General features: G+C 65.7%; 55 protein-coding genes and 1 tRNA gene (1 of these 56 running past the window's edge). 15 read left to right on the plus strand and 41 right to left on the minus strand.

The features are described from left to right. Positions 1-279 precede the first annotated feature (279 nt). The 28 genes from AC1Q7H_RS18925 to AC1Q7H_RS19060 form a co-directional block, all read right to left on the minus strand. Positions 280-756 carry a MaoC family dehydratase gene (locus AC1Q7H_RS18925; RefSeq protein ID WP_013956031.1) on the minus strand — a complete coding sequence of 159 codons (477 nt, stop codon included), beginning with the start codon at positions 754-756 and terminating at the stop codon, positions 280-282. Positions 757-790: 34 nt separating this feature from the next. After that, positions 791-1,234, minus strand: coding sequence for a MaoC family dehydratase (locus tag AC1Q7H_RS18930; protein ID WP_013956030.1), 444 nt, complete (start codon positions 1,232-1,234; stop codon positions 791-793). A 162-nt stretch (positions 1,235-1,396) separates the two neighbouring features. Further along, entirely contained in the window at positions 1,397-2,515 is a 1,119-nt protein-coding gene (locus AC1Q7H_RS18935; RefSeq protein WP_013956029.1) for an acyl-CoA dehydrogenase family protein, read from the minus strand. Between the two features lie 13 nt (positions 2,516-2,528). Next, positions 2,529-3,731: an acyl-CoA dehydrogenase family protein gene (locus tag AC1Q7H_RS18940; RefSeq protein ID WP_013956028.1), complete on the minus strand. Its 1,203-nt coding sequence runs from the start codon at positions 3,729-3,731 to the stop codon at positions 2,529-2,531. A 93-nt stretch (positions 3,732-3,824) separates the two neighbouring features. Further along, the gene (locus AC1Q7H_RS18945; RefSeq protein WP_013956027.1) at positions 3,825-4,271 is read right to left on the minus strand and encodes a DUF1178 family protein; all 447 of its coding nucleotides are present in this window, start codon (positions 4,269-4,271) and stop codon (positions 3,825-3,827) included. A 128-nt stretch (positions 4,272-4,399) separates the two neighbouring features. Beyond that, complete coding sequence (locus tag AC1Q7H_RS18950; protein WP_153955098.1) at positions 4,400-5,035, minus strand: NUDIX domain-containing protein; 636 nt, start codon at positions 5,033-5,035, stop codon at positions 4,400-4,402. A gap of 44 nt (positions 5,036-5,079) precedes the next feature. Next, complete coding sequence (locus AC1Q7H_RS18955) at positions 5,080-5,388, minus strand: DUF2818 family protein (RefSeq protein WP_013956025.1); 309 nt, start codon at positions 5,386-5,388, stop codon at positions 5,080-5,082. A 13-nt stretch (positions 5,389-5,401) separates the two neighbouring features. Beyond that, a complete protein-coding gene (gene nuoN / locus AC1Q7H_RS18960; RefSeq protein ID WP_013956024.1) occupies positions 5,402-6,877 on the minus strand; it encodes an NADH-quinone oxidoreductase subunit NuoN in 1,476 nt (491 codons plus the stop codon). 18 nt (positions 6,878-6,895) lie between these two features. Continuing rightward, on the minus strand, positions 6,896-8,362 hold the full coding sequence (locus tag AC1Q7H_RS18965; RefSeq protein WP_013956023.1) for an NADH-quinone oxidoreductase subunit M: 1,467 nt from the start codon (positions 8,360-8,362) through the stop codon (positions 6,896-6,898). Between the two features lie 27 nt (positions 8,363-8,389). Further along, a complete protein-coding gene (gene nuoL / locus AC1Q7H_RS18970) occupies positions 8,390-10,477 on the minus strand; it encodes an NADH-quinone oxidoreductase subunit L (RefSeq protein ID WP_013956022.1) in 2,088 nt (695 codons plus the stop codon). 58 nt (positions 10,478-10,535) lie between these two features. Beyond that, a complete protein-coding gene (gene nuoK, locus AC1Q7H_RS18975) occupies positions 10,536-10,841 on the minus strand; it encodes an NADH-quinone oxidoreductase subunit NuoK (protein WP_013956021.1) in 306 nt (101 codons plus the stop codon). A gap of 16 nt (positions 10,842-10,857) precedes the next feature. Beyond that, entirely contained in the window at positions 10,858-11,502 is a 645-nt protein-coding gene (locus tag AC1Q7H_RS18980; protein WP_041227814.1) for an NADH-quinone oxidoreductase subunit J, read from the minus strand. A 198-nt stretch (positions 11,503-11,700) separates the two neighbouring features. Then, entirely contained in the window at positions 11,701-12,192 is a 492-nt protein-coding gene (gene nuoI / locus AC1Q7H_RS18985; RefSeq protein ID WP_010809124.1) for an NADH-quinone oxidoreductase subunit NuoI, read from the minus strand. Positions 12,193-12,250: 58 nt separating this feature from the next. Further along, positions 12,251-13,315, minus strand: coding sequence for an NADH-quinone oxidoreductase subunit NuoH (gene nuoH / locus AC1Q7H_RS18990; RefSeq protein ID WP_013956018.1), 1,065 nt, complete (start codon positions 13,313-13,315; stop codon positions 12,251-12,253). Between the two features lie 21 nt (positions 13,316-13,336). Further along, positions 13,337-15,703: an NADH-quinone oxidoreductase subunit NuoG gene (gene nuoG, locus AC1Q7H_RS18995; RefSeq protein ID WP_013956017.1), complete on the minus strand. Its 2,367-nt coding sequence runs from the start codon at positions 15,701-15,703 to the stop codon at positions 13,337-13,339. A gap of 12 nt (positions 15,704-15,715) precedes the next feature. After that, the gene (nuoF, locus tag AC1Q7H_RS19000; protein WP_013956016.1) at positions 15,716-17,011 is read right to left on the minus strand and encodes an NADH-quinone oxidoreductase subunit NuoF; all 1,296 of its coding nucleotides are present in this window, start codon (positions 17,009-17,011) and stop codon (positions 15,716-15,718) included. A gap of 1 nt (position 17,012) precedes the next feature. Further along, complete coding sequence (nuoE, locus tag AC1Q7H_RS19005) at positions 17,013-17,510, minus strand: NADH-quinone oxidoreductase subunit NuoE (protein WP_041228324.1); 498 nt, start codon at positions 17,508-17,510, stop codon at positions 17,013-17,015. Positions 17,511-17,695: 185 nt separating this feature from the next. Then, entirely contained in the window at positions 17,696-18,949 is a 1,254-nt protein-coding gene (locus AC1Q7H_RS19010; protein ID WP_013956014.1) for an NADH-quinone oxidoreductase subunit D, read from the minus strand. A gap of 9 nt (positions 18,950-18,958) precedes the next feature. Beyond that, complete coding sequence (locus tag AC1Q7H_RS19015) at positions 18,959-19,555, minus strand: NADH-quinone oxidoreductase subunit C (protein WP_013956013.1); 597 nt, start codon at positions 19,553-19,555, stop codon at positions 18,959-18,961. Position 19,556: 1 nt separating this feature from the next. Next, positions 19,557-20,039 (minus strand): NuoB/complex I 20 kDa subunit family protein, encoded by a 483-nt coding sequence (locus tag AC1Q7H_RS19020; RefSeq protein WP_008643342.1) that lies wholly within the window; start codon positions 20,037-20,039, stop codon positions 19,557-19,559. A 6-nt stretch (positions 20,040-20,045) separates the two neighbouring features. Next, positions 20,046-20,405, minus strand: coding sequence for an NADH-quinone oxidoreductase subunit A (locus tag AC1Q7H_RS19025; protein WP_010809131.1), 360 nt, complete (start codon positions 20,403-20,405; stop codon positions 20,046-20,048). Between the two features lie 166 nt (positions 20,406-20,571). Continuing rightward, a tRNA-Leu gene (locus tag AC1Q7H_RS19030) sits at positions 20,572-20,656 on the minus strand. Between the two features lie 187 nt (positions 20,657-20,843). After that, on the minus strand, positions 20,844-21,212 hold the full coding sequence (gene secG, locus AC1Q7H_RS19035; protein ID WP_492381546.1) for a preprotein translocase subunit SecG: 369 nt from the start codon (positions 21,210-21,212) through the stop codon (positions 20,844-20,846). Positions 21,213-21,275: 63 nt separating this feature from the next. Continuing rightward, positions 21,276-22,013, minus strand: a complete 738-nt coding sequence (gene tpiA, locus AC1Q7H_RS19040) for a triose-phosphate isomerase (RefSeq protein WP_013956011.1) — start codon at positions 22,011-22,013, stop codon at positions 21,276-21,278. 114 nt (positions 22,014-22,127) lie between these two features. Next, a complete protein-coding gene (locus tag AC1Q7H_RS19045) occupies positions 22,128-23,132 on the minus strand; it encodes an NAD(P)H-quinone oxidoreductase (RefSeq protein ID WP_153955094.1) in 1,005 nt (334 codons plus the stop codon). A gap of 184 nt (positions 23,133-23,316) precedes the next feature. After that, entirely contained in the window at positions 23,317-25,488 is a 2,172-nt protein-coding gene (pnp, locus tag AC1Q7H_RS19050; RefSeq protein ID WP_013956009.1) for a polyribonucleotide nucleotidyltransferase, read from the minus strand. 450 nt (positions 25,489-25,938) lie between these two features. Then, positions 25,939-26,208, minus strand: coding sequence for a 30S ribosomal protein S15 (gene rpsO / locus AC1Q7H_RS19055; protein WP_010809136.1), 270 nt, complete (start codon positions 26,206-26,208; stop codon positions 25,939-25,941). 173 nt (positions 26,209-26,381) lie between these two features. Beyond that, entirely contained in the window at positions 26,382-27,638 is a 1,257-nt protein-coding gene (locus tag AC1Q7H_RS19060) for a branched-chain amino acid ABC transporter substrate-binding protein (RefSeq protein WP_013956008.1), read from the minus strand. 204 nt (positions 27,639-27,842) lie between these two features. Between AC1Q7H_RS19060 and AC1Q7H_RS19065 the strand changes: the two genes are divergently transcribed. Continuing rightward, on the plus strand, positions 27,843-28,370 hold the full coding sequence (locus AC1Q7H_RS19065) for a hypothetical protein (protein WP_013956007.1): 528 nt from the start codon (positions 27,843-27,845) through the stop codon (positions 28,368-28,370). A gap of 99 nt (positions 28,371-28,469) precedes the next feature. Here the strand turns inward: AC1Q7H_RS19065 and AC1Q7H_RS19070 are convergent, their stop codons facing one another. From AC1Q7H_RS19070 to AC1Q7H_RS19100, 7 genes are all read right to left on the minus strand, one after another. Continuing rightward, positions 28,470-30,011 (minus strand): 2-isopropylmalate synthase, encoded by a 1,542-nt coding sequence (locus AC1Q7H_RS19070; protein ID WP_013956006.1) that lies wholly within the window; start codon positions 30,009-30,011, stop codon positions 28,470-28,472. A 333-nt stretch (positions 30,012-30,344) separates the two neighbouring features. Next, positions 30,345-30,848: a peptidoglycan-binding protein LysM gene (gene lysM, locus AC1Q7H_RS19075; protein ID WP_010809140.1), complete on the minus strand. Its 504-nt coding sequence runs from the start codon at positions 30,846-30,848 to the stop codon at positions 30,345-30,347. A gap of 124 nt (positions 30,849-30,972) precedes the next feature. Then, positions 30,973-31,872, minus strand: coding sequence for a CDP-diacylglycerol--serine O-phosphatidyltransferase (pssA, locus tag AC1Q7H_RS19080; RefSeq protein WP_013956005.1), 900 nt, complete (start codon positions 31,870-31,872; stop codon positions 30,973-30,975). A 25-nt stretch (positions 31,873-31,897) separates the two neighbouring features. Then, on the minus strand, positions 31,898-32,548 hold the full coding sequence (locus AC1Q7H_RS19085) for a phosphatidylserine decarboxylase (protein ID WP_153955093.1): 651 nt from the start codon (positions 32,546-32,548) through the stop codon (positions 31,898-31,900). Positions 32,549-32,793: 245 nt separating this feature from the next. Then, complete coding sequence (ilvC, locus tag AC1Q7H_RS19090; RefSeq protein WP_013956003.1) at positions 32,794-33,810, minus strand: ketol-acid reductoisomerase; 1,017 nt, start codon at positions 33,808-33,810, stop codon at positions 32,794-32,796. A gap of 123 nt (positions 33,811-33,933) precedes the next feature. Beyond that, positions 33,934-34,425 (minus strand): acetolactate synthase small subunit, encoded by a 492-nt coding sequence (gene ilvN, locus AC1Q7H_RS19095; RefSeq protein ID WP_010809144.1) that lies wholly within the window; start codon positions 34,423-34,425, stop codon positions 33,934-33,936. Then, positions 34,425-36,188 carry an acetolactate synthase 3 catalytic subunit gene (locus AC1Q7H_RS19100; RefSeq protein WP_013956002.1) on the minus strand — a complete coding sequence of 588 codons (1,764 nt, stop codon included), beginning with the start codon at positions 36,186-36,188 and terminating at the stop codon, positions 34,425-34,427. Before AC1Q7H_RS19100 ends, ilvN begins: the two co-directional genes overlap by 1 nt. A 379-nt stretch (positions 36,189-36,567) precedes the next feature. Between AC1Q7H_RS19100 and AC1Q7H_RS19105 the strand changes: the two genes are divergently transcribed. From AC1Q7H_RS19105 to AC1Q7H_RS19150, 10 genes are all read left to right on the plus strand, one after another. Next, positions 36,568-37,134 carry an RNA polymerase sigma factor gene (locus tag AC1Q7H_RS19105; protein ID WP_013956001.1) on the plus strand — a complete coding sequence of 189 codons (567 nt, stop codon included), beginning with the start codon at positions 36,568-36,570 and terminating at the stop codon, positions 37,132-37,134. Then, positions 37,131-37,562, plus strand: coding sequence for a DUF3619 family protein (locus AC1Q7H_RS19110; RefSeq protein ID WP_013956000.1), 432 nt, complete (start codon positions 37,131-37,133; stop codon positions 37,560-37,562). The genes AC1Q7H_RS19105 and AC1Q7H_RS19110 overlap by 4 nt, the downstream gene beginning before the upstream one ends. A gap of 1 nt (position 37,563) precedes the next feature. Continuing rightward, positions 37,564-38,346: a DUF3106 domain-containing protein gene (locus AC1Q7H_RS19115; protein ID WP_013955999.1), complete on the plus strand. Its 783-nt coding sequence runs from the start codon at positions 37,564-37,566 to the stop codon at positions 38,344-38,346. A 120-nt stretch (positions 38,347-38,466) separates the two neighbouring features. Next, positions 38,467-39,003, plus strand: a complete 537-nt coding sequence (locus tag AC1Q7H_RS19120; protein WP_153955091.1) for an RDD family protein — start codon at positions 38,467-38,469, stop codon at positions 39,001-39,003. Further along, positions 39,000-39,980 (plus strand): esterase/lipase family protein, encoded by a 981-nt coding sequence (locus AC1Q7H_RS19125; protein WP_013955997.1) that lies wholly within the window; start codon positions 39,000-39,002, stop codon positions 39,978-39,980. The genes AC1Q7H_RS19120 and AC1Q7H_RS19125 overlap by 4 nt, the downstream gene beginning before the upstream one ends. Before the next feature lie 113 nt (positions 39,981-40,093). After that, positions 40,094-41,071, plus strand: coding sequence for a UDP-2,3-diacylglucosamine diphosphatase (locus tag AC1Q7H_RS19130; protein ID WP_153955090.1), 978 nt, complete (start codon positions 40,094-40,096; stop codon positions 41,069-41,071). 61 nt (positions 41,072-41,132) lie between these two features. After that, positions 41,133-42,254, plus strand: coding sequence for a glycosyltransferase family 4 protein (locus tag AC1Q7H_RS19135; protein WP_153955089.1), 1,122 nt, complete (start codon positions 41,133-41,135; stop codon positions 42,252-42,254). Next, positions 42,181-42,666: a diacylglycerol kinase gene (locus tag AC1Q7H_RS19140; RefSeq protein ID WP_153955088.1), complete on the plus strand. Its 486-nt coding sequence runs from the start codon at positions 42,181-42,183 to the stop codon at positions 42,664-42,666. Before AC1Q7H_RS19135 ends, AC1Q7H_RS19140 begins: the two co-directional genes overlap by 74 nt. Before the next feature lie 103 nt (positions 42,667-42,769). Beyond that, the gene (locus tag AC1Q7H_RS19145; RefSeq protein ID WP_013955993.1) at positions 42,770-43,471 is read left to right on the plus strand and encodes a TetR/AcrR family transcriptional regulator; all 702 of its coding nucleotides are present in this window, start codon (positions 42,770-42,772) and stop codon (positions 43,469-43,471) included. Next, positions 43,468-44,052, plus strand: coding sequence for an LOG family protein (locus AC1Q7H_RS19150; RefSeq protein ID WP_492381547.1), 585 nt, complete (start codon positions 43,468-43,470; stop codon positions 44,050-44,052). The genes AC1Q7H_RS19145 and AC1Q7H_RS19150 overlap by 4 nt, the downstream gene beginning before the upstream one ends. A gap of 24 nt (positions 44,053-44,076) precedes the next feature. On the opposite strand, the gene AC1Q7H_RS19155 is transcribed toward AC1Q7H_RS19150, so the two are convergent. The 5 genes from AC1Q7H_RS19155 to AC1Q7H_RS19175 form a co-directional block, all read right to left on the minus strand. Beyond that, the gene (locus AC1Q7H_RS19155; protein WP_013955991.1) at positions 44,077-44,673 is read right to left on the minus strand and encodes a DUF924 family protein; all 597 of its coding nucleotides are present in this window, start codon (positions 44,671-44,673) and stop codon (positions 44,077-44,079) included. A 43-nt stretch (positions 44,674-44,716) separates the two neighbouring features. Beyond that, entirely contained in the window at positions 44,717-45,133 is a 417-nt protein-coding gene (locus AC1Q7H_RS19160; RefSeq protein ID WP_010809157.1) for a group II truncated hemoglobin, read from the minus strand. 24 nt (positions 45,134-45,157) lie between these two features. Beyond that, positions 45,158-47,764, minus strand: coding sequence for an ABC transporter permease (locus AC1Q7H_RS19165; protein WP_153955087.1), 2,607 nt, complete (start codon positions 47,762-47,764; stop codon positions 45,158-45,160). 76 nt (positions 47,765-47,840) lie between these two features. Further along, positions 47,841-48,443 carry a DUF4126 domain-containing protein gene (locus AC1Q7H_RS19170; protein ID WP_013955989.1) on the minus strand — a complete coding sequence of 201 codons (603 nt, stop codon included), beginning with the start codon at positions 48,441-48,443 and terminating at the stop codon, positions 47,841-47,843. Positions 48,444-48,564: 121 nt separating this feature from the next. Further along, positions 48,565-49,662, minus strand: coding sequence for a substrate-binding domain-containing protein (locus AC1Q7H_RS19175; protein ID WP_013955988.1), 1,098 nt, complete (start codon positions 49,660-49,662; stop codon positions 48,565-48,567). Positions 49,663-49,807: 145 nt separating this feature from the next. Between AC1Q7H_RS19175 and AC1Q7H_RS19180 the strand changes: the two genes are divergently transcribed. Further along, complete coding sequence (locus AC1Q7H_RS19180; RefSeq protein WP_013955987.1) at positions 49,808-50,650, plus strand: ABC transporter substrate-binding protein; 843 nt, start codon at positions 49,808-49,810, stop codon at positions 50,648-50,650. A 26-nt stretch (positions 50,651-50,676) separates the two neighbouring features. Here the strand turns inward: AC1Q7H_RS19180 and AC1Q7H_RS19185 are convergent, their stop codons facing one another. Continuing rightward, positions 50,677-51,624 (minus strand): LysR substrate-binding domain-containing protein, encoded by a 948-nt coding sequence (locus AC1Q7H_RS19185; RefSeq protein WP_010809162.1) that lies wholly within the window; start codon positions 51,622-51,624, stop codon positions 50,677-50,679. Positions 51,625-51,856: 232 nt separating this feature from the next. On the opposite strand from AC1Q7H_RS19185, the gene xdhA reads away from it, so the two are divergent. The 3 genes from xdhA to xdhC form a co-directional block, all read left to right on the plus strand. Next, on the plus strand, positions 51,857-53,359 hold the full coding sequence (gene xdhA / locus AC1Q7H_RS19190; RefSeq protein ID WP_013955986.1) for a xanthine dehydrogenase small subunit: 1,503 nt from the start codon (positions 51,857-51,859) through the stop codon (positions 53,357-53,359). 25 nt (positions 53,360-53,384) lie between these two features. Then, a complete protein-coding gene (xdhB, locus tag AC1Q7H_RS19195; protein WP_013955985.1) occupies positions 53,385-55,733 on the plus strand; it encodes a xanthine dehydrogenase molybdopterin binding subunit in 2,349 nt (782 codons plus the stop codon). A gap of 181 nt (positions 55,734-55,914) precedes the next feature. Continuing rightward, positions 55,915-56,199, plus strand: partial view of a xanthine dehydrogenase accessory protein XdhC gene (gene xdhC, locus AC1Q7H_RS19200; protein WP_492381550.1) — the 5' portion only. The gene runs 705 nt beyond the window's last position; 285 of the gene's 990 nt are visible here — the first part of the coding sequence; its start codon is at positions 55,915-55,917; its stop codon lies beyond the right edge, outside the window.

The following is a 56,199-nucleotide window of genomic DNA, read 5'->3' on the forward strand; positions in this document are numbered from 1 at the left end:
CGCGGTTTTCGGCCGGGGAGCGCAACACGTAAAACATCGTGGGCGCGACTGTACCGCAACGCAACATTAGGGGTAAACCCAACGGCACAAAACACAGTGTCCGTTTTATCGGACAATCGACCTCGAGAATGGCTTTCCGTGCATTGACCGGCGTCAAGCGCACAAATTCGGCTTTGAATATGCAGAAAGCCGCGCATGCGCGGCTTTTCGGGGTGCGACAACACTATGTGGCATATTGTCGCACTGCGTCAGAACCCTTGGCGCGGATCAAGCCGCAGTTCATCCATATCGGCGCGAAATCGACTCCGCCACGCACACCGGACGGTCGCTGCCCTCGCGCTCGATCGTCACTTCCCAGGTGGACTGAGCGCCCACCAGTTCAGGAGACTTCGGCAGCGGATCGAGCCGATCGACCTTGAGCAGCTTGATTCGTGCCCGCAGTTTGCTGCCTACCGGCACAGGCGCCGTGAAGCGCACGCGGTTCAGGCCGTAGTTGACGCCGATCTTCGATGGCATGTGCAGCGCGTTGTGCATGAACTTGGGCAGCAGCGACAGCGTCAGGAAGCCGTGGGCGATCGGGCCGCCATAGGGCGACTCCTTCTTTGCGCGCTCCACGTCGATGTGGATCCACTGGTGGTCGCCGGTGGCATCGGCAAACTGGTTGACCTGCTGCTGGGTCACCTCGATCCAGTCGCTGACCGCGACTTCCTGGCCCTGCAGGCCTTCCAGTTCTTCAAGCGATGCGATGGTGCGCATGTCGGTTGTCTCCTCGATGGTGGGTTGAGTGTTCTCAGGCGGGCCGGCGGCCGTACATGCCCATGCCCTTGACGGTGCAGACCAGTTCACCGCGCTGGTTGGTGGCTTCCCACTGGGTGTGGACCACGCCGCGGTCCGGCTTGGACTGCGACGGCCGGGTATCGAGCACATTCAGCACGACGCTGAGCGTGTCGCCGGCATAGACGGGCTTGAGCCAGCGAATCTCATCCACACCAGGCGAGCCCATGCTGGCTGACTTGCCGGTGCTGCTCAGCACCAGCAGCCGCATCATGATCGAGCACGTCATCCAGCCGCTCGATATCACACCGCCATAGATGCTCCTGGCAGCGGCCTCCTTGTCGATATGGAACGGCTGCGGATCGTACTGGCGCGCAAAAGCCAGGATCTCTTCCTCGGTGACGAGGTACGAACCCAGTTCGCGGCGGCTGCCGACTTCAAAGTCCTCGAAATACAGCATCGGTTGTCTCTCTGTAGTGATTGGCGCCAGGGCACTTTGTCCAGGCAATGATCGCATGGCCGCCGGGGGCTGGCGTCCGTATTTGCCGAACCCGCCCCTAACGGTCTCCAAAGAAAAAAACCGCGCCTGGACTACAGCGCGGTTTTGACTGGACGGGCAGGATCAGGCAGCTTCCTGGAACCCGGGCTGGGCAGCAAACCTGCCCAGGTGGTGATCCACGTCACCGAAGGTCGTGTTGATCAGCGTCAGCCGCTTGAACATGTGCGCGGCCGGCAGTTCGTTGGTCACGCCCATGCCGCCGTGGATCTGCACCGCCTCCTGGCCGACCGTGCGCGCTGCCTGCCCCACGCGCGCCTTGGCGGCGGAGACATAGCGGCGCCGCTCTTCCGGCGTTACTTCTTCGAAGCGGGCAGCGGCCAGCAGCGTTATCGAACGCGACTGCTCGGCGTGGATGAACATCTCGACCATGCGGTGCTGCAGCGCCTGGAAGCGCGCGATCGGCTGGCCGAACTGCTGGCGCGTCTTGGCATATTCCAAAGTGGCGGCATTGAGCGTATCCATCACGCCCACGGCCTCGGCGCACAGCAGCACGGCGGCGTAGTCGGCCACTTGCTCGATCACCGGGAAGGCCTTGCCGGCTTCGCCCAGCAGTTGCGCGGGGGCATCCTGGAAGGTGATGTCGGCCGCGCGCAGGTTGTCGATGGTGCGGTAGTCCTTGATGCTGACGCCGGCGCCCTTCGCATCCACCAGGAACAGCGAGATGCCATCCCGGTCGGCTTCGGCACCGCTGCTGCGGGCCGACACGATCAGCTTGTCGGCCTGGCCGCCATGCACCACCACGACCTTGCGGCCGCTGAGCTTGCCGTCGCGGGCGGTGACGCGCACGTTGTTCAGCTCGTAGCGCGCCTGCGGCTCGTTGAAGGCCACGGCCAGCTTCAGTTCGCCGCCGGCGACCTGCTCCAGCAGTGCATCCTGGCCACCGGCCAGGCCCAGGGCGTAGGCGCCGACCACCGTGGCCAGGTACGGCTCCACGATCAGGCCGCGGCCCAGTTCCTGCTGCACCACCATCATGTCCAGGGCCTTGCCCGCGAAACCGCCCTGCGCTTCCGGCACCGGCAGCGCGGTCAGGCCGAGCTCGACCAGCGAGCCCCAGGCGGCGCCGCCGTAGCCGGCGGCGCTTTCGTAGTTCTTCTTGCGGGACTCGAAGCCGTAGTCCTTGTCGATGAAACGGCGGACGGCGTCGGCCAGCTGCTTCTGTTCGTCGCTGAGATTGAAGTTCATGTTGCGTGTCTCCTCACAGCCCCAGAATCATCTGGCTGATGATGTTCTTCTGAATTTCGTTGGACCCGCCATAGATGGAGGTCTTGCGATAGTTGAAGTAGTACGCGGCCAGCGGCGCGGCGTCGTCGTAGCCGGTCACGGCGTGCTCGGTCTCGCACTCCAGGTAGGCGGTGTCGAACGGCTGGGCGTACGGGCCGACGGCCTCGACCATCAGCTCGGTCAGCAACTGCTGGATCTCGGTGCCCTTGATCTTGAGCATCGAGGCCTCGGGGCCGGGGCCCTTGCCTGCCGCTTCGCTCGAGACCACGCGCAGCACGGTGATTTCCAGCGCCATCAGTTCGATTTCCAGCGCGGCCACCTTGGCGCCGAACACCGGGTCTTCCAGCAGCGGCTTGCCGTTCTTCTGCTGCTGGCGCGCCACGCGCTTGAGGAAGCCCAGCTCGCGCTTGGAGTTGCCCACGCGGGCAATGCCGGTGCGCTCATGGCCCAGCAGGTACTTGGCGTAGGTCCAGCCGCGGTTCTCGTCGCCGACGCGGTTCTCGACCGGCACCTTGACGTTGTCGAAGAAGACTTCGTTCACCTCATGCTCTTCGTCGAGCATGATGATCGGGCGCACGGTGATGCCCGGGGTCTTCATGTCGATCAGCAGGAACGAGATGCCCTCTTGCTTCTTGGCTTCGGGATCGGTGCGCACCAGGCAGAAGATCATGTCGGCGTGCTGGCCGAGCGTGGTCCAAGTCTTCTGGCCGTTAACGATGTAGTGCTTGCCGTCCGAAGTCAGCTCGGCGCGGGTCTTCAGCGAGGCCAGGTCCGAACCCGAGCCCGGCTCCGAATAGCCCTGGCACCACCAGTCGGTGCAGTCCAGGATGCGTGGCAGGTAATACGACTTTTGCGCCTCGCTGCCGTACTTCATGATTACCGGCGCGACCATCGCCACGCCGAACGGCAGCACGCCGGGCGCGCCGACGCGGGCATTCTCTTCATCCCAGATATGGCGCTGGGTGGCGTTCCAGCCGGTGCCGCCATACTGGACAGGCCAGTGCGGTGCCGACCAGCCCTTGCCGGCCAGGGTCTTGTGCCAGCGCACCAGGTCGTCGCGGTTCGGACGCCGGTGGTTGAGAATCTTGCTGCGGATGTCCGCCGGCAAGTTGGCTTCGAGCCAGCTACGCACTTCCTCGCGGAAGGCGTTGTCGGACGCCGAGTAGTTGAGATCCATGCCCGTCTCCAGTGGTGCCGGCTTGGCGTGGGGCCGCCGGCGGTTGTTCTGCCTGCACGTCAAGCGCCGACAGCAACGGGCACAAGACGCAATTCAGTGAGCCGTCTGCTTCAGCGCATCCGGCACCACGAGCGGGAAAGTCTCGATGCCCTCTTCGGCCAGCGCCTGCACCTCCTCCGCCGAGGCCGAACCGCGAATGCCGCGTTCCGGCGCCTCGTCATAGTGCATGCGCCTTGCCTCTTCGGCAAAGCGCTCGCCAACGTCCTCGGTCTGTGCCAGCACCTGCTTCACTGCCTTCATATAGAGCGCTTGCAGTGTCGCCGGTGCGGCAGCCGGCTGCGCCGGCCTGGCGCCGCCTTCGCGTGCGGTCGCGCCCGACAGGTTCAGGCGCGGCGCGCTGGGCAGCCGCGTCACGGCGTGGTCGCCACAGACCGGGCATTGGACGAGGTCACGCGAGATTTGCGACTGCGCATCTTCCTCCGAGGCAAACCAGCCCTCGAAACCATGGTCATGCGCGCAGCGCAGGTCGAGCACCTTCATGATCTTTCCAGCCCGTCAAAAGCTATATTATCCGCGAATCGAAATTTTGTGAACGGTCGTGCTAAATTTTTTAGAACGACCGTTCGTGAACAACCGCATGGCGCAGAATCCACGCGGCTCACTACTCACTATACGGCGTAATGCGGCAGCGGCTGTTCGCCCGGTTGCCAGGCACCCGAGATCACTTTTTCCAGCCAGAACGCGCCAATGATGGTTTTTACGTCGGTGATGCGGCCGCTGCGGACCCAGTCGATCACCTGCCCCACCGGTGTGATGAAGGTTTCCAGGAACTCGCCGTCGTCGAGCTGCGCCTCGCCGTGCGTCAGGTCGCGCGCCAGGAAGACGTCGATGAACTCGGTGGAATAAGAGATAACCGGGTGGATGCGCGTCAGGTAATCCCAGCGCGCCGCGCTGTAGCCCGTCTCCTCCAGCAGCTCGCGTTCGCCGCAGCGCTGCGCGCCCTCTTCCGGATCGAGTTTGCCGGCAGGGAATTCCAGCATCACTTCGCCGATCGGATAGCGGAACTGGCGCTCCATCAGCACGGTGCCGTCATTGAACAGCGGGATCATCATCACCGCGCCCGGATGGACTACGTACTCGCGCCCGGTCTGCTTGCCGTCCGGCAGCCTGACGATGTCTTGCTTGAGGGTAAGGAACTTGCCGCGATGGACCGTGGCCGAGGCGACGCACACTTCCTTCAGTGCGTCGTCGTTCCCGGTAGGTTCATCGGTAGACGAGGTGCCGCGTTGGATCTTGTCGGTCATGGACGCTCCGGATCAGGCAGGGCCCGGCGCCGACAAGACCGGCTTCAGGCCGTGCGGTGTTTGACGAGGTATTGCCAGGTGAAGCCCGGGAAGGCAAACACCAGCATCATGCAGGCGGTGATGGCGTAGAACTGCCAGCCCTGCGGGAAGGCATTGCCAAGGCTGGCCTCCACAGCAAAGCCGGCGGCGCCGGCCACCGCGAACCAGACGATCAGTTCCAGCAGGCGCAGCCACAGCGGCTTGCGCGCCTGCCGCAGGGGGATCAGCGCGAACAGGCGCTGGTTCACAAACGGCAGGTTCGCACTGATCAGTGCCAGCAGGATGACAAACCAGCCGCTTGCGGATGCGCTCATGGGGTGTGGCGGATCAGGAACCCAGCGTCGAGCGGATGGCCTGGTAGCACAGGTTCATCAGCGCGGCCGGAAAAATGCCCAGCAGGATGACCGCGGCGCCATTCACACTCAGCATCGAGCGCAGGCCAAAGGTCGCTTCCAGCTGCTCTTCGCCCACCGGTGCATCGAAGTACATCAGCTTGACGATGCGCAGGTAGTAGAACGCGCCGATCAGCGAGAACATCACGGCCACCACGGCCAGCCAGGTCATGCCTGACTTGACCACCGCATCCAGCACCGCCAGCTTGGCATAGAAGCCCACGGTCGGCGGGATGCCGGCCAGCGAGAACATCATCACCAGCATCAGGAAGGCAAACCACGGGTTGCGGCGCGACATGCCCTTCAGGTCTTCCAGGGTCTCGGCCTCGAAGCCCTTGCTGGTGCGCAGCAGGATGATGCCGAAGGTGCCCAGCGTGGTCAGCAGGTAGGTCACCGAGTAGAACATCGCCGAGCTGTACGCATCGGCGGCGCCGTCAGCCTTGTTGGCCACCACGCCCGACAGCAGGCCCAGCAGCACGAAGCCCATGTGCGAGATGGTCGAGTACGCCAGCATCCGCTTCAGGTTGCTCTGCACGATGGCGGTCAGGTTGCCGATGGCCAGCGAGATGATCGACAGCACCACCAGCATCATTTGCCAGTCGCTCGCCAGCGGGAGCAGGCCTTCCACCAGCACGCGGATGAACAGCGCGAAAGCAGCAACCTTGGGGCCGCCGGCGATCAGCAGCGTCACCGCGGTCGGCGAACCCTGGTAGATGTCCGGGATCCACATGTGGAACGGCGCAGCACCCAGCTTGAACGACAGGCCGGCAACGATAAAGACCACGCCAAAGGCCAGCATGGTGGTGTTGACGCGGCCCGACTCGACCACGCGGAACACCTCGCCCAGGTTCAGCGAACCGGTGGCGCCATACATCATCGAGATGCCGTACAGCAGGAAGCCCGAAGCCAGCGCGCCCAGCACGAAGTACTTCATCGCCGATTCCGAGGTCACGCGCGATTCGCGGCGCAGTGCCACCAGTGCGTACGACGACAGCGACAGCAGTTCCAGGCCCAGGTACAGGGTCAGGAAGTTGTTGCCGGTGATCATCACGATCTGGCCGCCCAGCGTGAACAGGGCCAGCATGTAGAACTCGCCGGCGAACATGTCGCGCTCAGCCAGGTAGCGGCGCGTGTACACCAGCGTGACGAACAGGCCCGCCGCGCAGAACGCCGATAGCACGTTGGCCATCGGGTCGATCACGACCAGGTTGGCGAACGCGTAGTGCGTCTCGCCGGCGGCGGCGTTCAGGCCAAACCACACCGTCAGCACCAGAGTGGTCAGCAGCGACAGCGGATAGGCAACGCTTTGCTTGCCCTTGCCGCGCGCAAGGTCGACCCAGTTGATCGCAGCGATGGCGATCGCCAGGAAAATGATCGGCGCCACAGGGCCGAGTGTCGAGGACGGTTGCATGTTGATTTCTCTCCCCGATTACAGCTTGGACTGTGCCGCGTGGGACAGCAGGTTCACCACGGACGCGTGCATCACGTCGGTAAAGGGCTTCGGGTGCAGGCCCATGTACAGCGTCATGATGGCCAGAAGGCCGAGCATGACGAACTCACGCTTGTTCAGGTCGGCCAGCTCGCGCACGTGCTGGTGGACGACGTCGCCGAAGATCACGCGCTTGACCATCCACAGCGAGTAGGCGGCGCCGAAGATCAGGGCGGTGGCAGCCAGCAGGCCGATCCAGAAGTCGAACTTGACCGCGCCCAGGATCACCATGAATTCGCCGACGAAGCCCGAGGTGGCCGGCAGGCCGCAGTTGGCCATGGCGAAGAACACTGCCAGCGCGGCGAACTTGGGCATGGTGTTGACCACGCCGCCGTAGTCGGCGATCTGGCGCGAGTGAACGCGGTCGTACAGCACGCCGATGCAAAGGAACATCGCGCCGGAGATAAAGCCGTGCGAGATCATCTGCACGATGCCGCCCTCCACGCCGATGTCGCTGAAGATGAAGAAGCCCAGCGTGACGAAGCCCATGTGGGCGATCGACGAGTACGCCACCAGCTTCTTCATGTCGGCCTGCACCAGGGCGACCAGGCCGATGTAGATCACCGCGATCAGCGAGATGGTGATGATGAACGGGGCCAGGTAGTGGCTGGCGTCAGGCGCGATCGGCAGCGAGAACCGCAGGAAACCGTAGGCGCCCAGCTTCAGCATGATGGCGGCCAGCACCACCGAACCGCCAGTCGGCGCTTCCACGTGGGCGTCGGGTAGCCAGGTGTGCACCGGCCACATCGGCACCTTGACGGCGAAGGCGACGAAGAAGGCAATGAACAGTGCGATCTGCTCGTTCATCGACAGCTTGGCCTGGTGCCATTGCAGGATGTCGAAGGTGCCGGTCTTGTTGTACAGGTACAGCAGTGCGATCAGCGTCAGCAGCGAGCCAGCCAGCGTGTACAGGAAGAACTTGAACGCGGCATAGACACGGTTCGGGCCGCCCCAGACGCCGATGATGATGTACATCGGGATCAGCGTGGCCTCGAAGAACACGTAGAACAGCATGCCGTCCAGCGTGCAGAACACGCCGACCATCAGGCCCGACAGGATCAGGAACGAGGCCATGTATTCCGCCACACGCTCGGTGATCACTTCCCAGGCCGAGATCACCACGATCACCGTGATGAAGGCGGTCAGCACCACGAACCACATCGAGATGCCGTCAACCCCAAGCAGGTAGTTGATATTGAAGCGCTCGATCCAGTTCGCCTTCTCGACGAACTGCATGGCCGCGGTGGTGCGGTCGAAGCGGAAGACCAGCGGCAGCGTGACGACGAAGCTCGCGATCGAGCCGAACAGCGACATCCACCGCACGAAGCCCGGACTCCGGTCCGAGCCGAAGGCGAGGATCAGCAGGCCGAAAAAGATAGGCAGCCAGATTGAGAAAGACAGAACCATTTCTATGTATTCCTTACTTGGTGCCTATCACTTGGTGCCGATCACGCCCGTGACCGTCAGCGTCAGCAGCACCAGCATGCCGACGATCATCGCGAATGCGTAGTGGTAGATATAGCCCGACTGCAGGTAGCGGCTTGCCGAAGCAAACGAAGCCACCACGCGCGCCGCGCCGTTGACGAACAGGCCGTCGATCAGGCTCTGGTCGCCGCCCTTCCACAGGCCGGTACCGAGCAAGCGTGCGCCGCGGGCGAACACGGCCTGGTTGATGGCGTCCATGTAGTACTTGTTGTCGAGCAGCTTGTACAGGCCCGAGAAGCGGTTCTTGATGGCCTCGGGGATGTCCGGGCGCTTCATGTAGAAGAACCACGACAGCACGACCCCGGCGATGGCCAGCCACAGCACGGGCGTGGTCAGCGAGTGCAGCGCCATCGGCACCCAGCCGTGGAAGGCTTCCTCCAGCTCGGCCATGGCGTGGTGGTTCTCGCCGACGAAGATCACGTCCTTGAAGGCGATGCCGTGCTTGAAGAAGTTGCCGAACAGCATCGGCTCGATCGCGATCGCGCCGATGATCACCGACGGGATCGCCAGCAGCACCAGCGGCAGGGTCACCACCCACGGCGACTCGTGCGGCTTCTCGCCGGCGGCCAGGCCATGGTGGTGGTCGAGCGTGACTTCCTCGTCCTCGTGGTCGCCCTCATGGTGCTGGTGGGCATGGTTCTGGCCCCAGCGCTCCTTGCCGTGGAAGACCAGGAAGTACATGCGGAACGAGTAGAACGCGGTGACGAACACGCCGGCCAGCACGGCGAAGTAGGCAAAGCCCGAACCGGCGATATGCGACTCGGCCACGGCCTCGATGATCGAGTCCTTGGAGTAGAAGCCCGCGAAGAACGGCGTGCCGATCAGCGCCAGCGAACCCACCAGCGAGGTGATCCAGGTGATCGGCATGTACTTGCGCAGGCCGCCCATATTGCGGATGTCCTGGTCGTGGTGCATGCCGATGATGACCGAACCGGCGCCCAGGAACAGCAGTGCCTTGAAGAACGCGTGCGTCATCAGGTGGAACACGGCCACCGAGTAGGCCGAAGCGCCCAGCGCCACAGTCATGTAGCCCAGCTGCGACAGGGTCGAATACGCGACCACGCGCTTGATGTCGTTCTGGATGATGCCCAGGAAGCCCATGAACAGCGCCGTGATGGCACCGATCACCAGCACGAAGGACAGTGCGGTATCCGACAGCTCGAACAGCGGCGACATGCGCGCGACCATGAAGATGCCGGCGGTCACCATGGTTGCCGCGTGGATCAGTGCCGAGATCGGGGTCGGGCCTTCCATCGAGTCAGGCAGCCAGACGTGCAGCGGGAACTGCGCCGACTTGCCCATCGCGCCGATGAACAGGCAGATGCAGGCCACGGTGATCATCAGCCAGTCGGTGCCCGGGAAGATCACGGTCGCCAGCTGGTCGCGCGCGGCGAACACTTCGGTGTAGTTCATGCTGCCGGCGTAGGCCAGCAGCAGGCCGATGCCCAGGATAAAGCCGAAATCGCCGACGCGGTTGACCAGGAAGGCCTTCAGGTTGGCGAAGATGGCCGTCGGGCGGGTGTACCAGAAGCCGATCAGCAGGTACGACACCAGGCCCACCGCTTCCCAGCCGAAGAACAGCTGCAGGAAGTTGTTGCTCATCACCAGCATCAGCATCGAGAAGGTGAACAGCGAGATGTAGGCGAAGAAGCGGTTGTAGCCGGGGTCCCCGTCCATGTAGCCGACGGTGTAGATGTGCACCATCAGCGAGACGAAGGTCACCACGACCATCATCATCGCGGTCAGCGAGTCGACCAGGAAGCCGACCTCCATCTTCAGGCTGCCGATGGCCATCCACTCGTAGACGGTGCCGTTGTAGCCGGCGCCGTTCATCACGTCGAGCAGCACCATCACCGACAGCACGAAGGAAATGGCAACGCCCAGGATCGTGGCCGTATGCGCCACGATCCGGCCGCCGCGCGACTCCGAGGAAAACAGGTCGAAGAACTTGGTACCGAACAGGCCGGCGATCGCGGAGCCGACTAGCGGCGCCAGCGCAATCGCAAGCAGCAGGTTGGGGTTGAGCGTGGTTGCCATAGGACGCTTAGTGGTGTGCGGTCGGTGAGTCTTGGGTATCTACGTAGTGCGCCACGGATCAGCCCTTGAGGGTATCCATGTCGTCCACGTTGATCGTATCCAGGTTGCGGAACAGCACAACCAGGATGGCGAGACCGATTGCCGACTCGGCGGCGGCCACCGTGAGGATGAAGAAAACGAAAACCTGACCAGCCAGGTCGCCCAGGTAATGCGAGAAGGCGACGAAGTTGATATTCACCGCAAGCAGCATCAGTTCGATCGCCATCAGCAGCACGATCACGTTCTTGCGGTTCAGGAAGATGCCGACGATGCTGATCGCGAACAGGATCGCAGCGAGGACGAGGTAGTGAGCGAGAGAGAGCACAGCGTTTCTCCGGGCTTTAGTTCTTATTGGCGGCAGCCGCGGCTTCCGTCTGCTGGGTCTGGCCTTCGGACTGCATCGGCACCAGGCGCACGCGGTCGTCGCGGCGGGTGCGCAGCTGCGCCGATACGTCCTGGGCCTTGACGTCCTTGCGGCGGCGCAGGGTCAGCGCCACGGCGGCGATGATCGCCACCAGAAGGATGATGCCGGCCACTTCGAAGGCGTAGATATAGTCGGTGTAGATCAGCTTGCCGAGCGCGGCGGAGTTCGAGTAGCCCGGGTCCTGCGAACCGCTGGCGGCCACCGGCGTGGTGGTGCCGATGAAGTTGCGCACCAGCACGATCGCCATCTCGGCGATGATCAGCGCGCCCACCACCGAGGCCATCGGCACGTAGGTCCAGAAATCCCGCCGCAGGTGCTCGATGTCGATATCGATCATCATCACCACGAACAGGAACAGCACCATCACCGCGCCGACATAGACCAGCACCAGCAGGATGGCGAGGAATTCCGCCTTGAGCAGCATCCAGATCGCCGCGGCCGTGAAGAACGACAGCACGAGGAACAGTGCGGAATGCACCGGGTTCTTCGCAGTGATGACTTTCAGTGCGGAGAGCACCAGCACCAGCGCAAAGACGTAGAAGATGGTGGTCGTGAGTTCCATGGTCCCTATCGGATCCTCTCTGGGCCGTCCGGCACAAGCCATCCCCTCGGGTGGCCCGCTCCTGCGGCATCCTTGCATTGGCCCCTTGCATTGCAGGGACCGCATTCAAATTCGGTGGCGGCGGCTGCCAGGTCTGCTGCTTGCGGCAGCCGCCAACCGGCGTTACTTCTGGCCGAGATTTCCGGCCGGTGATTCAGCTTAGCGGTACTTCGCGTCGGCAGCCTTGGCTGCGGCGATCTGCGGCTCGTAGCGGTCGCCCACTGCCAGCAGCATGTCCTTGGTGAAGTACAGGTCGCCGCGCTTCTCGCCGTGGTACTCCAGGATCTGCGTTTCCACGATGGCGTCGACCGGGCAGGCCTCTTCGCAGAAACCGCAGAAGATGCACTTGGTCAGGTCGATGTCATAGCGGGTCGTGCGGCGCGTGCCGTCGGCGCGCGCGTCGGACTCGATCGTGATGGCCAGCGCCGGGCACACCGCCTCGCACAGCTTGCAGGCGATGCAGCGCTCTTCCCCGTTCGGGTAGCGGCGCAGCGCGTGCAGGCCACGGAAGCGCGGCGAGATCGGCGTTTTCTCTTCCGGGAACTGGACGGTGATCTTGCGCGCGAAGAGATAGCGGCCGGTCAGGGCCATGCCCTTGAAGAGTTCCTTCAGGAGCAGGCTGTTGAAGAAGTCCTTGATGGCGAGCAGCATGATGCTTCCTAGTATTTCCACACGGTGCGCGCCACGGCGCGCACCGTCGTTTGGCCGTTCAGTGCCAGATGTTCCAGGGCGACTTGATCCAGATCGCCACGATGATCAGCCACGCCACCGTCAGGGGGATGAACACCTTCCAGCCCAGGCGCATGATCTGGTCATAGCGGTAGCGCGGGAACGAGGCACGGATCCAGATGAAGACGGACAGCAGCAGGAATACCTTGATCACCAGCCAGAAGAAGCCCGGGATCGCGTTGGTCAGCACGCTATCGACCGGGGGCGCCCAGCCGCCCAGGAACATCAGCGCGGTCATCGTCGAGATGATGATCATGTTGATGTACTCGGCCAGGAAGAACAGCGCGAAGCCCATGCCCGAATACTCGATCATGTGGCCGGCCACGATTTCCGACTCCCCTTCCACCACGTCGAACGGGTGGCGGTTGGTTTCGGCCACGCCCGAGATGAAGTAGACGGCGAACATCGGCAGCAGCGGCAGCCAGTTCCACGACAGGATGTTGATGCCCATGTCGGCAAAGTAGCCGGTGTTCTGGCCGTTGACGATGGCCGACAGGTTCAGGCTGCCGGCAACCATCAGCACCGTCACCAGCGCAAAGCCCATGGCGATTTCATACGACACCATCTGGGCCGCGGCACGCATGGCGCCGATGAAGGCGTACTTGGAGTTCGAGGCCCAGCCGGCCAGGATCACGCCGTACACGCCCACCGAGCTGATCGCCATCACGTACAGCAGGCCGGCGTTCACATCCGCCAGCACCACTTCGGCCTGGAACGGAATCACGGCCCAGACCGCCACGGCGGGCATCAGCACCATCAGCGGGGCAATCAGGTACATGCCCCGGCTGACCTGCGTGGGCATCATGACTTCCTTGAGCAGCAGCTTCAGCACGTCGGCGATCGGCTGCAGCAGGCCCAGCGGGCCCACGCGGTTCGGGCCGATACGGACGTGCATCCAGCCGATCAGCTTGCGCTCCCACAGGATCAGGTAAGCCACGCACAGCAGCAGCGGCACCACGATGATCACGGCGCGAATCAGGATCCACAGCGGTGTCCAGTAGGCACCCAGCAGGCCCTGTCCTTGCGAGGTAATCCAGTCAATCATGTCTTGTTCTCGCTGTTGTTCTTACGCCGTGGCCACGGTGCCGGTGGCCGGCGCCAGGTCAATGGCCTTCTCTACGGTGACCGTGCCGTACATCGCGCCCAGGCTCATGGCCGCCGGCGTTGCCGCCGGCACGCGCACGGTGTTGGCCGGGAGCGTGGCTTCGAGCACGGCCGGCAGCACCACGCTGCCCTGCCCTTGCGTGACCCGCACCGGATCGCCGGACTGGATGCCAAGGCTGGCGAACAGGTCGGCCGGCAGCGCGATCTGCATGGCGCGGCGCGCGGCAGCGCTCAGCTGCAGCGACTCGGCGCGGCGCACGATCGGGTCGGCGTGGTAGATCGGCACATCGGCAATGCGTTCGATGCCGTTGGCGGCAGCGGCGGCCACGCGGATCGGCGCGTCGGTGGTGTTGTCCAGCTGCGCGTCGACCGGGGCCGACAGCACTTCGACACGCACCGACTCGGCGGTTTCATAGTCGAAGCCAACCACGTCCAGCAGGTTGCCCAGCACGCGCAGTACCTTCCAGCCCGGACGCGATTCGCCCAGGGCGCGCACCACACCGTTGAAGCTCTGCGGCTTGCCTTCGCAGTTGACGAAGGTGCCGGCGGTTTCCGTGAACGGCGTCACCGGCAGGATCACGTCGGCGTACTGCATGGCCGCTTCCGAACGGAACGGCGACAGCACCACCACCGTGCCGGCCTGGGCCAGCGCGGCCAGCGCCTTGCGCGGGTCGGCGGCGTCGAACTCGGGTTCGGTGTTCAGCAGGATGTAGGCCTTGCGCGGCGTGTCCAGCATCGCCTGCGCATTGGCGCCGCCCTGCTTGGGCAGCGCGCCCGCGACATAGCCGCCGACGGTGTTGGCGGCTTCGGTCAGGAAGCCCAGGGTCGCACCGGTTTCGGTGGCGATCCACTGTGCCAGCGCGTGCAGCGCCGAGAACTGCGGATGGCGCACCGCCTCGTTGCCGAGGAACACCGCACGGCGCTCGCCCGACAGCAGCGCTTCGGCCACTTTGCCAGCGGCTTCGCCGCCGTCGAATCCTTCAGTGCCGGCCGGGGCAGCAACGCCCTTGGCGGCAGCCACGGCACGGGCCACGCCGGCGAGCGCCGCGGTCCAGCCGGACGGCGCCACGTCGATGCGGGCGGCCAGCGGCATCAGCAGGTCTTCACCGCCGGCACCCAGCACGGCCACGCGGGCACCCTTCTTGGTGGCCTGGCGCAGGCGCGAGGCCAGCAGCGGATGATCCTTGCGCAGCGACGAGCCGATCACGAGCACGCGTTGCAGGGTGGTCACGTCGGCCACCGGCATGCCCAGCCACGGCGCGCCCTTCAGTGCGGCCGAGAAGTCGGTCTGGCGCAGGCGGAAGTCGACGTTGTCGCTGCCCAGGCCGCGCATCAGCTTGCCCAGCAGGAACAGCTCTTCCAGCGTGCTGTGCGGGCTGGCCAGCGCGGCGATCTGGTCGGCGCCATGATCGCGCTTGATGCTGGCGAGGCCGTTGGCCACGTATTCCAGCGCGGTCTGCCAGTCGGTTTCCATCCATTCGCCGCCCTGCTTCAGCAGCGGGCGGGTCAGGCGGTCGGCGCTGTTCAGGCCTTCATACGAGAAGCGGTCCTTGTCGGAGATCCAGCACTCGTTGATGTCTTCGTTTTCCAGCGGCAGCACGCGCATCACGCGCTGGTTCTTGGTCTGCACCACCAGGTTCGCGCCCAGGCCATCGTGCGGCGACACCGACTTGCGGCGTGCCAGCTCCCAGGTACGGGCCGAGTAACGGAACGGCTTGCTGGTCAGCGCGCCGACCGGGCACAGGTCGATCATGTTGCCCGACAGCTCCGAATCGACGGTCTTGCCGACGAAGGTGGTGATTTCCGAATGCTCGCCGCGGCCCAGCATGCCCAGCTCCATCACGCCGGCCACTTCCTGGCCGAAGCGCACGCAGCGGGTGCAATGGATGCAGCGGGTCATCTCCTCCATGGAGATCAGCGGGCCCACGTTCTTGTGGAACACCACGCGCTTCTCTTCCTTGTAGCGCGACTCCGAGGCACCGTAGCCCACGGCCAGATCCTGCAGCTGGCATTCGCCGCCCTGATCGCAGATCGGGCAGTCGAGCGGGTGGTTGATCAGCAGGAATTCCATCACGGACTTCTGCGCCTTGACCGCCTTCTCCGAATTGGTGAAGACCTTCATGCCAGGGGTCACGGGCGTGGCGCAGGCGGGCAGCGCCTTGGGCGCCTTCTCGACCTCGACCAGGCACATGCGGCAGTTGGCCGCGATGGACAGTTTGCGGTGGTAGCAGAAGTGCGGGATGTAGGTGCCCAGCTTGCGGGCTGCTTCCATCACCAGGCTGCCTTCAGCAACCTCAACCTTCTTGCCGTCGATCTCTAGTTCAACCATGTTCTGCCACGCTTAGATGTAGGCCGGAACCATGCACTGCTTGTGTTCGACGTGATATTCGAACTCTTTCCAGTAGTGCTTGAGCATGCCGCGGACCGGCATCGCCGCGGCATCGCCGAGCGCGCAGATGGTGCGGCCCATGATGTTTTCCGCGACGTTGTTGAGCAGGTCCAGGTCTTCCTGGCGCCCCTCTCCGTGTTCGATGCGATTGACCATGCGGTAGAGCCAGCCGGTGCCTTCGCGGCACGGCGTGCACTGGCCGCACGATTCCTCAAAATAGAAGTACGACAGGCGCAGCAGCGAGCGGACCATGCAGCGCGTCTCGTCCATCACGATCACCGCGCCCGAGCCCAGCATCGAGCCGGCCTTGGCGATCGAGTCGTAGTCCATGTCGGACGCCATCATCAGGTCGCCCGGCACCACCGGCGCGGACGAGCCGCCCGGGATCACCGCCTTGATGCGCTTGCCGCCGCGCATGCCGCCGGCGAGTTCCAGCAGCTTGGCGAACGGCGTGCCCAGCGGGATCTCGTAGTTGCCGGGACGCTCGACGTCGCCCGAGATCGAGAAGATCTTGGTGCCGCCATTGTTCGGCTTGCCCAGCTTCAGGTAGTTCTCGGGGCCGACGGCCAGCAGGAACGGCACCGCGGCGAAGGTCTCGGTGTTGTTGATGGTGGTCGGCTTGCCGTACAGGCCGAAGCTGGCCGGGAACGGCGGCTTGAAGCGCGGCTGGCCTTTCTTGCCTTCCAGCGATTCGAGCAGCGCGGTTTCCTCGCCGCAGATGTAGGCGCCGTAGCCGTGGTGCGCGTGCAGTTGGAAATCAAAGCCCGAACCCAGGATGTTGTCACCCAGGAAGCCGGCAGCGCGCGCCTCTTCGAGGGCTTCCTCGAAGATCTTGTATTCGTTCCAGATCTCGCCGTGGATGTAGTTGTAGCCCACGGTGATGCCCATCGCATACGCGCCGATGGCCATGCCCTCGATCAGCGAATGCGGGTTGTAGCGGATGATGTCGCGGTCCTTGAACGTGCCGGGCTCGCCTTCATCGGTGTTGCAGACCAGGTATTTCTGACCCGGGAAGGTGCGCGGCATGAAGCTCCACTTCAGGCCGGTCGGGAAGCCCGCACCGCCACGGCCGCGCAGGCCGGAGGCCTTGACGTCGGCGATCACCTGCTCGGGCGGGATCTTCTCGGTCAGGATGCGCTTGAGTTGCTGGTAGCCGCCACGCTTGACGTAGTCTTCCAGGTGCCAGTTCTTGCCGTCCAGGCCGGCCAGGATCAGCGGCTGGATATGGCGGTCGTGCAGACAGGTCATGTTACTTGCCCCCCTTGGCAGCCTCGGCCTTGAGCTCGTCGACCAGTGCGTCGAGCTTGTCGTCGCTCATCCAGCTGCACATGCGGGTATTGTTGACGATCATCACCGGCGCATCGCCGCAAGCGCCCATGCACTCGCCCTCTTTCAGGGTGAAGCAGCCGTCAGCGGTGGTCTCGTTGTAGTCGATCCCGAGCTTGCGCTTCAGGTACTCGCCGGCCCGCTCGCCGCCCGACAGGGCGCACGGCAGGTTGGTGCAGACGGCGAGCTTGAATTTGCCCACCGGCTTGGTGTCATACATGTTGTAGAAGGTCGCCACCTCTTCCACCCACACGGGCGGCATCTCGAGGTAGTTGGCGACGAACTGCATGACTTCGGGTGAAACCCAGCCCACCTCGCCCTGCGCCACGGCAAGCGCCGCCATCACGGCCGACTGCTTCTGGTCGGCCGGATACTTCGCGATCGCGCGATCGATTTCCTTGAGAGCTTCTGCTGATAGCATGGTCATTGCAGTAAAACGGCGTCAGGCAGCGCCACTGGGCGTTCCCTTCCGCAGGTTTGCAGCCGTCGCTGCCCGTTCCGCCGGCAGGCCTGAGGCCCTGCCGGTCCGCCGCGGGTTTTCCGCCCGCTCCCCTGGGGAGCGCCGTGGAAAGCGCCCGGATCGTCGTCCGGGCCGGCGGTCCGTGATTAACGGTCGATCTCGCCGAAGACGATGTCTTGCGTGCCGATGATCGTTACCGCGTCAGCAATCATGTGTCCCTTGGCCATTTCGTCGAGCGCGGCCAGGTGGGGGAAGCCAGGTGCACGGATCTTCAGGCGGTACGGCTTGTTCGCGCCGTCCGAGATCGCGTAGATGCCGAACTCGCCCTTCGGGTGTTCCACCGCTGCATACGCTTCGCCTTCGGGCACGTGCATGCCTTCGGTGAAGAGCTTGAAGTGGTGGATCAGTTCTTCCATGTTGGACTTCATGTCCACGCGCGAGGGCGGCGCCACCTTGTGGTTCTCGGTGATCACCGGGCCCGGGTTGCGGCGCAGCCATTCCACGCACTGTTTGATAATGCGGTTGGACTGGCGCATCTCTTCCACGCGCACCAGGTAGCGCGCGTAGCAGTCGCCGCCCACGCCTACCGGGATGTCGAAGTCCAGCTTGTCGTACACCTCGTACGGCTGCTTCTTGCGCAGGTCCCACTCGATGCCGGAGCCGCGCAGCATCGGGCCGGTAAAGCCCATCTGCAGCGCCCGTTCCGGGCTGACCACGCCGATGTCCACCAGGCGCTGCTTCCAGATCCGGTTGTCGGTCAGCAGCGTCTCGTATTCGTCAACGTACTTCGGGAACCGGTTGGTGAAGTCCTCGATGAAGTCCAGCAGCGAGCCCGAACGCGCCTCGTTCATGGCCTTGATGGCGCGCTCGTTGTGTACCTTGGACGCGCGATATTGCGGCATCGTGTCAGGCAGGTCGCGATAGACGCCGCCCGGACGGTAGTAGGCCGCGTGCATGCGCGCGCCCGACACCGCCTCGTACATGTCGAACATGTCCTCGCGCTCGCGGAAGGCGTACAGGAACACCGCCATCGCGCCCACGTCCAGCGCGTGCGAGCCGATCCACATCAGGTGGTTCAGCAGGCGGGTGATCTCGTCGAACATCACGCGGATGTACTGCGCGCGCACCGGCACCTCGAGGCCCAGCAAGCGCTCGATTGCCATCACGTAGGCATGCTCGTTGACCATCATCGACACATAGTCGAGGCGGTCCATGTACGGCACGTTCTGGATCCAGGTCTTCTGCTCGGCCAGCTTTTCAGTGGCACGGTGCAGCAGGCCGATATGGGGGTCGGCGCGCTGGATGACTTCGCCGTCCAGCTCCAGCACCAGGCGCAGCACGCCGTGCGCTGCCGGGTGTTGCGGGCCGAAGTTCAGGGTGTAGTTCTTGATGTCTGCCATGGCGCGTTATCAGTGCAAGCCGCCGTAGTTGTCCTCGCGGATCACGCGCGGGGTGATTTCGCGCGGCTCGATCGTGACCGGCTGGTAGATGACCCGCTTCTGTTCCGGGTCGTAGCGCATCTCGACGAAGCCCGAAACCGGGAAATCCTTGCGGAACGGATGGCCGACGAAACCGTAGTCGGTCAGGATGCGGCGCAGGTCAGGATGGCCGTCGAAGACGATGCCGTAGAAATCAAAAGCTTCGCGCTCGAACCAGTTGACGCCGTTCCACACGTCGATCACCGACGGCAGCACCGGAAAATCATCGTCCGGGGCAAACACGCGCACGCGCAGGCGCCAGTTGTGGGTAATCGACAGCAGCTGCGAGACCGCGGCAAAGCGCAGGCCGTCCCAGGCACCGTCGCCGTACTCGGAATAGTCCACGCCGCACAGGTCGATCAGCTGCTCGAAGCGCAGCGACGGATCGTCACGCAGGATGCGGGCAACTTCGAGGTAGTCGTCGGCCTTGACGATCAGCGTCAGTTCGCCGGTCGCCTCGATCAGATTCTGCACGCGCTTGCCGAGAGCTTTCTCGAGCGCGGCCTTGAGGATGTCGAGCTTCGCCATTTCAGCCCTTGCGCGCGATGGTGTTGGTACGCTTGATCTTGTTCTGCAGCTGGATCACGCCGTAGATCAGCGCTTCGGCCGTCGGCGGGCAGCCCGGCACGTAGATATCCACCGGCACGATGCGATCGCAGCCACGCACCACCGAATACGAGTAGTGGTAGTAGCCGCCGCCATTGGCGCACGAGCCCATCGAGATCACCCAGCGCGGTTCCGCCATCTGGTCGTAGACCTTGCGCAGCGCGGGGGCCATCTTGTTGCACAGCGTGCCGGCCACAATCATCACGTCCGACTGGCGCGGCGACGGGCGGAAAATCACACCGAAGCGGTCCATGTCGTAGCGCGCGGCGCCGGCATGCATCATTTCCACGGCACAGCAGGCCAAGCCGAAAGTCATCGGCCACAGCGACCCGGTGCGGGTCCAGTTGATCAGCTTGTCAGCGGTAGTCGTGACGAAGCCTTCATTGAGAACGCCTTCGATTGCCATTTCACATCACTCCCAATCGAGCGCGCCCTTTTTCCAGATGTAGACGAAGCCCACGATGAATTCCAGCAGAAACACGCCCATGGCGATGAACCCCGGCCAGCCGATATCCCGCAGGGCGACACCCCACGGAAACAGGAAGGCGGTTTCGAGATCGAACAGGATAAACAGGATGGCGATGAGGTAGTAGCGCACATCGAACTTCATGCGCGCGTCCTCAAACGCTTCGAAGCCGCACTCGTACGGCGACAGCTTCGCGGGATCGGGCTTGTTCGGACCGAGGATCCGACCGATCGACATCAGTGCCACGCCAAGCACGACACCGAAGATGATGAAGATGAGAACGGGGAAGTAGGCTTCGAGATTCAAGGTACGGCCAGCCTTATCTGGAATGTTGTCAACAGCACCAGCTGAAGCGGCGTCCTGTTGCCCACCCCAGGCGCTAAGCCATAAGCCTCATGGCGCGCCGCCTTGCGGACTGCCGGAGCCCCACGCTCGGGTGCATTGCCCGGCCAGGGACTCCGATCAAGTTGTTTGGTGCCGACGGCGAGACTCGAACTCGCACAGCTTTCGCCACTACCCCCTCAAGATAGCGTGTCTACCAATTTCACCACGTCGGCTGGGGGAGAAACAATATTGCCTGGCGCCGGGTTTTCAGGCCCTTCAGGTCCGTTGCAGAGGCTTTCGTCTTTGCTCGGAACCCATCGCTGGGGAATCGTTTCAAGCCTTGCATTCTAACCTAGATTTCTTGCTTTGTTCAACGCACAACTGCAAAAAAACTCAGGAATCCGCCGCAAGGCTTACGGATTATTTCGGAACAGCGGGGGCTGCCGGCGCCGACACGTCAGCGGCCGCGGCTGCAGCGGGAGCCGAAGCACCTGCCACTGCGGGCGCCGAAGCCGGCGCCGCGCCCATCACGCCCAGCGACGCAGCCGGCTTGTAGTTGCCCAGCAGCGTCAGTGCCAACGTGCAGACGAAGAACAGCGTGGCCAGCACGGCGGTGGTGCGCGACAGGAAGTTTGCCGAGCCAGTGGCACCGAACAGGCTGCCCGAGGCGCCCGAACCGAATGCCGCGCCGACATCGGCGCCCTTGCCATGCTGGATCAGCACCAGGCCAATCACGCCCAGCGCCGACAACACCTGCAGCACCACCAACAAAGTCTTGAAGATTGCCATTTGATTTAAATAAGCCTTACTGGCTGGTTACTTGCCTGATCGGTCGATCGGAACGGCCGGCATTCAGGCGTTGCCGATCGCGAGAAAATCTTCCGACTTCAGCGAGGCGCCGCCAATCAGGCCCCCGTCGATATCGGTCATGGAAAACAGTTCGGCCGCATTGTCCGGCTTGACGCTGCCGCCGTACAGGATGGCCATGCGCTCGGCCACGCCCGCATCGCGCGCAACAACCTGGCCGCGCAGGAACGCGTGCACCGCCTGCGCCTGTTCGCTGGTGGCGGTCTTGCCGGTGCCGATCGCCCAGACCGGCTCATAGGCCAGCACCACGCGGCTCAGCTGCTCCACCGTCAGCGCGTCCAGCACGGCCTGCAGTTGCCTGCCGACCACCGCCTCGGTTTCGCCCGCCTCGCGCTGGGCCAGCGTTTCACCCACGCAGACCACCGGGACGATGCCGAATTCCAGCGCGCGCAGCGCCTTGGCCGCGACGGTCTGGTCGGTTTCGCCATGATAGGTGCGGCGCTCCGAGTGGCCGACCAGCACATAAGTGCAGCCAAATTCACCGACCATCGATGCCGCGACTTCACCGGTGAAGGCGCCACGCGCCTCCGCCGACACATCTTGTGCGCCCCAGGCCACCTGCGAGCCATTCAGCAACGCCTGGCATTGTGCAAGATAGGGGAACGGCGCGCAGACCGCCAGCGTCGCCTTGGCCGCGCCAGCCTTGATACCCTCCAGCAGCGCCGCGTTTGCAGCCAGGCTGCCGTGCATCTTCCAATTGCCGATGACGAGCTTTTGTCTCACGAAGTGCCCCTCCCAAATCAAACCCGGTATTGTAGCTTGTGGCGGGGGCACGGCGCTACCGCCGCCCGATGGCGGGGGGCGGCAGCATTGGCCACATGCAACGGTCGATGTGACTTACCAGGTCAGCACGATCTTGCCGATATGCTCGCTCGACTCCATCAGGCGATGCGCATCGGCCGCCTGCGCGGCCGGGAACACCTGGTGGATCACCGGCTTGATCTTGCCGGCGGCCAGCAGCGGCCACACCTGCTCATGCAGTGCCGCGGCGATCTTGCCCTTGAACGATGCCGGGCGCGGACGCAGCGTGGAGCCGGTCACGGTGATGCGCCGGCGCAGGATATCGCCCAGCGGGATCTCGGCCTTGGCGCCGCCCAGCAGCGCAATGATGACGATGCGGCCATCGTCGGCAATGCACTTCAGCTCGCGCGCCAGGTACGGGCCGGCAACCATGTCGAGAATCACGTCGACACCCTTGCCGCCGGTCAGCGCGGCCACCTCGGCGACGAAGTCCTGCGTCTTGTAGTTGATCGCGCGATCCGCGCCCAGGTCTTCGCAGGCCTTGCATTTCTCATCGGTCCCGGCGGTGACGAACACCTTGTAGCCCAGCGCCTTGGCGATCTGGATCGCGGTCGTGCCGATGCCGCTGGAGCCGCCCTGGATCAGCAGGGTCTCATCCTTGCCGCGCGGGCCTTGGCCCAGGTAGCCGCGGTCGAACACATTGCTCCAGACGGTGAAGAAGGTCTCCGGCAGCGCGGCGGCCTCGACATCGCTCAGGCCTTGCGGCGCGGGCAGGACCTGCGCCAGCGGCGCCGTGCACAGCTGTGCGTAACCGCCGCCCTGCACCAGCGCGCAGACGCGGTCGCCCACCTTCAGGCCGAAGCGGTTGTCGGCATGCGACAGGTCGCCGCCCACCACCACGCCCGCCACTTCCAGGCCGGGCAGGTCCGAAGCGCCCGGCGGCACCGGGTAGTTGCCGGTGCGCTGGAATACGTCCGGACGGTTGACGCCGGCCGCAGCCACGCGGATCAGGACCTCGCCCGCACCCGCGACCGGATCGGGACGCTCGGCCAGCTGGAGGACTTCGGGGGCACCGTATTCGCGGATCTCGATGGCTTGCATGCTGCTCTGCTCCTTGTACTTGTCTTGGCGCGGCTCGACGATGCGTCGCGCCAGGGTCGGTGTGAGCCGTGGCTCGATAGGGTTGCCGGCAGTGTAAACAAAAAAACGGCTGGACATCGTCCAGCCGTTTTTTCGGCGGCGCCACCTTGCGGCGCCACCTGCGGGCAATCCGGCCCCGCTGACTTTACTGCTGTTCCGAGCCTTCGGCCGGAGCGGCCGGCGCGGCGGCTTCGCCAGCGTTGATCGGGCTGATGCTGCCGCCCTCTTCGGCCAGCGCGGCCTTCAGCGACAGGCGCAGGCGGCCCTTCTCGTCAGCCTGGATCAGCTTGACGCGGACATGCTGGCCTTCCTTCAGCCAGTCCTTGATGTCCTTGACACGCTCGTTGACGATTTCCGAGATGTGCAGCAGGCCATCCTTGCCCGGCAGGATGTTGACGATGGCGCCGAAGTCCAGCAGCTTCAGCACGGTACCGGCGTAGATCTTGCCCACTTCGGCTTCCGCGGTGATGCCCTCGATGCGGCGCTTGGCTTCGGCCATGCCGTCGGTCGAGGTCGACGCGATCGTGATCGTGCCGTCTTCCTGGATGTCGATGGTGGTGCCGGTTTCCTTGGTCAGCGCCTGGATGGTCGAGCCGCCCTTGCCGATCACTTCGCGGATCTTGTCCGGATGGATCTTCATGGTGATCATGCGCGGTGCGTGCGCCGACAGCTCGGTGCGTGCGTGGCCCATCGCTTCCTGCATCTTGTGCAGGATGTGCAGGCGGCCTTCACGGGCCTGCGCCAGCGCAACCTGCATGATCTCCTTGGTGATGCCCTGGACCTTGATGTCCATCTGCAGCGCGGTGATGCCGTTGTCGGTACCCGCCACCTTGAAGTCCATGTCGCCCAGGTGATCTTCATCGCCCAGGATGTCGGTCAGCACGGCGAACTTGTTGCCTTCCAGGATCAGGCCCATGGCCACGCCGGCCACGTGCGCCTTGACCGGAACGCCGGCGTCCATCAGAGCCAGGCAGCCGCCGCAGACCGAAGCCATCGACGACGAGCCGTTGGACTCGGTGATTTCCGAAACCAGGCGGATGGTGTAGGCGAATTCATCGTCCTTCGGCAGCACCGGGATCAGTGCGCGCTTGGCCAGGCGGCCGTGGCCGATTTCGCGGCGCTTCGGGCTGCCCACGCGGCCGGTTTCACCGGTGGCGAACGGGGGCATGTTGTAGTGGAGCATGAAGCGGTCGCGGTATTCGCCGGCCAGCGCGTCGATGATCTGCTCGTCGCTCTTGGTGCCGAGCGTGGCCACCACCAGCGCCTGCGTTTCACCACGGGTGAACAGCGCCGAGCCGTGCGCGCGCGGCAGCACCGACGAACGGATCTCGATCGGGCGCACCGTGCGGGTGTCGCGGCCGTCGATACGCGGCTCGCCAGCCAGCACCTGGCCGCGCACGATCTTGGCTTCGAGGTCGAACATGATGTTGCCGACTTCCACCTTGTCGGCTTCCACGCCGGCGGCTGCCAGTGCGGCCGCCACGTTGGCGTTCACTTCCTTCAGCTTCTGGCTGCGGGCCGACTTCTGGCGCAGTTGATAAGCTTCCTGCAGCAGCGGCAGTGCCACTTCGGTGACCTTGCCGATCAACGGCTCGTTCTTGGCGGCCGGGGCCCAGTCCCACTCGGGCTTGCCGCCTTCGCGCACCAGCTCATGGATGGCGTTGATCGCGATCTGCATTTGCTCGTGGCCATAGACCACGGCGCCCAGCATCACTTCTTCCGACAGCTGGTTGGCTTCCGATTCCACCATCAGCACGGCGCGCTCGGTGCCGGCGACCACCAGGTCCAGGTCCGAGGTGGCGAGCTGCGAGCGGGTCGGGTTCAGCAGGTACTGGCCATCCTTGTAGCCCACGCGCGCGGCGCCAACCGGGCCGTTGAACGGGATGCCCGACACGGCCAGCGCGGCCGACGCGCCGATCAGCGCGGGAATGTCAGCGGGCACTTCCGGGTTCAGCGACACCACGTGGATCACCACCTGGACGTCGTTGTAGAAGCCTTCCGGGAACAGCGGGCGCAGCGGACGGTCGATCAGGCGCGAGGTCAGGGTCTCGTTTTCCGACGGACGGCCTTCACGCTTGAAGAAGCCGCCGGGGATCTTGCCGGCCGCGTAGGTCTTCTCGATGTAGTCGACGGTCAGCGGGAAGAAGTCCTGGCCCGGCTTCGGGCTCTTGGCGGCGACCACGGTCGCCAGCACCACGGTGTCTTCCACATCGACCAGCACGGCACCGCCGGCCTGGCGGGCGATTTCGCCGGTTTCCATGCGGACCGTGTGCTGGCCCCACTGGAATTCCTTGACGATCTTGTTGAACATGGACATGTGCATTCCTTGGCTTGCGTGCAGGCCGCGCCATCACGCAATAACACGCGCACGGCCTGCGACGCCTGCGTTCTCAGCCGCAGGCAAACTGCCGGGTTGCCGGTCGCAGTCGCAGGGAAGTGCTATGCCATTCCAGCGCGGCACTGGCGTTGCCGATGCCGCGCTGGAATGACACAAAGCCCTGTTTCCTTGGCCGGTCCGGGGTATTGAAAACAGAAAAAAGAACAACTTACTCCGTTGCGCAGCTTGCTGCAACGGGCGCCCGGGAATCAGAATGTCCGCCGGACGGCGTGAAGCGAAAATCACTCCATCAACTGCCTGCATCCCTGGGCAAAGCGGATTCACCCCGCCAGAAATGCAAAATGCCTGCCCCAGCATTGCTGAAGCAGGCATCGAGGCCTCACGCGAAACCGTGCAAACCCTGGAATCGCGCTGCCATCGGGCGCAACCTTACTTGCGCAGGCCCAGCTTTTCGATCAGGGCGCGGTAACGGTCGGCGTCGTTGGACTTGAGGTAGTCCAGCAGGCGGCGACGGCGGCTCACCATGCGCAGCAGACCGCGGCGGCTGTGGTGATCCTTCATGTTGGCCTTGAAGTGCGGGGTCAGTTCGTTGATGCGGGTGGTCAGCAGGGCCACTTGCACTTCGGGGCTGCCAGTGTCGTTGGCGCCACGTGCGAACTGCTTGATGACTTCGGACTTGTTGATATCGGCAACTGCCATGATGATTTCCTTTCACTTGCGAACGCTACAGCGCGGGATGCGCCGCATGCGTCGTGCCATGTTTTGACTGGCTACCGCCGCCGCCCGACCAACGGCCAGACAACGACAGCCGCGGATTATAGCCGAAAAGCCGCGGCAGGAGTACCACGGGGCCCGTGCGAGCGCGCTGGCGCTCAGGGGCGCTCCATCCGGCATGTGGTCGGCAGCGTGGTCTGCGCGGCCTTGAGCCTGCGCACGGTACGGAAGCCATAACCCGAGCCCTCGTTGTCGAAGCGCACTGCCCCGCCCTGGCGCTCCATCACCGACACGTATAGCGGCTGCAGCACCTGGTGGTCGTCGGCACGCACGGTGGCCTCATGGAACTGGTTGACGTAGCGCATGTTCTCCAGCGCGCGCGCCACCTTGACCGCATCGGTGGAACCGGCCTGCTCGATCGCGCGCGCCAGCATTTCCACCATCATCTGCATGCGCAGGTGCACGTAGTCGTCCTTCGGCTCCGGATAGCGCGCGCGGAACTGCTGGTAGAAGGCGTCCGATGCCGCCCCGCCCACGTTCGGGTGCCACTCGGCCACCGCCAGCACGCGGCCCACGCCGGCATCGCCCATCGCCGCGGGCGCGCCCAGGCCATTGCCGTAGAAGGTGTAGAACTTGGCCTGCAGGCCGCCTTCGCGCGCGGCCTTGACCATCAGCGTCAGGTCGTTGCCCCAGTTGCCGGTGATGACCGCGTCCGCCCCGCTCGCCTTGATCTTGGCGATATAGGGCGCAAAGTCCTTGATCTTGCCGATCGGGTGGAACTCATCGCCCACGATCTGGATATCCGGCCGGCGCGCCGCCAGCATCTCGCGCGCCGAGCGCGACACCTGGTGGCCGAAGCTGTAGTCCTGGTCGATCAGGTAGACGCGGCGCACCGCCTGGTCCTGACGGATCACCTCGGTCAGCGCCTGCATGCGCATGTCGGCGCTGGCGTCGAAGCGGAAATGCCAGAAGCTGCAATTCTCGTTGGTCAGGCTGGGATCGACCGCCGAGTAGTTCAGGAACAGCACGCGCGCGTCGGGCTGGCGCGCGTTGTGGCGGTTGATGGCCGACACCAGCGCGCCGGCCACGGCCGAACTGTTGCCCTGCAGGACAAAGGGAATGCGCTTGTCGGTCAGGGCCCGCAACTGGATCAGGCTCTCGTCGACATTGCCCTTGCTGTCGAAGGTGACCAGCTCCATGGGCCGTGCGCCCTCTGCGGTCTTTACGCCGCCGCGCGCGTTGATGCGCTCGATCGCCAGGCGCAGGTTGCGCGTCACGGCTTCGCCCGCGTTGGCAAACGGGCCGGACAGCCCGTCGATCATGCCCAGCCGGATCGGCTCTTGTGCCGACGCGCCCGCCGCTGCCACCAGCAACAACCCGCCCAGCCATCCACGCCACCGTGCTGCAACCTTCATGTTCTCTCCCGGAAAGCGCTGGATAGTACGGCAGCGACCGGTTGCGGGCAAATGCCACCGGGGCACGATCATAGGCCGCCAGTTCCGCGAGGAAACCGCCAGGTTGCTGGAAGATCCGTCAATAAGCAGCGCCCGGCGCACACAAGGCCGGAGGCCGCACTACACTTGCGGTATCCACTATCCACGCATCGACCGAGGTCTGCCATGAATCCTGTCATCGCCAACGGCGCGCGCCGGCTAATGCTGGCGCTGGGCGTCGCCATGCTGTCTGCCTGCACCACGCTGATGCCGGTACAGGAAGGCACCAAGCTGGTGGGCCAGCCGCAGGCCGCGGTACAGGCCGCGTTCGGGCCGCCCACCGATGTGTTCCAGTTGCGCGACGGCACCTCGCGCTGGATCTACACCAAGCAGCCGCTGGGCCAGTATGCCTATGGCGCGGACTTCGACCGCAACGGCAACCTGACCCGCTTCAGCAATGTGCTGTCTACGCCGGAACTGTACAAGGCGCAGGTCGGCACCTGGACCAGGCAGGATGTGGCCGAGCATTTTGGCAGGACGCGCCTGCCGGTCGAGTACTACCCGCTGATGCGGCGCGAGGTCTGGTCCTACCGCTTCCGCCATGAAGACGTGTGGCCATCGTTGTACAACTTCTATTTCGACGACACCGGCATCCTGCGCCAGACCCAGATCACGCCCGACCCGATGTACGATCCCGACGATCGCCGCCACTGAGCCATAAAAAAAAGCCCGCCATCCCCGGGTCGGGAATGGCGGGCTTGGTCCGTACGCTCAGGCCGGGTAAGCCTTCCGCCGTCTACGCAGAGGCCTGGGTCAGATCTGCGGATTGATCTTTTGCACAGCCTTGTCGTGCAGCTTGTTCAGCGCGGCCAAGTAGGCCTTGGCCGAGGCGGCGACGATATCCGGGTCGGTGCCCACGCCGTTGACGATGCGGCCGGCCTTGGACAGGCGCACGGTGACTTCGCCCTGGGCCTCGGTGCCGCCGGTGATGGCGTTCACCGAATAGAGCACCATCTCGGCGCCGCTGGACACGCGCGATTCAATCGCATGCAGGGTGGCGTCGACTGGGCCGTTGCCCTCGCCCTCGCCGCTCTGCTCCTGGCCGTCCATGCTGAACACCACGCGCGCGTGCGGGCGCTCGCCGGTCTCGGAGCGCTGCGACAGCGAGATAAAGCGGAAGTGCTCGTTGGCATCGTGCTGGGCTTCGTTCGAGACGATGGCGACGATGTCCTCGTCGAAGATCTCGGCCTTCTGGTCGGCCAGTTCCTTGAAGCGGGTGAAGGCGGCATTGACTTCGGTCTCGCTCTCGAGCTCGATGCCCAGTTCCTGCAGGCGCTGCTTGAAGGCATTGCGGCCCGACAGCTTGCCCAGCACGATCTTGTTGGCGCTCCAGCCCACGTCTTCCGCACGCATGATCTCGTAGGTGTCGCGCGCCTTGAGCACGCCATCCTGGTGGATGCCCGAGGCATGCGCGAAGGCGTTGGCGCCCACCACGGCCTTGTTCGGCTGCACCACGAAACCGGTGATCTGCGACACCAACTTCGAGGCCGGCACGATCTGGGTGGTATCCACGCCGACATCCAGGTCGAAATAGTCGCGGCGGGTCTTCACCGCCATCACCACTTCTTCCAGGCTGGTGTTGCCGGCGCGCTCGCCCAGGCCATTGATGGTGCATTCGATCTGGCGCGCGCCGGCCATCTTGACCGCGGCGAGCGAGTTGGCCACGGCCATGCCCAGGTCGTTGTGGCAGTGCACCGACCAGATCGCCTTGTCCGAGTTGGGAATGCGCTCGCGCACCGAGCGGATCAGTGCGGCGTAGCCTTCCGGCACCGCATAGCCCACGGTATCCGGCAGGTTGATGGTGGTCGCGCCCTCGGCAATCACGCCTTCCAGCACGCGGCACAGGAAGTCCATGTCCGAGCGGCTGCCGTCTTCCGGCGAGAACTCGATATCGTCGGTGAACTGGCGCGCAAAGCGCACCGCCAGGCGGGCCTGCTGATACACCTCGTCCGGCGTCATGCGCAGTTTCTTCTCCATGTGCAGCGCGGACGTGGCGATGAAGGTGTGGATGCGGAACGAATTGGCAGGCTTGAGCGCCTCGGCGGCGCGGGCAATGTCCTTGTCATTGGCACGAGCCAGCGAGCAGATGGTCGAGTCCTTGACTACCTGCGCGATCGAGCGGATCGCCTCGAAGTCGCCGTTGGAGCTCGCCGCGAAACCGGCCTCGATCACATCGACCTTCAGGCGTTCCAGCTGGCGTGCGATGCGGATCTTTTCCTCGCGGGTCATCGAGGCGCCGGGCGACTGCTCGCCGTCACGCAAGGTGGTGTCGAAAATGATGAGTTTGTCAGACATTTTGTGGAGCTCCTGATTGCTTATCGTGTGCTGTCCCCGGCATGCTGCGTCCGGGGCCTACCGCCTGTTCCGCGCTCCACGGCTGTGGAATGCAAAACGCCCCGGCGTGCATGGAGCAGGCCGGGGCGTTGGAAAAATTCCTTGCGGATTTCGCGCTAAGGGGTGAGTCCGTCCTTAGCGCGCGCGCGTCCCGACCTGATGGCCTAGTAGGCCACCTAGGGTGGTGCGGGCGAATAGGACTTGGCGCGAAATCATGGCACCGACTATAGCCGAGTTGGCGCGCCCATGCAATACAGGGTTTAGCCCATTTTGCCCGGACGCGCCAGCAGCGGATCAGCCCTTGGGCGGAATGCGCAGTTTCTGGCCCGGGTAGATCTTGTCCGGGTGGCTCAGCATCGGCTTGTTGGCCTCGAAGATCTTGTTGTATTCGGCGCCGTTGCCGTAAGCAGCCTGGGAGATCGCCCACAGCGTGTCGCCCTTGACCACGGTATGCCAGCTCGATTCCGCGGACTCGACGTTGACGGACATCTTGTCCTCGACCTTGTCCACGCCCTCGACGTTGCCGGCGCACAGGATGATCTTCTCGCGCGTGGCCTGGTCCGGCGCCACGCCAAACACGGTGACCAGCCCCTGCGAGCCGTCCACCTGCACCATCAGCCCGGTGGCATCAAGGCCCATCTTCCTGATGTAGCCCTCGATCGCATCGCCCGCGGCGCGATTGGCGGCATCGACCTTCTCCGCCGACGCATCGGCGGCGGCGGCCTCTTGCGCGGCCTTGGCCTCGCCAGTGCCGAACAGCTTTTCTCCCGCTTCCTTGATGAAGTCGAACATGCCCATGACATCCTCCTGACGGTGAGTGGAAAACACTGCAGAGTGCCACGGCTTGATGGCCGCGGCATGAAAACAATTGTGAATCCGGAAAAGCATGAAGGGCGCCTGAGCGCCCTTCTGCCTGAAACGTCTACGAAGCCTTGCCGCCGTTCTCGCGCTGCTTCTTCTCGATGGCCGGCTTGCCGTGCATCGCCCGCCAGGCCCATAGCACATAGCCCGAGATCGCATAGGCCACGAACAGCCCGAACAGCGCCACCGGCGGATCGGTGGACACCACCACGAACAGCACCAGGACCAGCACCATCATGCCGAACGGCACGCGGTAGCGCACGTCCAGCGCCTTGCCGCTGTAGAACGGCGCGTTGGACACCATCGACAGGCCGGCGTACAGCGTAATGCCGAACGCCACCCACGGCATCCACAGCTCCTTGACCGGCAGCTTGTTGTCGATCACCAGCCAGACGAAGCCTGCGACCAGCGCGGCGGCGGCCGGGCTGGGCAGGCCCTGGAAGAAGCGTTTGTCGACAACGCCAATATTGGCATTGAAGCGCGCCAGGCGCAGCGCTGCGCAGGTGCAGTAGACAAAGGCTGCTATCCAGCCCCACTTGCCCAGGTCATGCAGGATCCACTCATACATCACCAGCGCCGGCGCAACGCCAAACGAGGTCATGTCCGACAGCGAGTCATACTGCTCGCCAAACGCACTCTGCGTATTGGTAATACGCGCCACGCGCCCGTCCATGCCGTCCAGCACCATCGCCGCGAAGATGGCGATGGCCGCCGCGTCGAAGCGCATGTTCATGGCCTGGACGATGGCGAAGAAACCCGCAAACAGCGCCGCGGTGGTGAATGCGTTGGGCAGCAGGTAGATGCCGCGCCGGCGCGGACGCTGGTAGACGATATCGTGGTCGTCGGTGGCTTCGTCGTCGAAGTCGTCGTCGGCCCCGCGCAGCTGGTTATGGCGGAACGGCCGCAGGTGGGTCACGTTGCCGTTGCTGCTGCGCTTGTTACGTCGATGGAAGGCAACCATCACAGTCCTCCGGTCAGGCTGTCGCTCACTTCACGTCGAGTTCGGCGAGGATGGTCGACGAGGCCGATACCTTCTCGCCGATGGTCACGCGCGGGCGCGCATCGAGCGGCAGGTAGACGTCCACGCGCGAGCCGAAGCGGATAAAGCCGTAGCGCTGGCCGCGCGAGAGGTTGTCGCCCACCTTGGTGTAGCACAGGATGCGGCGGGCCACCAGGCCGGCCACCTGCACCAGCGTCACCAGCTGGCCGTCCGCAGCACGCCGGATCAGCACGGCGTTGCGCTCGTTCTCGACCGAGGCCTTGTCCAGGTCGGCGTTGACAAACTTGCCGGGGAAATATTCGACCTTCTCGACCGCGCCATCGACCGAGACACGGTTCGAGTGCACGTTGAAGACGTTCATGAAGACGCTGATCTTCAGCGCCTCGCGGCCGGCGTACGGATCCTGGGTCTTCTCGACCACGACGATGCGGCCGTCTGCGGGGGCCAGCACCGCGTTGGGCTGCGACGGGATCGGGCGCGGCGGATCGCGGAAGAACTGGAGCACGAATACCGTGATGATCCACAACGGCAACGCCCACCAGAAGCCCGCGCTGGCGTGCACCAGCAGCGAGATGACAAAGGCGCCGGCCAGGAATGGCCAGCCTTCACGGGCGATCAGCGGATGAGGATAGTTCATGCAGTACAGGTGTCGGTGGATACAAGACCATGGCAAGGCAGCGCGGCGGCGGCGATAGCCACCATCGGGCGGCGCCCCGTGGTCGCGGAGCAGGATAATGCACGCCTTGCCCAAAGTCTGACAAGCATAACAAAAAGCCGTTCAGGTCCCGCGCCTCCCCTCTGATGATAGAAGGGCGTGGCACGGAACGCTGAACGGCCTCGGCCCGCCGCCGTGCGGCGCGGGCCATCAGACAGCGATGCAGCTTAGTTCTTCGACTGGTCGACCATCTTGTTCTTGGCGATCCACGGCATCATTGCGCGCAGCTTGGCACCCACTTCCTCGATCTGGTGCTCGGCCGTGAGGCGGCGGCGCGAGATCAGCGTCGGGGCGCCGGCCTTGTTTTCCAGCAGGAAGCTCTTGGCGTATTCGCCAGTCTGGATGTCGGTCAGGCACTGCTTCATCGCCTTCTTGGTCTCTTCGGTCACCACGCGCGGGCCGGTGACGTACTCACCATATTCCGCGTTATTGGAGATCGAGTAGTTCATGTTGGCGATGCCGCCTTCGTAGATCAGGTCGACGATCAGCTTCAGTTCGTGCAGGCACTCGAAGTAGGCCATTTCCGGCGCGTAGCCGGCTTCCACCAGGGTTTCGAAGCCAGCCTTGATCAGCTCGACGGTACCGCCGCACAGCACGGCCTGCTCGCCGAACAGGTCGGTTTCGGTTTCTTCGCGGAAGTTGGTCTCGATGATGCCGGCACGGCCGCCGCCGTTGGCAGTGGCGTACGACAGCGCGATGTCACGGGCAGCGCCGGACTTGTTCTGGTGCACGGCGATCAGGTGCGGCACGCCGCCGCCTTGTGCGTACGTGGCGCGCACGGTGTGGCCCGGGGCCTTCGGCGCGATCATGATCACGTCCAGGTCGGCGCGCGGGATCACGGCACCGTAGTGCACGTTGAAGCCGTGGGCAAAGGCCAGCGCTGCGCCTTCCTTGATGTTGGCGTGCACTTCGTTGTTGTACACGTCGGCGATCTGCTCGTCCGGCAGCAGGATCATGACCACGTCCGCACCCTTGACGGCCTCGGCCACTTCCTTCACTTGCAGGCCGGCGTTGACGGCCTTGTTCCACGACGCGCCGCTCTTGCGCAGGCCGACCGTCACATTGACGCCCGAATCCTTCAGGTTCAGCGCGTGGGCATGGCCCTGCGAGCCATAGCCGATGATGGTGACGTTCTTGCCCTTGATCAGGGAGAGGTCGGCGTCCTTGTCGTAAAACACTTTCATGATGATTCCTTCAATCTCTGTCTTTTGTATGAGGGGGGCGGCATCCTCGGACGCATCGTGTGCGCCCGGATCGCGCCGCCCCGGGGATACTGCGTGAAGCCGTGCGGGTGAACCGGGGCCCGGTCAGACCTTCAGGATGCGCTCGCCGCGGCCGATGCCCGAGCCGCCGGTACGGACGGTCTCCAGGATGGCGGTGCGGTCGATGGCGTCCAGGAACGCATCGAGCTTGACGCCATTGCCGGTCAGCTCGATGGTGTAGGTCTTCTCGGTAACATCGATGATGCGGCCGCGGAAGATGTCGGCGGTGCGCTTCATTTCCTCGCGCTCCTTGCCCACCGCGCGCACCTTGACGAGCATCAGCTCGCGTTCGATGTGCGCGCCTTCGGTCAGGTCGACCACCTTGACCACTTCCACCAGGCGGTTCAGGTGCTTGGTGATCTGTTCGATCACGTCATCCGAGCCGGAGGTGACAATGGTCATGCGCGACAGCGAGGCATCCTCGGTGGGTGCCACGGTCAGCGTCTCGATGTTATAGCCGCGGGCCGAGAACAGGCCCACCACGCGCGACAGCGCGCCCGGTTCGTTTTCCAGCAGGACCGAAATGATGTGTCGCATTACAGGTCCTCCGCGCCGAGCAGCATTTCCGAAATGCCCTTGCCCGCCTGGACCATCGGCCAGACGTTTTCGGTGGGATCGGTCTGGAAGTCCAGGAACACGGTACGGTCCTTCAGGCGGAACGCTTCGCGCAGCGCCGGCTCGACGTCGGCCGTCTTCTCGACGCGCATGCCGATGTGCCCGTAGGCCTCGGCCAGCTTGACGAAATCGGGCAGCGCGTCCATGTAGGAGTGCGAGTAGCGGTTGTCGTACTCGATCTCCTGCCACTGGCGCACCATGCCCAGGTAGCCATTGTTCAGCGAGCAGATCTTCACCGGGGTGTCGTACTGCAGGCAGGTCGACAGTTCCTGGATGCACATCTGGATCGAGCCTTCACCGGTGATGGTGACGACTTCCTTCTCCGGGAACGCCTTCTTGATGCCCATTGCGTACGGCAGGCCCACGCCCATCGTGCCCAGGCCGCCGGAGTTGATCCAGCGGCGCGGCTCGTCGAACTTGTAGAACTGCGCGGCCCACATCTGGTGCTGGCCGACATCGGAGCAGATGAAGGCATCGCCGTGAGTCAGTTCCCAGATCTTTTCCACCACGTACTGCGGCTTGATGATCTCGGAGCTGCGGTCGTACTTCAGGCAGTCCACCGAGCGCCATTGCTCGATCTGCTCCCACCATTTGGCAAGCGCCTCGCGCTTGGGCTTGACGTCGCTGGCCTTGATCTGGGCGATCAGTTCCTGCAGCACGTCCTTGACGTTGCCGACGATGGGGATGTCGACCTTGACGCGCTTCGAGATCGACGACGGGTCGATATCGATATGGATGATCTTGCGCGCCTGCGAGGTGAAGTGCGCCGGGTTGCCGATCACGCGGTCGTCGAAACGGGCACCGATGGCGATCAGCACGTCGCAGTTCTGCATGGCCATATTGGCTTCATACGTGCCGTGCATGCCAAGCATGCCGACGAACTGCTTGCTGGTGCCGGGGAACGCGCCCAGGCCCATCAGCGTGTTGGTCACCGGGTGGCCGGTCAGCGCCGCCAGCTGGCGCAGCTCATCGCTGGCATTGGCCAGCACCACGCCGCCGCCGCTGTAGATGTACGGACGCTCGGCGCCCTGCAGCAGCGCCACGGCCTTGCGGATCTGGCCCGAGTGACCCTTGTTCACCGGGTTGTACGAGCGCATGTCGATCGACTTGGGGTACTCGTACTTGCAGGCATTGCGCGAGACATCCTTGGGGATGTCCACCACCACCGGGCCCGGACGGCCGGTCGAGGCAATGAAGAACGCCTTCTTGATGGTCGCGGCGAGGTCGCGCACGTCCTTCACCAGGAAGTTGTGCTTGACGATCGGGCGGGTAATGCCGACGGTGTCGCACTCCTGGAAGGCGTCCTGGCCAATGGCGTGGGTCGGCACGTTGCCGGTGATCACCACCATCGGGATCGAGTCAAGGTACGCGGTGGCAATGCCGGTGACGGCATTGGTCACGCCGGGACCGGAGGTCACCAGCGCCACGCCCACCTTGCCGGTTGCCCGTGCATAGCCGTCTGCGGCATGGACCGCGGCCTGCTCGTGGCGCACCAGGATGTGCTCGAACTTGGTTTGCTTGTGGAGCTCGTCGTAGATATACAGCACTGCGCCGCCGGGGTAGCCCCAGACGTACTCGACGCCTTCTTCGGCAAGTGCGTGAACGAGAATCTCCGCCCCGATCATTTCGGGTGCGGCAGATGAATTGCTGTCTGCGTGGGAGAATTCCGCGCTGGGCATGTTCATTTCAGTCCTTTGCAATTTTCGGCAAAAAATTGTTTGGATGCTCTCTGCCGGGCTTGTGGCACGGGTTCAAGCGTTGCGCGTCTGCATGGAAGACCGCCTCATAAGCGGCCGGATGAGACAACCACTGATGTCGTGTGAACCGGCGATGATACTGCAATGCACCAGCGCGGTCTACGGTTGTTTTTGGCCTGCGCGTAAGGGATTTTCCGGAGTTGCGGCGGGTCTTTTGCGCGCCTCAATGTATTTGCTGCAATACAAGGTGGTACAGGGGGTCGTTTTTTTGCTAGCATCGCAGCACATTGAATGCGCCACGGGCCGTACGCAGCACATTCACCAGAACCGGGCATTTGTCCCGCAGCAACGAGCCGCAACCGCCTGAATGGCCACCGACCAGGAACTGTCCGATTTTCTTACCAGCGTCGAGCGCCGCGCCTTCAAGCAGGCCGTATTTGCGGTCCGCGACGACGAGGCCGCGCTGGATATTGTCCAGGACGCCATGATCAAGCTGGCCGAGAAGTACGGCGACAAAGGCGCCGCCGAGCTGGCGCCGCTGTTCCAGCGCATCCTGCAGAACACTATCCACGACTGGTTCCGCCGCCAGAAGGTGCGCAACACCTGGGTCTCGCTGTTTTCCAGCCTGCGCACCGACCGCGACGGCGACGACAATGACCTGCTGGAGACGCTGGAGGCACAGGCCGGCTCTGAATCGGCCGAAAGCAGCGCCGACAAGGTCGAGCGCGCCCAGGTCATGCATATCATCGAGCAGGAAATCCAGCGCCTGCCGACGCGTCAACGCGAGGCGTTCCTGATGCGTTACTGGGAAGATATGGACGTCGCCGAAACCGCCGCCGTAATGGGCTGCTCCGAAGGCAGCGTCAAGACGCACTGTTCCCGTGCCACGCATACCCTTGCGCAGGCCCTGCGCGCACGGGGGGTCCGACTATGAGCAGAAACGACAAAGAAATCCACGAACGCCGGTTTGCCCATGAGATTCGGGCGGCACTTGATGCCGGCACCGACGACCTGCCGACCGACATCACCGAACGGCTCGCCGCTGCGCGCCGGATGGCGGTCGCCCGCAAGAAGGCCGAGGCACCCGTGCTGGTCCCGCAGCTGGCCATGCCTGGCATGCACGCCCCGCTGTTCGATGAAGACAGCTCGCCGCTGCACCGTGCCGGCGCCTGGCTGCGCCGCCTTAGCCTGATCTGGACGCTGGTGGCGCTGGCCGCCGGCCTGATGGGCATCTATCACTGGCAGGAGCAGAAGCGCATCGAGGAACTGGCCGATATCGACGCCGCCATGCTGCTCGACGACCTGCCGCCCACGGCCTACGCCGACGAGGGCTTCCACGTATTCCTGAAGCGCGGGCAATAGCATGGCGCGCGCAATGTTCCACCCCGACGCCTTGCGCCGCCGGCTGGCCGCGCTGCTGGCCGGCGCCGGCGCAGCCGCCTGCTGGGGCCTGCTGCCGCCCGCGGCGCATGCGCAGGGGGCTTCCGCGGTGACAGCGCCTGCCGCCGCGCAGGCAACCAATGCCCGGCCAGCCTGGGCCGACCTGAGCCCGGTCAACCAGCGCATCCTGGCCCCGCTGCAGCCGCTGTGGGACAGCCTGCCGGAGCTGAACCGCCACAAATGGCTGCGCATCGCCGAGCGCTACCCGAAGTTCTCCCCGGCCGAGCAGGCCCGGCTGCAGGCGCGCATGTCGGAATGGGTCAAGATGACCCCGCAACAACGCCGGCTGGCGCGCGAGAACTACCAGATCACCCGCTCGCTGCCGGCCGAGAAAAAGGCCGAGGCCTGGGACAAGTACCAGCAGCTGCCTGAAGAGCAGAAAAAGAAGCTGGCCGCCACCGATCACGTGCCGCGCCGGCCTGGCGCTGTCAGTGCGCTGCCCAGCGGCAAGCGCCTGCCCAGCGACACCAGCCGCCAGCTCCACCGCGAGCCGAAAACGGCCAGCGCCGCAGCGGGCCACAGTGGCCACACTGCCGGCAAGCCCGCCAGCGAAGCCCAGGCGCAACCTGCCTCCGCGCCCGCTGCCGTGACCGCCGCCCCGGCCCCGGCCGCCTCGGCGCCTGCGGCGCTCGGCGTGCCCGCCTCCGCAGCCGAGGTCGCCACCGAAGCGGCAGCCGCGGCTTCTGACCCCACCATGCGCCAGTAATCCCCAAGTCATTTGGCATAATGGCCGTCTCACGCCGGCCAGCGAAGCAAGGCCGGCCCCGACTGACCAGCGCCAGCACCACCATGCCCCCGTGCGCCAGCCCAGCTTTCTTCGCCTTCCATGCCCGCTGCCACCCTCGATCCCAAGCACGCCGCAGCCGCCCGCCCCGCCGCCCCGCCCTTGCGCCGCCGCATCGCCTGCATGCTCTATGAAGGCGTGCTGCTGTTCGGCGTGCTGAGCGCCTCGACCGCGGCCTACCTGCTGGTGCGGCCGCTGCTGCAGAAGCTTGGCGTGGACGGGCCGCTCGTGATCCAGGTGTGGAGCTTCCTGGTGATGGGCCTGTATTTCACCTGGTTCTGGCAACGCAACGGCCAGACCCTGGCCATGCAGACCTGGCGCATGCGCGTCGAAAACGCTGCCGGCGTGCCGCCGCGCTGGCCACAGGCGGCGCTGCGCTACGTGCTGGCATGGCTGTGGCTGCCGCCATCGGCGGCGGTCGGCCATCTGCTGGGGCTGGTCAAGGGGCCGTTCGTAGGGGTGCTGTGCGCCGGCCTGCTGGTCTGGGTCCTGCTGGCGTGGCTGGATCCGCGCCGCCAGTTCCTGCACGACCGCCTGGCCGGCACGCGGCTGACCGACCTGCGCCCGCCCAAGCCATGAGCCTGTCGGCTGCCGGCATCCGCCGCCTTGCGGTGACCTTGCAGGCAGCCGCCGCGCTGGGCATCGCCGCCGGGCTGGTGCGGCTGGGCGGCTGGCCATGGCCCGGCGCGGTCGCCGCCGGCGTGGCGGCCATCCTCGGCAGCTTCGCCTGCGGCATTGCCTTCGCTTTCGCCCTGAGCGGGCGCGGCCTGTGGGTCGGGCGCGGCAATCACCCGCCCGCACCACCGGTTGAACTCGCCGCCACGCGCCGGCCGCTGCGCCTGCCTGAGGCGTTGCGCTGCTTTGCGGCCGAGTGCGTGGCCGTGCTGCGCATGTTCGACTGGCTGCAGCCATTCCGCGCGCACGCACCCTTTGCCGCACCGCTTGACGCCCTGCCTGGCCGCGACGCCCCGCCGGTGCTGCTGGTGCATGGCTACGCCTGCGGGCAGGCCATCTGGCTCGACATGCAGCCGGCGCTGGCCGCCGCCGGCTACCGCTGCGAAGGGATCGAGCTCAAGCCGGTGTTCGGCGATATCGACGACTACGCACGCGCGCTGCTGGCCGCCATGCGGCGCATCACAGCCGAAGCCGGGCGCCCGCCGCTGCTGGTCTGCCACAGCATGGGCGGCCTGGCCGCGCGCGCCGCGCTGCAGCTGGCGGGCGACGAAGACGTCTGCGCCGGCGTGGTGACGCTGGGCAGCCCCCACCACGGCAGCGCGCTGGCGCGCTTTGGCGGCGGCCCCAATGCGCGCCAGATGCGTTGCGGCAGCGCCTGGCTGCGCGCGCTCGCCGCCGCGGAAACCCCGCGCCGCCGCGCGCGCATGATCTCGATCTTCAGCTGGCATGACTCGATCGCCGGGCCGCCCTGCACCGGCTGGCTCGACGGCGCCGGGCATATCCCGCTGGCCGGCATTGGCCACGTCACGCTGCTGCGCCATCCCGCGGCCGTGCGTGCTGTACTCGACGCCCTCGCAGAGCTGTCCGCCCGCGGGCACTGACACTAGCCCGGGCTGTTCCACTTCCGCCACGATTCATATGTCAGTCATGTTTCCGTCACGGCACCGTCATCGCAGGCTGGCTGAATGCAGCCATCGCCGCAACCGGGACTGCCATGGTGCAAGCAATCCGATCTGCCCGCGGGTATCTGTCGAAGACCGCGCAACTGACGCAATGGCTGCGCCGCAGCCCTGAGAGCGACAGCGCCGCGCCGCTGACCGCCTTCATGGCGCCGGCCCTCGATGCCGCCGCGCTGGCGCCCCAGCGCGAACAGCAGCAGACCTACCCGCCCGAGCCGCACCCGATCCAGCGCTACCGCGCCATCTGGCTGTCGGACATCCACCTGGGCACGCCCGGATGCCAGGCCAACTACCTGCTGGACTTCCTCAAGCACAACGAGTCCGAGCAGCTCTACCTGGTCGGCGACATCATCGACGGCTGGCAGCTGCGCCGCGGCTGGTACTGGCCGCAAAGCCACAACGACGTGGTGCAGAAGCTGCTGCGCAAGGCGCGCAAGGGCACTGAAGTGATCTACGTGCCCGGCAACCACGACGAGGCCGCGCGCCAGTTCGACGGCATGGCCTTCGGCGACATCACCGTGCGCGAAGAAGCGGTGCACGTCACCGCCACCGGGCGCCGGCTGTGGGTGGTGCACGGCGACCTGTTCGACGGCGTGGTGCAGCACGCGCGCTGGCTGGCCTACCTGGGCGATTCGCTGTACACGGTGATCCTGGCGTTGAACCGCCACTTCAACCGGCTGCGCGCGCGCCTGGGCTTCCCGTACTGGTCGCTGTCGCAGTTCCTCAAGCACCAGGTCAAGAACGCGGTCAACTACATCGGCGCCTTCGAGAGCGCGATGGTCGATGAAGCGCGCCGCCGCGGCTGCGACGGCGTGGTCTGCGGCCATATCCACAAGGCCGAGATCCGCGAGGTCAACGGCCAGCTCTACTGCAACGACGGCGACTGGGTCGAAAGCCTGTCGGCGCTCGTCGAGACCATCGAAGGCGAGCTGAAGATCGTCTACTGGACCACGCTGCTGGACGCGCCGGCCCCGGCCACGCGCCGCCGTCGCCGCGCCGCTGTGGCGGGCTGATTCCGGCCTGCCACCCTTTGCCCCATCCGCATTGCCCTTCCACCGCGCCCGAGGAGGCTGCATGAAGATCCTGATCGTCACCGATGCTTGGGAACCGCAGGTCAACGGCGTGGTGCGCACGCTCAAGTCCACCCGTCGCGAACTGGAGGCCATGGGCCACACGGTCGACATGATCACGCCGCTGGAATTCCGCACCGTGCCGTGCCCGACCTACCCCGAGATCCGCCTGTCGCTGTTGCCGGCGGCGCGCGTGCAGCGCCGCATCGAAGCCTTCGCTCCGGACGCCCTGCATATCGCCACCGAAGGGCCGCTGGGCCTGGCCGCGCGGCGCCACGCGATCCGCCGCCGGCTGCCCTTCACCACGGCCTACCACACGCGCTTTCCGGAATACGTGCAGGCACGCTTCGGCATCCCGCTGGCATGGACGTACCGCTTCCTGCGCTGGTTCCACGGCCCGGCCCGGGCGGTGATGGCGCCCACCCCGGTGGTGCTGGACGACCTGCGGCACTATGGCATCACCAACGCCGTGCTGTGGACGCGCGGCGTGGACCTAGACGTGTTCACGCTGCAGCGTCCCAATGTGCTCAACACCGCCCACCCGATCTTCCTCTACGTGGGCCGCGTGGCGGTGGAAAAGAACGTCGAGGCCTTCCTGGCGCTGGACCTGCCCGGCTCCAAGTGGGTGGTCGGCGACGGCCCGGCGCTGTCGGGGCTGCGCGCGCGCTATCCGGGCGCCAACTACCTGGGCGTGCTGAGCCAGCCCGAACTGGCCCGGGTGTATGCTTCGGCTGATGTGTTCGTGTTCCCGAGCCGCACCGACACCTTCGGGCTGGTGCTGCTGGAAGCGCTGGCCAGCGGGCTGCCCGTGGCCGCCTATCCGGTCACCGGCCCGATCGATGTGCTGGGCGACAGCCCCGCCGGCGTGATGCACGAAGACCTGCGCGAAGCCTGCCTGGAAGCGCTGCGCATCGACCGCGCCACGGCCCGTGCCCACGCCGAGCGGTTCTCCTGGCGCGCCGCCTCCGAGCAGTTCCTGGCCCATCTTCGGCCGTTCGCTCCCGGCAATCCAGGCCGGGACAGCGCAGCGGCCCAATCCGCCCCGCAAAACCATGTCCAAACCCCATCCGGAACTGCCGTCCGACCCGCCTCTGCAGAGGCCGCCGCAGGCAGTCCAGAGCGCTGAGTATTCGATCGAGCAGAATCCCCACAAGGGCAATCGCGGCCTGACGCGCGCCTGGCATGCGGCCATCAATTCGCTGTCGGGCCTGCGCTATGCGGTGCTCGAGGAAAGCGCATTCCGCCAGGAGCTGACGCTGGTGGCAATCCTGGCGCCGTGGGCGTTCCTGCTGCCGGTGGGGGTGGTCGAGCGCATCCTGCTGCTGGCCACGCTGCTGGTGGTGCTGATCGTGGAACTGCTCAACTCCAGCGTCGAGGCGGCGATCGACCGCATTTCGCTGGAGCGGCACAGCCTGTCCAAGCGCGCCAAGGATTTCGGCAGCGCCGCGGTGATGCTGGCGCTGGTGCTGTGCGGCGGCACCTGGGCCGCCATCGCCGGGCCGCACGTGGTGCACTGGGTGCGGACGCTGGCGGGCTGATCCGTCACTCGCCGGGGATGCCGGACGGGGTGGCCGGGCCGATTGCTTATAATCGCTACCCTGCCCCCCCGACTTACCGATCGCACCGATCGCCCGGACGCCCATGGAACCGAAACCGCAAACCGGCCCCCGCCGCACCAGGGACCGCATCCTCGACGTCTCGCTGCGCCTGTTCAACGAAGTCGGCGAACCCAACGTCACCACCACGACGATTGCGGAAGCCATGGAGATCAGCCCCGGCAATCTCTACTACCACTTCCGCAACAAGGACGACATCATCAACTCCATCTTCGTGCGCTTCGAGCAGGAGATGGAGCGGCGCCTGAAGATGCCGGACGACCACAAGGCCACGCTGGACGAAAGCTGGGGCTACCTGCAGTACATGTCCGAGTTCCTGTGGAACTACCGCTTCCTGTACCGCGACATCAACGACCTGCTGGCGCGCAACCGGATGCTGGAGACCAACTTCAAGCGCATCGTCGAGCAGAAGAAGCGCTTTGCGCACGAGATCTGCCGGCAGTTCATCGAAGACGGCGAGATGGAAGCCACGCCCGATCAGGTCGAGGCCATCTGCACCAACATGGTGGTGATCGCCACCTACTGGCTGTCGTTCCAGTTCGTGCAGCATCCGCGCCAGTACAACGACCCCGAGCAGATCCGCGGTTACCTGCACGGATCGAGCTACCACATCTTCTCGATCCTGGCGCCCTACCTGCGCGGCCGGGCCCGGGATGCATTCGACCAGCTGGCGCGCGACTACGCGGCAGCCAAGGCCGCAGCCGACGCGGCAAAGGAAGCAAAGTGAAATCTGTCTGCGTGTATTGCGGGTCCAGCCCCGGCAACCGTCCTGAATACGCCGAAGGCGCGCGCCTGCTCGGCCGCACCCTGGCCGAAAGCGGCCTGGCGCTGGTGTACGGCGGCGGCAAGGTGGGCCTGATGGGCATCGTCGCCGACGCCGTGATGGAACACGGCGGCAGCGCCATCGGCATCATCCCCGACGCGCTGATGCAGAAGGAAGTCGGCCACCGCGGCCTGACCGAGCTGCACGTGGTGAGCAACATGCACGAGCGCAAGCAGATGATGGCCGACCGTGCCGATGCCTTTATCGCCATGCCGGGCGGCGTGGGCACCTTCGAAGAGCTGTTCGAGACTTTCACCTGGCTGCAGCTGGGCTACCACGACAAGCCGGTGGGCCTGCTGAATGTCGCCGGGTTCTACGACGGCCTGCTGGGTTTCCTTGCGCACGCGGTGCAGGAAGGCTTCATGAAGCAGGTGCATGCCGACCTGCTGCATGTGGCAGACACGCCCGCCGGCCTGCTCGGCCAGTTGGCGGCCGCGCCGCGCGTGCGCGTCGACAAGTGGCAAGAGGCGCGCGACAAGACCTGAGCGCGCCCCTGCTGCCGGCCTGGTTCAGAACGACGAGCCCGGCTGCCGCAGGAACGCCAGTTCCTGCTCAGTGCTCTGCCTGCCCAGCACCGCATTGCGGTGCGGGAAGCGGCCAAAGCGCGCGATGATCGCGCGGTGCTTCCCGGCCCACTCCACCACATCCACCACCCCGCCGCTGGCCTCGCGCAGCTGCGTCATCAGGCGCACCGCCTCATCCTGGTCCTCCAGCGCCTCGGAATGCTCGAACGGCATGTAGCAGAACATGCGGTGGTAGTCCGTCGGCAGCTTGCGGTCCATGCCGGTGGCGACGATGCGCCTGGCCAGTGCCAGCGCCAGCGCATCGCTGCCAAAGCTGCACGGATCGTTGCGGAACATGTTGCGCGGGAACTGGTCCAGCAGCACCACGCGCGCGCAGGCGCCTTCGGGCGTGACCGACCAGTCGTCCGGGGCCCCGTCGCAGGCGACCTGCCAGTCGGACAGGAAGTTCGTGCGGATCTGCGCATCGAAGGTGTCCGACTTGGTGAACCATTGCGGGCGCTCGGTATTCCAGGCGGCGGAACCGGGCTGTCCGAACCAGAAATCGAGCAAGCGCAGGGCGTCTTCAGGCAGTTGGTCTGTCATGGGCTGGAAAACCTTTCGGTGGAAGGAAAGGAGCAGCGGCGCCTCAGCGCGCCACGTTGCGCATCCAGTCGGCGGTCTGGAAGAAGGCCTGCATCAGGCGCAGCTGCAGGTCTTCGGACAGGCCGATATCCTGCATCGCCAGCGCCATGCAGCGCATCCACTGGTCGCGCTCGCTCACGCCGATCTCGAACGGCATATGGCGCGCGCGCAGGCGCGGATGGCCGAAGCGCTCGATAAAGTGGTTGGGGCCGCCCAGCCAGCCGCACAGGAACCAGAACAGCTTGTCGCGCGAGCCCTCCAGCGAGGGCGGGTGCAGCGCGCGCAGCCCGGCGAACTGGGTCTCCAGGTCCATCAGGTCGTAGAAGCGGTCGACCAGCTCGCGCACGCGCGCTTCGCCGCCCACCAGTTCAAATGCAGTCACCTCGGCCGTGCCGGGCTTGTCGTTGGATTCAGTACTCATCACACACTCAAACAGCGTAGCCACTCAGGCATCACGCAAAGTCGCCAGCGCGGGCTGGCGCAGCACTTCGCGCAGGCCCAGCCAGCCGCCGGCAAAAGCGCACAGCATGCCAGAAACCACGCCCACCGGCACGATCCAGGCATTGAAGCGGTACGGGAAATCGAAGACGAACTGCGACAGGCCCCAGCCCACCGCGATCGCGCCCAGGCTGGCCAGGAATCCGGCCAGGCCGCCCACCACCAGGAACTCGGCGTACTGGGTCTGGCGCACCAGCGCGGCCGAGGCGCCCAGCGCCTTGAGCAGGCCCGCGTCGCGCATGCGCTCGTCACGCGCGCCGGACAGCGCCGCGTACAGCACGGTCACGCCGGCGGCCAGCGTGAACACAAAGAGGAACTCCACCGCCGCGATCACCTGGTCCAGGATGTCCTGGATCTGGCGCAGGATCAGGTCGGTATTGACCACGGTGATGTTGGGGAAGGCCGCGATCAGCCGGTTGCCCAGCGCCGCGCTGGCGGGCGGCAGGTGGAACGACGTGATGTAGGTCTCCGGCAGCCCCTGCATCGCCTGCGGCGGCAGGATCACGAAGAAATTGACGCGCATCGAGCCCCAGTCCAGCTTGCGCAGCGAGGTCACGCGGGCCTGCACCGCCTGGCCGGCCACGTCAAAGCGCAGCGTGTCGCCAAGCCGGATGCCTAGCGTCTTGGCGATGCCCTCTTCCACCGAAGCGCCGGCGTCCGGGCCGTTGGACCAGCGCCCGGCAATCACGCGGTTGCCCTCGGGCAGCGCATCGGTATAGGACAGGTTGAATTCGCGCTCGACCAGGTTGCGCGCGCGCCCGTCCTCGAAGCTGTCGCCGCGGATGGCGCGCTCGCCGATATGGGTCAGGCGCCCGCGCACCATCGGGTAGAGCAGGTCGTTGATGCCGGCGCCGGCCAGCATCTGGCGCAGCGGCTCGCGCTGGTCCGGCTGGATATTGATGATGAAGCGGTTGGGCGCATCAGCCGGCGTGGCTTTGCGCCAGGAATCGACCAGGTCGTTGCGGGTCATGCCGAGCAGCAGCAGCGCCATCAGCCCCACCGCCAGCGCCACGGTCTGCAGCACCGTGACCGCCCGGCGACGTTCCAGCACCGCCAGCGCAAAGCGCCAGCCCATCGCCGCGCGCCCGCGCAGGCGCCCCCGCAGCAGGCGCGACAGCAGCGTCAGCAGCCCCAGCGCCAGCACCGCGAAGGCCACGCCCGCGGCGACAAAGCCGCCCGCCGTGGTCAGCCCCAGCCGCAGGTCGCGCGCCGCCACCAGCAGCAGCGCGACAAAGGCGCCCAGGCCCAGCGCATAGGCCACCCAGGCCGACACCGGCGGCAGCCCGATATCGCGGCGCAGCACCCGCAGCGGCGCCACCCGTGTCAGCGCCAGCAGCGGCGGCAGCGCAAACCCGGCCAGCAGCACCAGCCCGGCCAGCACGCCCACCAGTGCCGGCAGTAACGACGGCTGCGGCAGCGACACCCGCAGCAGCCCGCCCAGCGACAGCAGCAGGCCATAGTGCGCCAGGTACCCGAGCAGCACCCCGACGAGCGCGCCCGCCGCCCCCACCACCAGGAACTCCAGGCCGAAGGTGCGCAGGATCTGCCCGCGCGACAGCCCCAGGCACTTGTAGACCGCGCAGGCATCGGTGTGGCGCTGCATATAGCGGCGCGCCGACATGGCAATGGCCACCGCCGCGATCATCGACGACAGCACCGCCACCAGCGACAGGAAGCGCTCGGCGCGGTCCAGCGTGGCGCGCATCTGCGGCTGGCCCGATTCCAGCGACTCGACCCGGGTATTGCGCAGCTTGCGGCGACCGATCTCGTCCTGCGCCCATTTCTGGAAGGCAGCGCCGGCGGCGTCGGGGCCGGCCACCAGCAGCCGGTAGGTCACGCGGCTGCCCCAGCCGATCAGCCCGGTGCTGTCCAGGTCTGACAGCGGCATCAGCACGCGCGGCGCGAAGTTCATAAAACCGGTGCCGCGATCAAGCTCCTGCGTGATGATGCGGTCGATGCGGAAGCTGCGGCTGCCCAGTTGCAGGGTGTCGCCCACGGCAACCCCCAGTGCGCCCAGCAGCGCCTCGTCGACCCAAACGGTGCCCGGCGCGGGAATGCCTTCGGCGGGCGCATCCGGTGCCCCCGCCGCACTGGCCACCTTGAGCTTGCCCCGCAGCGGGTAGCCGTCGGTCACCGCCTTGAGCGCGGCCAGCTGGCTGGGGGCGTCACCGCCGGACGGCGCCTTGCCATTGGCGGTAGCCATGCTCGGGAAGGTGACGGTCTGCGCCACGGCCAGCCCGGCCGCTTGCGCACGCTGCGCAAAGGCGGCATCGAAGGGCTGGTCAGCCACCAGCAGCACGTCGGACGCGATCATCTGGCGCGCGTCGCGCTCCAGGCCCAGCCGCATGCGGTCGGCCATGAAGCCCACGCTGGTCAGCGCGGCCACGGCCAGCACCAGCGCAAAAAGCAGCAAGTAGAGCTCGCCGGCAATCCAGTCGCGCCGCGCCATGCGCAGCGCCTGGCGCCAGGCGGAGAAGCGGCCGCCGTGCGCGGGGCGCGTGCCCGCGGGGTTGGCGGCCGTGGCCGGGGCTTCGATGGCGGACTCGGGAGGCATCGGTTGGTTTGGTTCCTGGTTTCTGGCGGCGGCGCGCCTCGGGTCAGTCGAAAGCAAAGCAGGAATTGCCGGGAAGCTAGCGGGGTGTGCCAGGCCGCTCAGTCCTGCCGCGCAGGCTCGCATGCAGCCGGCGCACGCCGCGCCACAATTTCGGCAGCAGCCACACCGACACCAGCAGGAAGACCACCAGCAGCACCAGGAACACCACCGGCAGGAAAAACGCCAGCAGCAGGCTGCCGGTCGCGGTCACGTCTTCCGTGAATGAGGCCGTCCAATTGGAGAACGGTTCCGGCGAGACATTGATCAGCGCGCGCGTGCCGGCCTTGACCGCATGCGCGGTGCCGGCCAGCGTGCCGCCGATCAGCCCTGCCGCCACCATCCACTGCGGATCCAGCTGGCCGAAGGCGGCGGCGGCCAGGATCGCGCCCGCGGGAATGCGGATGAAGGTATGGATGCCGTCCCAGACGGTATCGAATGCGGGCACCTTGTCGGCGACGAATTCGGCCACGGCCAGCACGGCGGCCACGCCGATGACCCACCAGGATTCCAGCGGCTGCAGCCCGGGCGGCAGGTCCAGCCAGCCCAGGCGCGCCAGCACGCCGGCGGCCAGCACCGCAAGGTAGAGGCGAAAGCCGCTGGCCCAGGACATGCCCGCGGCCAGCGCGGCGGTTTCCAGCATGGCGCTCCTTGCAAGAGTCTGGCGCAAGCCGATGCAAACCACGGCGCGCCTGGCAGGGAGTGTAATACGGACCGGGCCGCGCAGCCGCGCGCCCGTCGGCGTCATGCCGCCTGGCTCGCCCTCAGTTGTCTTCCTTGCCGTCCGGCCCGAACCACGGCAACGCCTCCTGCGGCATCAGGATGCCGGCCGGCTCGGCCATGGTGTAGCCGGGCAGCGCCTCGATGCGCCGGGCAAAGGCCGGGTCGGCCAGCAGCGCCAGCAGTGCTGCCATCCAGCCGGCGGTCTGGTCGTTCTTGCGCAGCGCCAGGTAGTAGGCCTCGCGCGTCAGCGGCACGAAGGCCAGCCCGTGGGCTTCGGCATTCATGCGCAGCCCGAAGCCCACCTGCGCGCGGCCGCCGTGCACGGCCTCGGCCACCTTCTCGTTGCTGAACTCGGTCTCGTCGTAGCCGGCGATCTGGTCCGGGTACAGGCCCTGCGCGGCCAGCAGCTGGTCGAACAGCATGCGCGTGCCCGAACTGCGCTGCCGGTTGACGAAGCGCGCCTGGGTGCGCGCCAGGTCGCGCAGGTCATGCACCTCGCGCGCCACCTCCGGCGCCAGGATCAGGCCCTGCTCGCGCCAGGCCAGCCGCAGCAGCCGAACCGCGGCCGGCCGCAGCCACTTGCGCAGCGTCACATGCGCGACCGAGCCCGCGGTCTGCACCGGCGAGACATAGAAGCCGGCCAATTCCGACTGCCGCTCCTGCAGGCAGATCAGCCCCTCCACGCTGCCGCAGAACACCGTATCGAGCTGCAGCGGGGTTCTTGCCACGCCCAACGCGGCGGCCAGCACCTCCACCGCGGGGTCATGGCTGCCGGTGAAATGCACCTGCGACTGCGGCTGCTGGGCATCGTCCAGCTCGGCAATGAAATCCGCCATGGCCTTCTGCACCACCGGCTCGATCGATTCGCGCAGCCGCAGTTCGGCGCGCAGCAGGCGTTCGCCAAAGCGCGTCAGCGAGGCGCCGCGGCCGCGCTCCATATCGAGCATGCTGCGCCCGAGCATTTCCTCCCAGGTCCGCATCACGCCCCAGGCGTGCCGGTACGACAGGCCGATCTCGCGCGCCGCGCGGTGCAGCGAGCCGGTCTCGCGCACGGCCTTGAGCAACTGGAAGACCTTCCCGTTGGCGCGCGGATTGTCGTCAGGCGCGATCACGGGAAACAGGTCAAAGCGGAAGGTCATATGTCCTCCGCAGCATATTTACTTGTCGATCTCGGCTGGACCACAATGAATACCCCATTTTTACGTTCTTTTGCCGCATTCTCCATGAGATCCAAAGGCAAAAGCAATTATGTCCAACAGAACATAATACAAAGGAGCCCACTGCATGTCGCCTCGCCTTGCCCAACGTCTGCGCCGCCCTGTGCGCCATCTCGTCGCGATTGCCTGCGTAGGCCTGCTGTCGGCGGCCCATGGCGGGGAACTGAAGCTGGCCACCACCACCAGCACCGAGAACTCGGGCCTGCTGAAGTACCTGCTGCCGCGCTTCGAGCAAAAGGCAGGCGTCAGCGTCAAGGTGATCGCGGTCGGCTCGGGCAAGGCCATGAAGATGGGCGAGATGGGCGACGTCGACGTGCTGCTGGTGCACGCGCGCAAGATGGAAGACGCTTTTGTCGCGGCCGGCTACGGCGTGAACCGCCGCGACGTGATGTACAACGATTTCATTGTGGTTGGCCCGGCCACCGACCCGGCAGGCCTCAGGAGCACTCAGGGCGGCAAGGACGTGCTGGCGGGGTTCCGCAAGCTTGCCGGCAGCGGCAGCAAGTTCATCTCGCGCGGCGACAACTCCGGCACCGACGTTATGGAGAAGGACTACTGGAAGCAGCTCGGCATCGAGCCCAAGGGCCAGCCGTGGTACGTCAACGCCGGCCTGGGCATGGGCGAGGTGCTGACCATGGCCGCGCAGATGCCGGCCTATACGTTGTCGGACCGCGCCACCTATGGCGCCTATCGCGCCAAGACCGGCCTGGCCATCGCCATCGAAGGCGATCCGAAGATGTTCAACCCGTACGGGATCATCGCGGTCAATCCCGCCAGGCATGCGGGCATCAACCATACGGATGCGATGAAGCTGGTGGAGTGGATCACGTCAAAGGAAGGGCAGGACGCGATTGCCGGGTACAAGGTGGAAGGCGAGCAGCTGTTCTTCCCAAGCTACAAGGCAAAGTAAGCCCCTCGCCTGCTGCCCCGGCCTGCTCAGCCGGCCTCTGCCTCCAGCCGCGGCAGCTGCGGCAGATCCGCCGCCACCTCGGCGATCATCCGCCGGATCCACATCACATCCGGCGCCGCGTGGCAGCGCTCATGCCACAGCTGGTAGAAGCGCATGCGCGGGAACGACACCGGCGACGGCACCATGCGGATCGGCAGGTACTGCGCGTAGTGCGCGGCAAACTGCCGGCCGGTGGTAAAGACCATATCGGTCTTCATCAGCACATATGGCACCAAACCGAAATACGGCAGCGTGACCTGGATATTGCGCTTATAGCCCTGCTCGGCCAGCGCCTGGTCGATCATGCTGCGCTGCATCGACGCATAGGGCGCCGGGGCCAGGTGCGGCATCTCCAGGTAATGCTTGAGCGTTAGCCCCTTGCGCGCCAGCGGATGCTGCGCGCCCAGCATGCACACCACCTCGTCGTCGAAGAGCGGCGAGATATGCAGGTGCTCCGGCGGCGACAGCCAGTTGCCGACTACGATATCCAGCTGCCCCTGCTCCAGGTCGTCCAGGAAGTCCGACGACGACGTCATCGGATGCACGAACAGCTTGGCGCCCGGCGCCAGCCGGCGCACGCGCTCGACGATATTGGGCAGGAAGAAGGCATCCAGGTAGTCCGGCGCGCCCAGGTGGAAGGTGCGTGTAGTGGTGGCCGGGTCGAACTGCTGCGGCGGGCGCGCGATGCGGTCCATCGCCGCCAAGCTCTGCTCGGCCAGCGCCAGCAGTTCGCGGCCGCGCTCGGTCGGCACCATGCCGTTTTTGCCCCGCACCAAAATGGCATCGCCGGTGATCTCCCGCAGGCGCTTCAGGGTATTGCTGATGGCGGGCTGGGACTGGCCTAAACGCACGGCCGTGCGGGTCACGCTCTGCTCGGTCAGCAGGGTGTGAAGCACCCGCAGCAAATATGTATCGAGATGGTCGCGTCCGTGCATGGCGATGGCGGCCCTCCGGCGGGGGCCGGATGGGTGGCGTGGGGGATGGGAACGGCGCATAGTGTATGACAGGCGCCCCACAAACGGTCAAATCACCTCCTCCAGGGGGGCGCCCGCCGGTGCGGCGGGGCACCAATCGGGGCCGCGCGCTGATGGGGCATATCACCTGGGCCGAATATTGCATGAAAGCCCAGGGTGCTATGTTTCCGCCATCACCAAGAGAGAGAAGACCATGGAGACGCAAACCATCCGCTTTTTCCACCGCGGCCAGGTCACGGAAGTATCCGACGCCCCCATTACCCGCACCGTGCTGCAGTACCTGCGTGAAGACGCGCGCTGCACCGGCACCAAGGAAGGCTGCGCCGAAGGCGACTGCGGCGCCTGCACCGTCGTGGTCGGCGAGCTGCAGGACGGCGGCGATGTCGAATTCAAGGCGGTCAACGCCTGCATCCAGTTTCTGCCCACGCTCGACGGCAAGGCCCTGATCACGGTCGAAGACCTGCGCCAGGCCGACGGCAACCTGCACCCGGTGCAGGAAGCCATGGTCGAGTGCCACGGCTCGCAGTGCGGCTTCTGCACCCCCGGCTTCGTGATGTCGCTGTGGGCCCTGTACCAGCAGCACACCCCGGGCGGCGAAGCGCCCCCGCGCCAGACCATCTGTGACGCGCTGACCGGCAACCTGTGCCGCTGCACCGGCTATCGCCCGATCATCGACGCCGGCGAGCGCATGATGGCCCTGCCCGCCCCCACCGCGGACAAGCTCAACCCGAAGCAGATCGCCGACACCCTGCGCAACCTCAAGCGCGGCGAGACCTTCCGATACCGCGCCCAGGGCCAGGAATTCTTTGCCCCGCGCACCGCGGCCGAGTTCGGCGCGATCAAGGCGGCACAGCCCGATATCCGTATCCTGGCCGGCAGCACCGACGTGGGCCTGTGGGTGACCAAGCAGTTCCGCGAGCTGGGCAACCTGCTCTACGTGGGCCAGGTGGAAGACCTGAACCACATTGAGGAGCGCGACGGCATGGTCGAGATTGGCGCCGCCGTGACGCTGGAAAAGGCCTACGCCGCACTCAACACCGCGCACCCCGAGCTGGAAGAGATGTGGAAGCGCTTTGCCTCGCTGCCGATCCGCAATGCCGGCACGCTGGGCGGCAATATCGCCAACGGTTCGCCGATCGGCGATTCGATGCCGGCGCTGATCGCGCTGGGCACGGAAGTGGTGCTGCAGCACGGCGAAACGCGCCGCACGCTGCCGCTGGAAGACCTGTACCTGGCCTACCAGAAGACCGCGATGCAGCCGGGCGAATTCGTCGCCGCGCTGCGCGTGCCGGTGGCCGGCCCGCAGCACTTCCGCACCTACAAGCTGTCCAAACGCTTTGATGAGGATATTTCCGCCGTGTGTGCTGCATTCGGCATCACCGTGCAGGACGGCATCGTCACACAGGCCCGCATCGCCTTCGGCGGCATGGCCGCCACGCCCAAGCGCGCCGCCGCCACCGAGGCGGCCCTGACCGGCCAGCCGTGGAATGAAGCCACCGCCCGCGCCGGCATGGCCGCGCTGGCGCAGGACTACACGCCGCTGTCCGACATGCGCGCGACCGCGTCGTACCGCAGCCGCGGTGCCGCCAACCTGCTGTACCGCTTCTGGCTGGAGACCCGCGCCGAAGCGCTACCCGCGGCAGCCGTCAACGTCCGCGCCATCGGCGCCGGCGCCACTGAAACCGCCACGGCCTGAGCCAGAGAAATAGGAAAGCATCGGCATGAACAAGCAAACCGAACCCTTCCTGCTCGACGCCACCGCCGAACAGGTCCCGCAGGTCGGCATCTCGCGTCCGCATGAATCCGCCCACCTGCACGTGGCCGGCACCGCCACCTACACGGATGACATCCCCGAGCTGGCCGGCACGCTGCACGCCGCGCTCGGCATGAGCACCCGCGCGCACGCCCGCATCAAGTCGGTCTCGCTCGACAAGGTGCGCGCCGCGCCTGGCGTGGTCGACGTGCTGACGGTGGACGACATCCCGGGCACCAACGACTGCGGCCCGATCATCCACGACGACCCGATCCTGGCACGCGACGTGGTCCAGTTCATCGGCCAGCCGATCTTTATCGTGGTGGCGACCTCGCATGACGCCGCCCGCCGCGCCGCCCGCCTGGGCGAGATCGACTACGAAGACCTGCCCCCGGTGCTGTCGCCGCAAGCGGCGCACGAGGCCGGCAGCTATGTGCTGCCGCCGATGCACCTGACGCGCGGCGAGCCCGCCGCGCGCATTGCCGGCGCGGCCCACCAGGACAGCGGCAAGATCCACCTGGGCGGCCAGGAGCAGTTCTACCTGGAAGGCCAGATCTCGTACGCCGCGCCGCGCGAGAACGACGGCATGCAAGTGTGGTGCTCGACCCAGCACCCGACCGAGATGCAGCACGCGGTGTGCCATATGCTCGGCTGGCAAGCGCACCAGGTGCTGGTCGAATGCCGCCGCATGGGCGGCGGCTTTGGCGGCAAGGAGTCGCAGTCGGCGCTGTTCGCCTGCTGCGCGGCGCTGGCCGCCTGGAAGCTGATGTGCCCGGTCAAGCTCCGCCCGGACCGAGACGACGACATGATGATCACCGGCAAGCGCCATGACTTCGTGTTCGACTACACCGTGGGCCACGACGACGAAGGCCATATCGAGGGCGTGAAGGTCGAAATGGTGTCGCGCGCCGGCTTCTCGGCCGACCTGTCGGGCCCGGTGATGACCCGCGCCATCTGCCACTTCGACAATGCCTACTGGCTGCCGAACGTGCAGATCGACGGCTACTGCGGCAAGACCAACACGCAGAGCAACACCGCCTTCCGCGGCTTCGGCGGCCCGCAGGGCGCGTTCGCGGTCGAGTACATCCTGGACAATGTCGCCCGCACGGTCGGCAAGGATTCGCTGGACGTGCGCCGCGCCAATTTCTACGGCAAGACCGAGAACAACGTCACGCCCTACGGCCAGACCGTTGAAGACAACGTCATCCACGAGCTGATCGACGAACTGGTGGCCAGCAGCGAATACCGCTCCCGCCGCGAAGCCACGCGCGCCTTCAACGCCACCAGCCCGGTACTGAAGAAGGGCATCGCCATCACCCCGGTGAAGTTCGGCATCTCGTTCAACGTGGCCCACTTCAACCAGGCCGGCGCGCTGGTGCACGTCTACAACGACGGCTCGGTGCTGGTGAACCACGGCGGCACCGAGATGGGCCAGGGCCTGAACACCAAGGTGGCGATGGTGGTGGCGCATGAGCTGGGCATCCGCATGGAACGCGTGCGCGTGACCGCGACCGATACCAGCAAGGTGGCCAATACCTCGGCCACCGCAGCTTCCACCGGTGCCGACCTGAACGGCAAGGCCGCGCAGGACGCCGCCCGCCAGATCCGCGAGCGCCTGGCCGTGTTTGCCGCGCGCAAGGCCGGCGTGGAGCCGTCCGAGGTGCGCTTCAACGATGACCTGGTCAGCGCCGGCGAGCTGCGCCTGGCGTTCGGCGAGCTGGCGCGCGAAGCCTACGTGGCGCGCGTGCAGCTGTGGTCCGACGGCTTCTACACCACGCCCAAGCTGCACTGGGACCAGAGCAAGCTGCAAGGCCGCCCGTTCTACTACTTCGCCTACGGTGCCGCGTGCTCCGAGGTGCTGGTCGACACGCTCACCGGCGAATGGAAGCTGCTGCGCGCCGACGCGCTGCACGACGCCGGCCGCTCGCTGAACCCGGCGATCGACATCGGCCAGGTCGAAGGCGCCTTTATCCAGGGAATGGGCTGGCTGACCACCGAGGAACTGTGGTGGAACAAGGACGGCAAGCTGATGACGTACGCCCCGTCCACGTACAAGATCCCGACGGTCAACGACTGCCCGGAGGAATTCAACGTGCGCCTGTTCCAGAACCGCAACGTCGAGGACAGCATCCACCGCTCCAAGGCCGTGGGCGAGCCGCCGCTGCTGCTGCCGTTCTCGGTGTTCTTCGCGATCCGCGACGCCGTGGCTGCCGTTGGCGACTACCGCATCAACCCGCCGCTGAAGGCCCCGGCCACCAGCGAGGCGATCCTGGATGCCGTCGACGCCGTGCGCGAAGCCGCGGCACAGCCAGCCTGAGCTGGCTGAACGATCGCAGGAAGCGCGCGCCTGCTGGCGCCCCCGGACTTTCCCCCCTTGCCCGCATTGACGGGCAAGGGGCCGGTGGAAGAAGCAGGCGCGCGCCACCCTTGCGATGACATGGCGCAGGCGGCACCACAGCATCAAGCAGCAACCAGGCAATACCGACAAGGCCCCCGACATGCAGGACGCACCGCTCAAACCCTTCCGCTTCGCCGACGCCGCCCGCATGGTGCGCGCCGGCGTGCCGGTGGCAATGGTCACCATCGTCGAGGTCAAGGGCTCGGCCCCGCGCGAGGCCGGCATCCGCATGCTGGTCAGCGCCGACGACCTGGTCGGCACCATCGGCGGCGGCCACCTGGAGTGGCGCGGCATGGATATCGGGCGCGAGATGCTGGTGCGCGGTGAACAACGCCGGATCGAGCGCATTCCGCTCGGGCCGGCGCTGGGCCAGTGCTGCGGCGGC

This window comes from Cupriavidus sp. GW823-FHT06D04 (assembly GCF_058795055.1).

Bases quoted from the DNA above. Each gene is read 5' to 3' on its own strand.
- AC1Q7H_RS19060 (WP_013956008.1), bottom strand. From the start codon at position 27,638: ATGAAGGTTGCAGCACGGTGGCGTGGATGGCTGGGCGGGTTGTTGCTG.
- AC1Q7H_RS19100 (WP_013956002.1), bottom strand. From the start codon at position 36,188: ATGAACATGCCCAGCGCGGAATTCTCCCACGCAGACAGCAATTCATCT.
- AC1Q7H_RS18945 (WP_013956027.1), bottom strand. From the start codon at position 4,271: ATGAAGGTGCTCGACCTGCGCTGCGCGCATGACCATGGTTTCGAGGGC.
- AC1Q7H_RS19165 (WP_153955087.1), bottom strand. From the start codon at position 47,764: ATGCCTCCCGAGTCCGCCATCGAAGCCCCGGCCACGGCCGCCAACCCC.
- nuoL (WP_013956022.1), bottom strand. From the start codon at position 10,477: ATGGCAACCACGCTCAACCCCAACCTGCTGCTTGCGATTGCGCTGGCG.
- AC1Q7H_RS19120 (WP_153955091.1), top strand. From the start codon at position 38,467: ATGCCCGCTGCCACCCTCGATCCCAAGCACGCCGCAGCCGCCCGCCCC.
- AC1Q7H_RS18930 (WP_013956030.1), bottom strand. From the start codon at position 1,234: ATGCTGTATTTCGAGGACTTTGAAGTCGGCAGCCGCCGCGAACTGGGT.
- AC1Q7H_RS19115 (WP_013955999.1), top strand. From the start codon at position 37,564: ATGGCGCGCGCAATGTTCCACCCCGACGCCTTGCGCCGCCGGCTGGCC.
- AC1Q7H_RS19160 (WP_010809157.1), bottom strand. From the start codon at position 45,133: ATGAGTACTGAATCCAACGACAAGCCCGGCACGGCCGAGGTGACTGCA.
- AC1Q7H_RS18965 (WP_013956023.1), bottom strand. From the start codon at position 8,362: ATGGTTCTGTCTTTCTCAATCTGGCTGCCTATCTTTTTCGGCCTGCTG.
- nuoH (WP_013956018.1), bottom strand. From the start codon at position 13,315: ATGATTGACTGGATTACCTCGCAAGGACAGGGCCTGCTGGGTGCCTAC.
- AC1Q7H_RS18940 (WP_013956028.1), bottom strand. From the start codon at position 3,731: ATGGATCTCAACTACTCGGCGTCCGACAACGCCTTCCGCGAGGAAGTG.
- AC1Q7H_RS19065 (WP_013956007.1), top strand. From the start codon at position 27,843: ATGAATCCTGTCATCGCCAACGGCGCGCGCCGGCTAATGCTGGCGCTG.
- AC1Q7H_RS19135 (WP_153955089.1), top strand. From the start codon at position 41,133: ATGAAGATCCTGATCGTCACCGATGCTTGGGAACCGCAGGTCAACGGC.
- AC1Q7H_RS18950 (WP_153955098.1), bottom strand. From the start codon at position 5,035: ATGACCGACAAGATCCAACGCGGCACCTCGTCTACCGATGAACCTACC.
- xdhA (WP_013955986.1), top strand. From the start codon at position 51,857: ATGGAGACGCAAACCATCCGCTTTTTCCACCGCGGCCAGGTCACGGAA.
- AC1Q7H_RS18980 (WP_041227814.1), bottom strand. From the start codon at position 11,502: ATGGAACTCACGACCACCATCTTCTACGTCTTTGCGCTGGTGCTGGTG.
- AC1Q7H_RS19170 (WP_013955989.1), bottom strand. From the start codon at position 48,443: ATGCTGGAAACCGCCGCGCTGGCCGCGGGCATGTCCTGGGCCAGCGGC.
- AC1Q7H_RS19140 (WP_153955088.1), top strand. From the start codon at position 42,181: ATGTCCAAACCCCATCCGGAACTGCCGTCCGACCCGCCTCTGCAGAGG.
- pssA (WP_013956005.1), bottom strand. From the start codon at position 31,872: ATGGTTGCCTTCCATCGACGTAACAAGCGCAGCAGCAACGGCAACGTG.
- nuoG (WP_013956017.1), bottom strand. From the start codon at position 15,703: ATGGTTGAACTAGAGATCGACGGCAAGAAGGTTGAGGTTGCTGAAGGC.
- AC1Q7H_RS19185 (WP_010809162.1), bottom strand. From the start codon at position 51,624: ATGCACGGACGCGACCATCTCGATACATATTTGCTGCGGGTGCTTCAC.
- nuoE (WP_041228324.1), bottom strand. From the start codon at position 17,510: ATGCTATCAGCAGAAGCTCTCAAGGAAATCGATCGCGCGATCGCGAAG.
- AC1Q7H_RS19085 (WP_153955093.1), bottom strand. From the start codon at position 32,548: ATGAACTATCCTCATCCGCTGATCGCCCGTGAAGGCTGGCCATTCCTG.
- nuoN (WP_013956024.1), bottom strand. From the start codon at position 6,877: ATGCAACCGTCCTCGACACTCGGCCCTGTGGCGCCGATCATTTTCCTG.
- AC1Q7H_RS19175 (WP_013955988.1), bottom strand. From the start codon at position 49,662: ATGACCTTCCGCTTTGACCTGTTTCCCGTGATCGCGCCTGACGACAAT.
- AC1Q7H_RS19015 (WP_013956013.1), bottom strand. From the start codon at position 19,555: ATGGCGAAGCTCGACATCCTCAAGGCCGCGCTCGAGAAAGCTCTCGGC.
- rpsO (WP_010809136.1), bottom strand. From the start codon at position 26,208: ATGGCAGTTGCCGATATCAACAAGTCCGAAGTCATCAAGCAGTTCGCA.
- AC1Q7H_RS19020 (WP_008643342.1), bottom strand. From the start codon at position 20,039: ATGGCAATCGAAGGCGTTCTCAATGAAGGCTTCGTCACGACTACCGCT.
- AC1Q7H_RS19180 (WP_013955987.1), top strand. From the start codon at position 49,808: ATGTCGCCTCGCCTTGCCCAACGTCTGCGCCGCCCTGTGCGCCATCTC.
- ilvN (WP_010809144.1), bottom strand. From the start codon at position 34,425: ATGCGACACATCATTTCGGTCCTGCTGGAAAACGAACCGGGCGCGCTG.
- nuoI (WP_010809124.1), bottom strand. From the start codon at position 12,192: ATGCTGCTCGCCATCAAGGACTTCTTCAACAGCCTGCTCCTGAAGGAA.
- pnp (WP_013956009.1), bottom strand. From the start codon at position 25,488: ATGTCCATGTTCAACAAGATCGTCAAGGAATTCCAGTGGGGCCAGCAC.
- AC1Q7H_RS19155 (WP_013955991.1), bottom strand. From the start codon at position 44,673: ATGACAGACCAACTGCCTGAAGACGCCCTGCGCTTGCTCGATTTCTGG.
- AC1Q7H_RS18935 (WP_013956029.1), bottom strand. From the start codon at position 2,515: ATGAACTTCAATCTCAGCGACGAACAGAAGCAGCTGGCCGACGCCGTC.
- AC1Q7H_RS19125 (WP_013955997.1), top strand. From the start codon at position 39,000: ATGAGCCTGTCGGCTGCCGGCATCCGCCGCCTTGCGGTGACCTTGCAG.
- ilvC (WP_013956003.1), bottom strand. From the start codon at position 33,810: ATGAAAGTGTTTTACGACAAGGACGCCGACCTCTCCCTGATCAAGGGC.
- nuoF (WP_013956016.1), bottom strand. From the start codon at position 17,011: ATGACCTGTCTGCACGACCGCCATATCCAGCCGCTGATCCTGGCCGGC.
- AC1Q7H_RS19130 (WP_153955090.1), top strand. From the start codon at position 40,094: ATGGTGCAAGCAATCCGATCTGCCCGCGGGTATCTGTCGAAGACCGCG.
- AC1Q7H_RS19105 (WP_013956001.1), top strand. From the start codon at position 36,568: ATGGCCACCGACCAGGAACTGTCCGATTTTCTTACCAGCGTCGAGCGC.
- AC1Q7H_RS19010 (WP_013956014.1), bottom strand. From the start codon at position 18,949: ATGGCAGACATCAAGAACTACACCCTGAACTTCGGCCCGCAACACCCG.
- AC1Q7H_RS19070 (WP_013956006.1), bottom strand. From the start codon at position 30,011: ATGTCTGACAAACTCATCATTTTCGACACCACCTTGCGTGACGGCGAG.
- AC1Q7H_RS18925 (WP_013956031.1), bottom strand. From the start codon at position 756: ATGCGCACCATCGCATCGCTTGAAGAACTGGAAGGCCTGCAGGGCCAG.
- xdhB (WP_013955985.1), top strand. From the start codon at position 53,385: ATGAACAAGCAAACCGAACCCTTCCTGCTCGACGCCACCGCCGAACAG.
- AC1Q7H_RS19110 (WP_013956000.1), top strand. From the start codon at position 37,131: ATGAGCAGAAACGACAAAGAAATCCACGAACGCCGGTTTGCCCATGAG.
- AC1Q7H_RS19045 (WP_153955094.1), bottom strand. From the start codon at position 23,132: ATGCAAGCCATCGAGATCCGCGAATACGGTGCCCCCGAAGTCCTCCAG.
- AC1Q7H_RS18955 (WP_013956025.1), bottom strand. From the start codon at position 5,388: ATGAGCGCATCCGCAAGCGGCTGGTTTGTCATCCTGCTGGCACTGATC.
- lysM (WP_010809140.1), bottom strand. From the start codon at position 30,848: ATGGGCATGTTCGACTTCATCAAGGAAGCGGGAGAAAAGCTGTTCGGC.
- secG (WP_492381546.1), bottom strand. From the start codon at position 21,212: ATGGCAATCTTCAAGACTTTGTTGGTGGTGCTGCAGGTGTTGTCGGCG.
- AC1Q7H_RS19145 (WP_013955993.1), top strand. From the start codon at position 42,770: ATGGAACCGAAACCGCAAACCGGCCCCCGCCGCACCAGGGACCGCATC.